Below are 55266 nucleotides of genomic sequence, written 5' to 3'. Positions count from 1 at the left end.
TGCCGGAAGCATTCGTGACCAACGAGCAGGACGTCGAGCCGATCCCGATGCCGGGTACCAACGGCGCATGGGTGACGACGCGCTTCGTCGACATGAGCGACATGCGCCACGACATGCACGTGAACATCGTGACGTTCGAACCGGGCGGCGTGATTCCGTTCGCTGAAACGCACGTGATGGAGCACGGGCTGTACGTGCTCGAAGGCAAGGCCGTCTATCGCCTGAACCAGGACTGGGTCGAGGTCGAAGCGGGCGATTTCATGTGGCTGCGCGCGTTCTGCCCGCAGGCATGCTATTCGGGCGGCCCTGGCCGCTTCCGCTACCTGCTGTACAAAGACGTGAACCGTCACATGAACCTGACGCTGAATCCGGCGCGCTGAAGCGCCGCGCAAGTCGGACAAGAAAGGCCGCCGGTGGAAGCCGGCGGTTTTTTTTCGCGCGCTTCGTGGGGCGGAACGTCAGCGGAGAAGCTGTACCACAACCCGAATCCGAACCCGCACCGTGCGAAGGCGTCGCGCGCGATCTTCGAAGAGACATGAGGCCGCAAGCGCCAGGAGGCCTGAAATTGCGCCTGTTGGGGATACGGTAACGACTCGTATGCGAGTACGCGTCACCCAACGCTGTCAGGGCACCAACGGCCAGCGCATTGCCGTATACGCCGCTGGCGGAACGTCGGCGAACGGCTGCAATGGATCGGGAACCGGTCGTGACACATCGAGTCCGGCACGAGCGGCACGGTATGCGGATTCGTCGATCCGACGTATTGGCAGTGTCACAACCGCATACGCTCAATGCGAGGAGGGCGGCACCGCGAAACCGGATACCCATGCCGACCGCGAAGTGGCTCATGAGACCGTGATGGCGAGCTCCTCCGCATACGCATTCAACTGGTCACCTACCCGCACCTTCAGTACATCGATGAACCGCTTGATTTTCGCGTCGACGAACTGACGGGACGAATACATCGCATACACGTTGCGCTGAGCGGTGTGGAATTGAGGCAGGACACGAACGAGCGATCCTTTACGCAAATCGTCGATTGCCGAGAATGCGGCGATCAGCCCGATTCCGGCGCCTTCCTGCAGCACAGTGGACATGGCATCCATGTCGTTGACACCGAAGTACGATCCCGTCGGACGATACACCGCGTCACCGGCCCTGCCTTGCAGATGCCACTCGTCGGGTGCGTAATCGACCGTGCTGAGGAGCACACACGTGTGATCGGCGAGATCTTCCACGCATTCGGGAGCCGGATGCCGTGCCAGATAATCGGGCGATGCCGCCAGAACGCAGTGGCTTGCACCGATCTTCTGGCTCACATACGCCGAGTCCGGCAGGGTGCGCGCAATCACGATCGCCACGTCGAGCTGCTCTTCCAGCAGATTCGGCATTCGCTGCGACAGCATGAGATCGACCGATACTTCCGGGTATGCGCTTCGATAGGCCAGCACGGCTTGCGAAACCAGTCGACGACCCAATCCGGGAACCGCGTGCACGCGTAATACACCGCGCGGCTCCAGGAGCGCATCGCGGGCTTCCGCTTCTGCCCGCTCGATGTCCGACAGGATCGCAACGCTGCGCTCGTAAAAACGTCGCCCCGCATCGGTGACCACGAGCCGTCGCGTCGAGCGCTGCAGCAACCGCGTATTGAGATTGTCCTCGAGTACCGAGACCGCTCGGGAAATGTTGCCGACCGTCGTATCGAGGTGGTTTGCGACAGCCGTGAAACTGCCCATCTCGACCACTTTCGCAAACACCGACATGGTGTGAACCTTGTCCATTACGCACCCTGGTTTTGAATTTTTCGTCGAATCGCTGCGTTTCGGCCCGCGCGAGCCAGTGATCATAGAGCGCGTGCCTGTTCCATGCAGTCAGCGCGCAAGAGCGTGTCGTTTTTGCGCATCCTTTCAATATGCCTTCATGCCGGCAGGGGATTTTCTCTCCCGAGACAAGATTCATTCTTTCCGGCCCCTCTAAGTTGCCGCCGGCTTCACCCCTAGACTGGGTCCCGAAGTCAGGCAGTCAGAACACGGACGTTTGAAACCCGAGCTCGGCCCGACACGGCGTGGCGCGGTTCCCCTATCCGGCTCGCGGCGAACACATATTGAATCGTATTCCTAACCATAGAAGGCAATGCCATGGACATCAGTTACGACGCACTTCACCTTTTCATCAACGGCGAATGGATCGGCGCGAGCGAACGCGAAACGGCGCCGGTGATCAATCCCGCCACGCAAATCGAGATCGGGCGCGTGCCGCTGGCGACGGCAGCCGACCTGGATCGCGCCCTGCAGGTCGCCGCGCAGGCGTTCGACGTCTGGCGCAACACCGTGCCGGCCGAACGCGCGCGCATTCTCAAGCGCGGGGCGGAGCTGATGCGCGAGCGCGCCGAGCACATCGCGACCGTCATGACGCTCGAGGAAGGCAAACCGCTGGCGGAAAGCCGCGACGAAGTCCTGCGGGCCGCCGACTATTTCGAATGGTTCGCCGAAGAGGCGCGTCGTATCGACGGCCGCGTGGTGCCGTCCAACCGTCCGGGTGTGCAACAGCTCGTGAAGAAACAGGCGATCGGGCCTGTCGCCGCCTTCACGCCGTGGAATTTTCCGGCGATTACCCCGGCGCGCAAGCTGTCCGCCGCACTCGCCGCCGGGTGCAGCGTCATCATCAAACCCGGCGAGGAAAGCCCCGCAACGGCGCTCGCGCTGGCACGCGCACTGGACGACGCCGGTTTGCCGAAGGGCGTGCTTCAAGTCGTGTTCGGCGTGCCCGACGAGGTGTCGAAGCACCTGATCGCTTCCCCGGTCATCCGGAAGGTGACGTTCACGGGCTCGGTGCCGATCGGCCGTCTGCTGTCGGCGCGCGCAGCCGAAGGCGTCAAACCCATCACGCTGGAGCTGGGCGGCCACGGGCCCGTCCTCGTATTCAACGATGCGGATGTCGAGAGGGCCGCGGTCGAAGGCGCGGCGAACCGCTTTCGCGGGACGGGCCAGATCTGCATCTCGTCGACGCGCTTCCTGATCCAGCGCGAAGTCTACGACGCGTTCGTCGGGCACTTCGTGCGTGCCGCCAACGCGCTCAAGGTCGGGAACGGCATGGATGCGGGCACGCAGGTCGGGCCGCTGGCCAATCCGCGCCAGCTCGCCAAGATGGAGGAACTCATCGCCGATGCGGTGGAACGTGGCGCAACGGTTCTCGCCGGCGGAAAGCGCATCGACGGCGAAGGGTACTTCTTCGAGCCCACGGTGCTGGCCGACGTACCGAAGGACGCGCGCGTGATGCACGAAGAGCCGTTCGGCCCGATCGCGGTGCTGATGCGCTTCGATGCGCTCGCCGACGGGCTCGCCGAAGCGAACCGGTTGCCGTACGGGCTCTCCGCCTATGCGTTCACGAGCAGTGCGCGCACGGCCATCGATGTGGCAGACGGTCTCGAAGCCGGCATGATCGGCATCAACCAGTACCGCATCGTCTCGACCGAACTCCCGTTTGGCGGCATGAAGGAAAGCGGCCATGGTTCGGAAGGCGGCGCCGAGGGCATCGAGTATTACCTGACACGCAAATTCATCAGCCAGGTTTAAAGGGAGCACCGACATGTCTCACGCAGATTTCAGCAGCCCGCGGGAAGCCGCACGCGCCTTTACGCCGACGCTCTCGGCATTCGTCGACGACACGCTCTATCCGCGCATCTGGAACGACCCGGCGCTGTCGCCGCGCGACCGCAGCCTCGTGACCGTCGCCGCGCTGATCGCGGGCGGCCATCTCGACGAGTTGCCGGCGCACCTGCGTCGTGCCGTGACGAACGGTGTCACGCGGGAAGAGCTGTCGGCGGCCATCACTCACCTCGCGTTCTATGCGGGGTTTCCCGCGGCGATCTCGGCATCCGCCGCGGCGCAGGCAACGCTTGGCGCGCAACCTCGGTCCGACGATGTCGCCGGCCATTCATCCACGACGCAGGAAGGTGTGAAATGAAAGCCATCACGTTCAGCGAATTCGGCGAGGCCGAGGTTCTCCAGCTCGCCGAGGTCCAGGCTCCCGAAGTTCGTCCCGACGATCTGCTGGTGCGCGTCCATGCCGCAGGCGTGAATCGCGCGGATCTTACGCATCGGCGAGGAGGATACGGCCGGCCGAACTTCGGCGACTCGACGATCATGGGGCTCGAAATCGCCGGCGAGGTGATCGAGACCGGACCTTCCGTTCAGGGTTACAAGGTCGGCGATCGTGTCATGGGCGTAGTGGGCGGCGGGGCCTATGCAGAACTGGCGCGCATCGACTGGAGAATGGCGATGCCCATTCCCGCAACGATCGACTACGTGCACGCGGCGGCGATACCGGAAGTCTTCGTCACTGCGCACGAAGCGTTGTTGCATCTTGGCCGGTTGCAGCATGGCGATTCGGTGCTGGTTCACGCGGCGGCGGGCGGAGTGGGTTCCGCGGCAGTCCAGCTGGCCTACGCAACCGGCGCGACGATATTCGCGACCGCCGAAGCTTCGAAGCTGGAACGGATCGTTCAACTGGGTGTGGACCATGCGATCGACTACAAGACGCAGGACTTCGCGGAAGTCATCGCCGACAAGACAGACAAGCGCGGTGTCGACGTGGTTATCGACTTCGTCGGTGCACCGTATTTCGCGCGGAACATCGCATCGCTCGCAAACGGAGGACGGCTGGTGCAGGTCGGCATTCTGGGTGGGGGCGGTGACGTGAGCGTGGGCCTCGAGCAGATCCTGTACCGTCATCTGCAAATCATCGGCACGGTGATGAAGTCGCGCGACCAGCGCGAGAAACACGCGATGGTCCGGCGGTTTCGTGAACATTGGCTGGACCGCTTTGCGGGAGGGGCGGGCCTGGAACCGGTCGTCGACAGCGTGTTTCCTCTCGCCGATGCCGCGGCTGCCCATCGACGGATGGAGTCGGCCGTGAACGTCGGAAAGATCATCCTGACGATGGGCGAAAACGCCTGACGTGGCGTTTGCTCATGTCGGATGCCGGTGCATGAAGCTGTTGGGCAGGTGAGCGGATCGAAGCGACCACCCGGCCGGCTTGCGTGATCGACATTCGTCGCAACTCTTGCAACGACCCTTCGTCGCCGCCAAGCGGTCGTTCGCAGGACGTGCGATGAAGTGGAACGCCGCGGGCTAGTCGCGGCACATGCAAAGCTCGAACTCGTGTCCGTCGGGGCTGCTCAATACAATGCTTTTCATGGACTCGATCTTCAATCCGTCCATCACGATGGAGGCTCCGTTTTCTGTTGCCCGCTTCACGAATTCGTGAAGCGCCTTTTCTTCGAACTCAAAGACAGGGACGGAGCCGCTACCTTTTATCTCGTCTCCGAAATCGTTTAACAAAAGGCCCAGTCTGTTTGTGCCGATCATGAATTCGGTCCACTTGCCGGACCGCTTGAGCGGTGCGTATCCAAGTAGCCGCTCCCAGAAAGAAGTGGACGTCTCCATATCACTCACCTTCAAATAAACGGTCCGAAGTTTCATGACGTGTCCCGGAAATGGATGCGAATCGAATGTATCAGACGCCAAAATAATTGGTTCACGGCAGCGTCGGCCTGGCTCATGCAGTGATTGACGCTCGAGCATGATGCACCGGGCGCGACCGTCCATCAGCGGGCGTGCGTTACCGGCCCCGTTTTCATGGCCGGTGCGTACCGCTACAGACCGAGCGCGATTGCCGCGAGTTGCGCAACCTGCAACCGCGTGTCGGGCGGCAGGTCATCCTCCATCAGCCACACGGCCGACAGGCCCGCCCACGCGAGAATCCACTTCAGCAGCCGACGGCGATCGAGTCGCGCGGCATCGGCCACGCACACGACGCGTTGCGTGAAGCGCGCCGGATCGGCCGCGATCTCGTGCGCGGGATTGCAGAACAGGTTCGCGTAGTCGAACGCACGATCGCCGCGCAACCCTTTCGGGTCGATCGCGAGCCAGCCGCGATCGCCGAAATGAAGAATGTTGTCGTGATGGATGTCGCCGTGCAGGACGACTTCGTCGACGGGCGGCCCGGCCAGCAGCTCGCGCGCGATCGTTGCCGAGCGATGCAGCACGTCGTTGCCGACGTCATCCGACAGCAGCGAACGGAACCAGTCGCGCAACGGCACGACCGAAACCGGCTCCGGCGCGCGATGCGCGTGCAGCCGGGCGACGACGCCGCATGCGATGCGCATCGTGTCGTCGTCGTGACCCGATGCGGACAATTGGGCCAGCGACGGCGCGGGCTGCGCGCGCTCGAGCAGGATCGCGTCGCTGTCGTGCCGCCACACCTGCGCCGCGCCGTGCCCGTTCCACCACGTCATCAGCGCGTTGCCGCGGCGCTCTTCGTCGCAGGTGGCGACCTTCAGCATCGCAGGCCGCGCCTGCCAGAGAACGGGCAACAGGCCGCCGCTCGCGGTCAGGATCGGGCCGCCGTCGGGTACGAGGCCCCACAGGGCGAGGTATCGATCGAACATCCCACGATGCTACAGGCGAAACGGATCGCGCGCAGCGTGGTTTTCCCGGCCGTGTTTGACGTGCCCGCATGATCGACGTGAGCGGCCCGACGCACTTTCCTAAATAAAATTTAGCCTGCCAAACTTTGGCTAAAGAATGTTCCGGTTTCGCGCGATCCCTTCGACAATGCGCGCCTTTCGTGACCGGTCGGTGCATATCGCGCGCCGGCCGTCGCAGCATCGAAGAAGGAGCCCGACATGACCGACCACACCGCATCCCCTCCGCCGCCCGTGCCGCCGCCGCGCCGCCGTCGTGCATGGCGCACGCTCGCGGGCGCGCTGCTCGGCCTGACGCTCGCGTGCGCGGGCATCGGCGCATGGACGATCCATCGCATCTGGACGCAGCTGCCGTCCGTCGAGCACCTCGCCGTCTATCGTCCCGCGCTGCCGCTGCGGATCTTCTCGCGCGACGGCGACCTGCTCGCCGAATACGGCGTCGAGCGGCGCGAGTTCGTGCCGCTCGAACGCATCCCGCCGCTGATGCGGCACGCGCTGCTCGCGGCCGAGGATGCGAAGTTCTATCAGCACGGCGCGGTGGATGTCGGCGGCCTCGCGCGCGCGACGTTCGCGAACGTCGTGACGGGGCAGCCGGGGCAGGGCGGCAGCACGATTACGATGCAGGTCGCGCGCAACTTCTACCTGACGCGCGACAAGGTGCTGAGCCGCAAGCTCGCCGAGATCCTGATGGCGGCCAAGCTCGAACGCGAATACAGCAAGGACAAGCTGCTCGAGCTGTACATGAACGAGATCTACCTGGGTGAGCGTGCATACGGTTTCGCGGCGGCGGCGAACGTGTATTTCGGCAAGCCGCTCGACGCGCTGAACGCGGGCGAGGCGGCCGTGCTCGCGGGGCTGCCGAAGGCGCCGTCCGCGTTCAACCCGGTCGTCAATCCGGCGCGCGCGACCGCGCGGCGCAACTACGTGCTCGGGCGGATGCATGCACTCGGCCAGCTCGACGACGCGACGTACCGTGCGGCCGTCGACGCGCCGATCGCGCTGGCGACCACGCCGCCGCCCGGGATCGTCGCCGCGCCGTACGTCGCCGAGCGCGCGCGCCGGATGATGGTCGAGCGTTTTCACGACGACGCCTATACGCTCGGCCTCGACGTGACGACGACGATCTCGATGCGCGACCAGCGCGCGGGCGAAGCCGCGCTGCAGCGTCAGCTGAGCCGGCAGCCGGGCGCGAAGCGCGATGCGCGCAACGGGCTCGAAGGCGCGCTCGTGTCGCTCGATGCGGCCACCGGCGACATGCTCGCGCTCGTCGGCGGCGCGGATTTCAATCGCAACGTGTTCGACCATGCGCTGCAGGCGTATCGCCAGCCGGGTTCGAGCTTCAAGCCGTTCGTCTATTCGGCCGCGCTGGAAAAGGGCTACTTCCCGGGTGTACTCGTCGACGATACGCAGCGCACGCTCACCCATGAGGAAACCGGCGCGCGGCCGTGGCGTCCGCGCAATTTCGGCAACCGCTACGAGGGTTTCATCCCGGTGCGGCGCGGGCTCGTGCGCTCGAAGAACCTGGTCGCGGTCAGCCTGATGCAGGCCACCGACGCGCGCTACGTGCAGCAGCACGCGGTGCATTTCGGTTTCGACGCGCAGCGCAATCCGGCGTCGCTGCCGCTCGCGCTCGGCGCGGGCGCGGTGACGCCGCTCGAACTCGCGAGCGCGTACAGCGTGTTCGCGAACGGCGGGACGCGAATGGAGCCGCGCCTGATCCTGTCGGTGAAGCAGCGCCACGGCGGCGCGATGTACGAGGCCACGACGCCGGAAGGTGCGCGCGTCGTGTCGGCGCGTAACGCGTTCTTGATGGACAGCATGCTGCGCGACGTCGTGAAGGCCGGCACCGCGCGCGGCGCGCTCGCGCTGCGCCGCGACGACGCGGCCGGCAAGACGGGCACGTCGAACGGGTCGAAGGATGTGTGGTTCGCCGGCTACTCGTCGGGCATCGTCGCGGTCGCGTGGCTCGGCTACGACACGCCGCGCCCGATGGGGCGCGCGACCGGCGCGACGCTGGCGCTGCCGGTCTGGCTCGACTACATGAAGACGGCCGTCGACGGACGCACGCCGGTCGATGCGACGCCGCCGCAGGACGTCGCGCTCGTCGACGGCGATTTCGTCTACGCCGAATACACGCGCGGCACGTGCACGGCCGACGTGCCGCCGTACATCCGCAGCCGTTTCGCCTGCGGCGGCGCGGCGGCACAGGACGCCTCCGATGCGCCGGCCGGCAGCGGCAAACCCGACGAGCCGATGCCCGCGGCCGTCGACGCGGCCGAGCGCGAACGCGTGCTCGACCTGTTCCGTACCGACGACTGACGCGCACCATGCATACGCTTTATCTGATTGCGATCGTCGCGGAAGCGATGTCGGGTGCGCTGATGGGCATGCGGCGCGGGATGGACCGCTTCGGGCTCGCGCTCGTCGGCGCGGTCACGGCGCTCGGCGGCGGCACCGTGCGCGACGTGTTGCTCGGCCACTATCCGCTCGGCTGGATCGCGCATCCCGAATACCTGGTGATCACGCTCGCCGCGGCAACCGTCGCATCGTGGGCCGCCCGGCATGTCGCGCGAATGAAGGCGCTGTTCGTCACCGTCGACGCGATCGGCCTCGCCGCGTTCACGATCATCGGCTGCGACATCGGCGCGTCGACCGGCGCCGCGCCGATCATCGTCGTGCTGGCCGGCGCGATCACCGGCGTGTGCGGCGGGATGCTGCGTGACCTGCTGTGCAACGAGATGCCGCTGATCCTGCGCGAGGAACTGTACGCGAGCGTCGCGTTCGTGACGGGCGCGTTGTACGTCGGGATGCAGCATCTCGCGGTCGATGCGGGCGCGGCGACCGTGGTCGCGCTGGCGGCCGGTTTTTCGATGCGGATGCTGGCCGTGCGGCTCGGGTGGAAGATGCGGACCTTCGGCGCGGCCGACGTCGGGCATTGACGCGCGGCGGCGCGGTGGCGAAGTGGCGTTCAGTCCGGCTGCATCACCTGGAAGACATTGCCTTCCGGATCGATGCCGTCGAGCAGCCGGTACGGGAATCCGTCGAAGCGCTTGACGTGGCGCACGGTGACGCCGTCGCGCGCGAGACGGTCGCGATGCGCGTCGATGTCGGCGTCGATCCGGAAGACGAGCTTCACGTTGTTCGTCGCGGGGTTCGCATTCGACGGCGCGGCCGCGTGGCGGAACGCCGGGCCCGCCAGATGCAGGGCGAGTTCGATCGCACCCGCGTCGAGCACCGCCCATTCACCGTCTATTTCCTCGATGACAGGCAGATCGAAATGGCGTTGATAGAACGCCTTCAGCAGCGTGACGTCCTGGACGTACAGGATGATGCGGGTCATCGGAAGCGGCATGGGGTTTCCTCGAACGGGATGCGCGAAGCGCGAATGAGATTGCCTGAAAGCCGGGCGTGCCGATCGAAGGCCGGGAGACAACCGGGAGACAACGGGGAAGCGGTCGCCCGGCATGCGCCCTCGGCGTCACGCCGGGACCATGACCGGCGGCGCACCGTCGCCGGTTTCCACCATCTTCACGGAAAACCCGTAGCACTGCGCGATATGCGCGGGCGTCATCACGTCGCGCGGCGTGCCGTGCGCGACGATCGTGCCGTCGGCGAGCATCGCGATCGTATCCGCGTGCCGCGCGGCGAGGTTCGGATCGTGGACGATCGCGAGCACGCCGAGCCGCCATTCGCGCGCGACCGAGCGCACGGTGTCGAGCAGCCGGTGCTGGTGCGCGAGGTCGAGCGCGGCGGTCGGTTCGTCGAGCAGGAGGTAGCGCGGGCCGCTCTCCGTTGCGTCGTCGTCCGGCCATAGCTGCGCGAGCACGCGCGCGAACTGCACGCGCGCGAGTTCGCCGCCCGACAGCGTCGTGACGTCGCGGCCGACGAGCGCGTCGGCGCCCGCGCGTTCGAGCGCACGCCACGCGATGTCGCGATCGTGATGCGACGTCGCGCCGCTGCGCCGCGCATGCGGATAGCGGCCGAGCAGCACGATTTCGTCGACGCTGAACGGAAAGGCCGGTTGCGCGGCCTGTGGCAGCACCGCGCGCAGGCACGCGAGGCGCGGCGCGTCGATGCGCGCGAGCGGTTCGCCGTTCAGCGTGATGTCGCCGGTCACGCGCACGCCGTTCGGCGCGACGCTGCCGGTCAGTTCGCCGGCGAAGGTCTTCAGCAGCGTGCTCTTGCCCGCGCCGTTGCGGCCGAGCAATGCGGTCACGCGGCCCGGTTCGATCGACAGCGACAGGTCGCGGAGGATCGCGTTGTGGCGGCGCGCGACGTCGAGATGGTGAGCGGTCAGCATGGTCGTCGTGAAGAAAGGGTTACCCGCCGAGCGCGCCGCGGCTTTTCCACAGCAGCGCGAGAAAGAACGGTGCGCCGAGCAGCGCGGTCAGCACGCCGAGCGGAATTTCGGCCGGCGCCGCGACCGTGCGCGCGGCGAGATCGGCGGCGAGCGTCAGCAACGCGCCGAGCAGCGCGGCGCCGGGCAGCACGACGCGCTGGTCGGGGCCGCACGCGAGGCGCACGCAATGCGGCGCGACGAGCCCGATGAAGCCGATGATGCCGGCGCACGATACCAACGCGCCGACCGCGAGCGCGACCGCAACGAGCACGCGCCGCTTCAGCCGCTGCACGGGCACGCCGAGGTGCAGCGCTTCGGTTTCGCCGAGCTGCAACGCGTTCAGCGCGTCGCGTTCGCGTGCGAGCAGCACGCAGCCGATCGCGACGCACGGCGCGACGGCCGCCAGCGCGGACCATTGCGCGCCGCCGAGGCTGCCGAGGCTCCAGAAGGTCAGCGAGCGCAACTGCGCATCGTCGGCGACGAACGTGAGCAGCCCGATCGCCGCGCCGGCCAGCGCATTGATCGCGATGCCGGCGAGCAGCAGCAGCGGCAACGCGAGCCGGCCGCGCGCCGCGGCGAGCCGGTAGACGAGCGCGGCGACCGCGAGCGCGCCCGCGAACGCGGCGACGGGCAACGCGACGGCACTTGCGTGTGCGGCGAACAGCGCGGGGCCGAGCACGATCATCGTGGTCGCGCCGAGTGCCGCGCCGCTCGACACGCCGACGAGCCCCGGATCGGCGAGCGGGTTGCGGAACAGTGCCTGCATCGCGGCGCCGGCCGCGCCGAAGCCGCCGCCGACCAGCAGTGCGAGCGCGACGCGCGGCGCGCGGATGTCGAGCAGCACCGCGCGCGCCTGCTGCGCGGCGGCATCGCCGGTCAGCGCGGCCCAGGCTTCCGTGAGCGGAATGCGGTACGCGCCGACGCACAGCGCGACGACGGACATCGCGCACACGAGAACGGCGAGCGCGGTGAGCGCGAACGGCGCGAAGCGGCGCGATGTGCCCATGCGCGCGGCGCCGGAGCGCGACGCGGCAGACGGTGCGGGGAAGGGCGAAGCATGAGCGGGCATCGGGGCGATCCGGGATCAGGCGAGTGCATCCGACAGCCGTCGGTGCAGGGTCGTGACGGCGAGCGGCAGGCGTGGGCCGAAGCCGAGCAGGAACAGGGCATCCAGCGACACGACGCGTTGCGCGCGGCCGGCCGGCGTCGCGCCGAAGCCGGGCGTGGCGAGCAGCGCCGCGCGCCCGCCGACTGCCGCGAGCCCTTCGTCGGAAATCAGCACCACGTCGGGCGCGGCGGCGGCGAGCGCCTCGGTCGTCAGCGGCTTGTAGTGATCGAAACCCTGCATCGCGTTGCGTGCGCCCGCGTAGCGGATCATCGCGTCGGCGGCCGTGCGCTGGCCGGCGACGAGCGCCTGGTTGCCGGTATGGTTCAGCACGAACAGCACGCGCGGCGGCTGCGCGCCGCCGGGCGCGCGGGCAGCGACCGCGTCACGCGCGGCCTGCCAGTCGCGGTCGAAACGTTGCAGCAGCGCGGTGCCCGCGTCGCGCACGTCGAGCGCCTGCGCGACGCCCGTGATCTTCGCGCGGGCCGATTCGACGTCGTGCCGTTCGTCGAACGTCGTCACCGCGACGCCGGCGCCTTTCACTTGCGCGATCGCGGTGGGCGGGCCGGCTTCCGCCGACGCGAGCACGAGATCGGGCCGCAGCGACAGCAGCCCCTCGGCCGACAGCGCGCGCTGGTAGCCGACTTTCGGCAAACGCTTCGCGGCATCGGGATACGTGCAGGTCGTGTCGGCGCCGACGAGCCGGTAGCGCGGCGTCTCGGCGCCGCCGAGCGCGAACGCGGTTTCCGCGAGTGCGCCGCCGATCACGACCACGCGCTTCGGTGCAGCCGGTGCAGCCTGGGCGAGCACGCTGCCGGGCAGCGCGCCGGCGAGCGCGCCGGCCGCCGCGCCCGCCAGCATCGCGCGGCGGCGCGGATCGAACGGTCGCGCGCTCACCGCGCGCCTCCGCGTGCCGCGGCCGGCAGCGTCGCGACGAGCGCGCGCCAGTCGTCGCGTTCGACCTTGCCGGGCTTGCGTTCGCCGAACAGCAGCGCGACGTGGTCGCCCTGCCGGTCGAACAGCTCGAGCGACGTGACGATGCCGTCGCTCGTCGGCTTCTTCACGACCCACGCGGCGGCGATCAGGTCCTCGCGCACGTGCAGGTTGAAGCCCGGGTCGAGCACGTTGATCCACGCGCCGACCTCGCGCACGTTCGCGACCGGGCCCGTATGAATCTGGATCATCCCCGCGTTGCCGACGAACACCATGATCGGCTGCCCGCTCTGGGCGGCCCGTTCGAGCACGTGGCGCAGCGCATGCGCGGTTTCGACCGGATACGCGTATTGCGGATCGGCGAGGCGCAGCGCCTGCATGCGGCTCACGCCGAAGCGCTGAGTGATGCCGAAGAACTGGTGCGTGTCGGTCATCGCGTCCCACGCGGCGCGAAAACCCGCGACGTCGATCTCGGTGTCGGCGCGCTCGGGCGTTTTCGGCGCGGCGGCCGCGACCTCGAGTCCCGGCTCCTGCGACGGCGCACGCCAGCGCTCGACGAACGCGTCGTACGCGGCGTGGTCGCTGTGCGCGCGCAGGTAGACCTTGTGAATCGCATGTCCCTGCGCGTCGAAGAACTGCAGGCTCTTCAGCGGGCCGTGCGCGGTCTCGTCGCGCACCGCGAACGCCGACACCCAGTGACGATAGAAGATGCGCAGGTCGATATCGCCGAGCGCGAGGCCGACGGGCCCGTCATGGCTCATCTGCGCATATTCGCCGTCCTTCTCGTGGACGGCCGTATCGTTGCGCGTGAGCGCCATCACGCGGCCGAGGCGCGGCATTTCCTCGAACATCGCCGGAAAGCGCGCGTCGAGCCGCACGACGTGCTCGCCGACGAACGCGGCGAGCGCCTCGCCTTCGCTGACGCCGAGCGCCTGCGCGACGTCGCGGTTGCGCAGCTGGCGCTCGGTCTTGAGCTTGACGAACGCGTCGCGCAGCGCGGCGGCCGCGCGGGCCGGCGTGGCCGGTTGACCGGGAAGGGCGGATTGCATCATGTCGGACTCCTTCGAGTAACGGTTGAGGTGGTTGCGCGGGCGGCGCGCATCAGAAATCCACTTTCATGCTGACGGCGACCGTGCGGCCGGACGACGTATATGCATCGAGCACCTGCGAATCGGCTGCGATGCCGCGCACGTCCGACCAGTTCCAGTATTTGCGGTCGAACAGGTTGCGGATGCCGATCGTCGCGCTCACGTGCTTGTTGAAGCGGTAGCCGCCGCGCAGGTCGACGACGAACGACGACGGCGGCGAGAAGCACGTCTTGTTCGAACAGTCGGACTTGTCGATGTCCTTGTCGCGTTTCGCGGCCTGGAACAGCAGGTCGGTCTGCACGAACCAGCGTTCGGTCGGTTCGTAGCGCACGCCGAACACGGCGGAGAACGGGTTGACGGTGTTGAGCGGCTGGCTCGCCGCGCCGTCGTTCTGCGTCGAGCCCTTCGTGAACGCCATCGCCGTCTTCAGCGTGATGCCGTTCGGCATCACCCATTCGGCACGGCCTTCGAGGCCGTGGATGCGCGCGTCGGCGAAGTTCACGTACTGGAACACGGACGGATCGGCCGGCCGGCCGCTGCCGGCGATCGTCGTGCGCGAGATGAAGTTGCGGTAGCGGCCCGTGAACGCGGCCGCGCTGTAGCGCACGACGCCGTAGCCGGTGCCGGCCTTGCCGCGCAGCCCGGCTTCGAAGGTATCGCTCGTCTCGGGCTTCAGGTTCGGATTGCCGATCGACGTGTAGCCGTGCACCGGGTTCGAGAAACTGCTGTTCACCTGGTCGGGTGTCGGTGCGCGGAAGCCGTGCGCGTACTGCACGTACGGAATGACCGCCGGTGTGATCTCGTAGAGCACGGCGACGCGCGGCGACAGTTCGTTCGCGCTGGTCGACACGGCCTTGCCGGTGAACAGCGGATCGTTTGCGGTCGGGCTCAGCCGGTACGTGTCGAAGCGCAGGCCCGGCGTGACGAGCAGGCGGCCGTAGCCGATCTGGTCCTGCAGGAACGCACCGAACAGCGTGTAGTCGGTGTCGGGGAACGCCTTGTTCGGGAACGCTTCGCCGACGCCCGGCACCGTGCCGTCGCGCAGGTTCGTCACGCGCGATACGCTGCCGTCGACGCCATACAGCAGCTTGTGCGCGAACGGCCCGGTCGTGAAGCCGCTTTCGGCGAACGCCGAGCCGCCGAACGTGCGTTCCTTGTACTGGTTGTCGCGCGAGCGCGATTTCAGCGGCGCGCCGCGCGTCTCGAACGCGTACTGGTCCTGCTTCGCGTCCTGGTAGTAGAACTGCACGTGCGCGGTCTGGAACCAGCGGGACGCATCGTCGCGGAAATCGTAGCCGACGCTGAAGCGGTTGCGTTCGAGCCGGTCGTTCGTCGTGAGGCCGAGCGTGGTCGGCGGATTGATCGCGGACAGCACGTCGGTGCTCACGCGCCGCTGCACCGTTTCGGCGGTGAGCTTGAACGTGTCGCGCGCGGTGGGCGTCAGCACGAGCTTGCCGAGCAGCGATTCCGAATAGACGTCCTGCGGGTTCGACGTGGTGCGCAGCGTGCTCGCCGAGTTGTTGCTGCCGCGCGTGTCGACCTCGTGACCGCGCCGCCCGTCGGCGATGATCATTCCCTGGACGCGATCGTTGCCGCCCGCGGCCGATACGGTCGCGCCGATGCTGCGGTCGGCCGAGTCGTAGCTCGGCCGGAACGAGAAGTAGGTGGGCTTGTTGTAGATCGACAGCAGGTCGCGCGGATCCTTCGTGATGAAGTTCACCGCGCCGGTCAGGCCGTCGCTGCCGTAGAGCGCCGACGCCGGTCCGCGCAGGATCTCGATGCGCTTGAGTGTGTCGAGATCGGCGTAGTCGCCGCGCCCCGCTTCGAGCGGGCCGAATGAAAACGCGTTCGGCAGGCGGATGCCGTCTTCCATCAGCAGCACGCGATTGCCTTCGAGGCCGCGGATGTTGATGCTCGAATCGCCGTCGCGGCCGCCGCCGAGCGCGGCGCTGCCGGGCCGGTACGCGGTGCGGCGCACCGTGATGCCCGGCTCGTAGCGCAATGCATCCTTGATGTTGGTGGCCTGCTGCTCCTCCAGATCCTCGTCGGTGACTACCGAGACGGACGCAGCCGTGCGGCTCGTGGCCGTTGCGGTGCGGTTGGCCGTGACGGTGACGGGATCGAGCAGCGCCGCATCGCCGCGCGTGGACGCGGCAACGAGCAGGGTGGAAGGCGGGGTGGCGCCTTGCGGCGACGAATCGGCGTGAGCCGGGGCGGCGGACAGGCCGAACGCGCCGAACAGCGCGGCACAGATCGGCCGCCGCGCCAGCGTATAGCAATGCACAGGTGGTCTCCCATTGACGAAAACAAGCCCGAAGGCTGGCTGGGTGACGCGTTCACCTGGCTGGCCCGCCCGCGCACGGAATGCGGCGGGCGGCGAATTGAAAGGCAACTGACAATTTTGCCAGTGTAAATGAGAATTATTATCAATACAAGAACGAAAGGCGGCACGCGTGGGTGAGCGCTCACCTGCGCGGCTCGGGCCTGCCGTGGCGGGAAATACGGGAGAAGCGCGGGCCCTGGCGCCGGCCCGTCACGAGCGTGAACAGGCCCTAGGCGAGTGCTTCGATGCGGATCAGCAGGTTGCGTGCATGCGTGATGAACGCATCGTGCGTCGCGCGATCGCCGTGGCCTTCGAGGCCGGCCTGTTCGGCGAACGCGATCTGTTCGGTGTAGAGGTCGACGAGCGCACGGCGTGCGTCAGGGGGAAGCGCGCGGATCATCGACACGATCAGCAGTTCCTGCGCGCGAAGCGTGCCGGACAGCGTCTGGACGTTCATGCTGGCCTCCTCGGACGATGCGGCGACGAGCCGCTCTTTCCATACTAGGCGGTCGGCGTACGCAGCGCAGGCGACGCGGTGGTGGAATGCGATTCGACGGGGGCAATCGAGGGCGCCGTTGCGCGACGCGAAACGCGCCGCGCGCGGCCGGGCACCACGGATCGAAGCGTGCAGGGATGCGAACGGAATCAGCCGGCCGTCGTTGCGGCCCGCGCATCGCGCACGACCTGCGCAACGCGTTCGACGAACTCGACGTCGACGCTCGACAGCGCTTCGCGCTTGCCGTCGGGCATCTCGACCATCAGGCGATACGTGACGTCCTGCGTGGTCCACGCGAGATAACCGACGACGGCGAGCATCACGCCGACGACGAGCGCGGCGCTCGATCCGGCGATGCCGCCCGCCACGGCGGCGGCCGCGCCGATCAGCGAGATCAGCGACGGCACGAGGCGGTTTTTCGGAATCTTGACGACATCGACGTGGCGGATGTCACGCAGCGCGAATACCTGCCCGGCGGCCGACAGGCCGTTGCGCGTGATCATCACGCCGCGTTCGTTGAATGCGTTTTCCATCATGTGTTGCGTGGACGAAAACGCGCAGCGTAGCAGGTTTCATTGCCGCATCAAACGAGACCGACTGCCGCACGATGCGTGCGGCGCGCTCGAAAGACAGGCAGCGGGTGGAACGGGACGGCGTTCAGAACTGCAGCCGGCCGTCGCCGTAAAGCCGGCCCGGCACGTGCGACGCGACGACCTCGGCGATCTCTTCGTCGGTCGATTCGGCCGGCACGATCTGGCGCCGCGCGGGTGCGTCGAGATGCATCGTCCATTCGACGAGACGATACGGCCGCCCCCACGGGCGCTGCATTTCGACCGATACGCGGCAGCTCTGGACCGGCATCGAGTGTTGGCACGTCAGAATCGCGTGCAGATGGCTGAAAACGGTATCTTCGATCATCATGGCCTCCGATCCTGTCTTGTGGGCAATCGATGGCGGCGCCGTCGGCGGTTAAAAAAAAAGCCGCCGATGTTCAGGCGGCCAACAGGGGGGGTGAGAGCATCCTCTCAGCCCAGAATTAAGCGAAACTTAAAAGCCCATAAAAAAGCGCCCCGCGTGGAGCGGGGCGCTTCTTGCCGTCGTGATCCGCGAGTTAAGCGGATGCTTTAGAACTTGTGACGGATACCGATACGTGCGGCGATCTGGTTCTTCGAACCCGTGCCCGACGTGTTGAAGTAGCTCGTGCTCGAGCCGATCTGCGCTTGCACGCCCTTGCCCGATGCCTGCTGGTACACGACCAGGCCGTACACGTCGGTACGCTTGCTGAGTGCGTAGTCGGCGATGCCGTTGACCTGGTTCCAGTGCCACGAGTTGCCGTTCTGCGTCGCGTTCGTGTACGTGTAGCCGAGGCCGCCCGACAGAGCCGGCGTGAACGCGTACTTCGCACCTGCTTCATACGCGTTGTAGAACGTGCCGCCTGCGCCCGAGACGGTCGAGAACTGCGTACGCGTCCACAGCAGCCATGCCGTTGCCGGGCCCCAGACGTAACGGCCGCCCACACCGTAGGTGCGCAGGTCGCGGACGTTGCCCGTGCTCAGGTTCGCGATCGTCGTCGAGAATGCCGGCGTCGACTGGCTCGGGAAGCGGATGTCCGTGTACGCGGCGCCGAGCGAGAACGGGCCGTTCGCGTAGTTCAGGCCGAAGCTGTATGCGCGCGACGAGCCTGCCGTCGTCGTCGTGCCCGACGTCGTTGCCGGTGCGCCGGCGAAGTCCGTCGAGTTCGAGAAGCCGTACAACGCGCCGAACGTGAAGCCCGAGTAGTTCGCGCTCTGGAACTTCACGGCGTTGTTGATGCGGCTCGACGTGAGCTGGTCGATGTCGTTCACGTGGTACGCGTAGTTGCCCGCGACCGTGTTGCCGCCCGTCGAGTAGTTCGAGCCGAGGATGTCGGTCGAGAACGAGTACTGGCGGCCGAACGTGACCGTGCCGTATTGCGACTGGCTCAGGCCGACGTAAGCCTGGCGACCGAAGATCGCGCCGCCCTGGCCGATCGTGCCGTTACCGCTGTTGAAGCCGTTTTCGAGCACGAAGATCGCCTTCAGGCCGCCGCCGAGGTCTTCGGTGCCGCGCAGGCCCCAACGGCTGCCCTGGGCAACGCCGTCGTCATACTTGAACAGCTTGCCCGAGCCGCCGTTGGCGGTCTTGCTGTGGTTCACGTAGCTGATACCGGCATCGATGACGCCGTACAGCGTCACGCTGCTTTGTGCGTGCGCCGTGCCGGCCGTTGCTGCCAGGACGGCGATGGTCAACAGTTTCTTGTTCAAAGGATTCTCCGAGCGAATAAATGGCGTGTCCAGTTGCGGTTCCGGCGCTCTCTATGGGCGCTTTCACGGACCGGCGGCAACTTTATCGAGGGGCCACGTAATGAATATGACAGCGACTGTCATATGAAGAATGTGTGGCGCCGATGCGACATTGAATTCTGCCCGGTTGCGCTGCCCGGGGTTATACCGAATTCGGCTGAGAATCGATCCGGCCCCGGAATATGCACATGAAATAAGCTTGGTTGGTGGCGTTCCGGCCCCGTGCCACGATCCGTCTTCCAACAAACGACACGGGACAAGAGGACACCATGCGACGTTCATTCCTGACCGGCCTCGGCGCGCTCGCAGCCGCACTGGCATTCGCGGCGCCCGGCGCGCACGCCGACTCGCAAACGCTGAAGATCGGCACGATGAGCGGCCCCGACGCGCAGATCTGGACCGAGGTGACGAAGGTCGCCGCACGCGAAGGCCTCGCGATCAAGGTCATCGAATTCAACGACTACGTGCAGCCGAACGCGGCGCTCGATGCCGGCGACCTGGACGCGAACGGCTTCCAGCACCAGCCGTTCCTCGACAGCCAGATCAAGCAGCGCGGCTACAAGATCGTCAACGTCGGGCTCACCTACACCGCGCCGATGGGTTTCTATTCGAAGAAGATCAAGTCGCTGAAGGACTTGCCGGTGGGCGCGAAGGTCGGGATCCAGAACGATCCGTCGAACGGCAACCGCGCGCTGCTGCTGCTGCAGAAATACGGCGTGATCAAGCTGAAGCCGGGCGTCGGCGCCAACGGCGTGAACGCGACGCCGCTCGACGTCGCCGAGAACCCGAAGAAGATCAAGATCGTCGAACTCGACTCCGCGCAGCTGCCGCGCGCGCTGCCCGACGTCGATGCCGCGTCGATCAACACCGACTACGCGGTGAAGGCCGGGCTCACGCCGGTGAAGGATGCGATCGCGATCGAGGACCTGCGCGGGCCGTACGCGAACCTGATCGCCGTGCGCGCGCAGGACAAGGACAAGCCGTGGGTGAAGAAGCTCGTCGCGGCCTATGAATCGGCCGACGTGCGCAAGTTCATCGACCAGAAGTTCGGCGGCGCGATCGTGCCGGCGTTCTGAACGCCCACGCGTGCCTTCGCCCGGCCGGATGGATCGCCGGGCATTCCGGAAAGCAGATCGCCCGCGCAAGCGGGCGATTTCGTTGGTGCGCGCGGGTGAGCGCCGGGGGATGCCCGATACGCGCCGTGACCCGGCGCGCGGGGCCGGCCGCTCAGGCCGACAGCAGCGAACCCGTGCGTATCGCGGTCGCGCCCGCGATACGCGCGACTTCCATGCCGGCCGTCGCGAAGCGCACGATCTGGCGCGCGTACAGCACGCCCGACACGCTGCTCTTCAGCGTGACGACACGATCGGTCAGCGGATCGACGATGTCGGCCACGGCCTGGCCGGCCTCGATCATCACGCCGACCGGCGTGCGGAACACGATCACGCCCGACACGGGCGCGACGAGCGGATCGGTGCCCGCGAGCGGCGTGGCCGGATGCGCGAGCGGCGGCAGCGGCGCCGGCGTGCCTTCGACGACACCGCGCTCGGTCAGGTATTCGACGATCGCCTGCGCGTCCTTTTCGGCGAATTCGTACGACACGTCGCGTTCGCTGCGCAGTTCGACCGTGACGGAAATCGCGCCGTTCGGGATCGGGAAGCGGTCGCCGAAGCGGTTGCGCAGGTCCGACCAGCAGAAGCTGTGGATTTCGTCGAACGGGTTGCCGACCGAATTCAGCGCGAGCAGCGACGCCTGTGCATCGAGATAGCGCGCCAGCGGCTCGACATCCGCCCACAAATCGGGGTTCGTGTACAGGTGCATCACCGCATCGTTGTCGCAGTGCAGGTCGAGCACGATATCGGCGTCGAACGACAGCTTCTGCAGCGCGAGGCGCTGCGAATCGAGCTCGGTGCGCGGCTTCTGCTCGTCGAGCGCTTCACGCATCGCCGCGCGCACGGCGACGAGATTGCGCTGCGCGTCGTTCGTGAGGCGGCTTTCGACGTGCGGCAGCACGAGCGCCGCGAGATCGTGGAAATTGCGGTTGAAGTTCTGCATCGAGCCGAGCTCGAAGCGGCCGAGGTGATCGCCGAACACGTGCTGCGACAGGCCGATCGGGTTCGGCACGGGCACGATGACGACTTCGCCGCGCAGCTTGCCGGCCGTTTCGAGCGCGGCGATCTTGCGGCGCAGCAGCGTGGCGACCAGCATGCCGGGCAGCTCGTCCGCGTGCAGCGACGACTGGATGTAGACCTTCTTGCCGCCGCGCGGGCCGTAGTGAAAGCTCGTGATCTGGCGTTCGGTACCGACGGCGGGGGAAATCAGCGGATGGGTCTGCGTTTGCATGATGGGGGAGTGCGGCGCAGCCGCGAATGATCCGGTGTGCGTGGAAGATCGATTGTACGTTGCCTTCCTCGCCCCCATCAAACCGGCGCCAGAACGCGCCGATTTTCGTTGTGAATCATCAGGTTGGTGCGGAAAAAATAACGCTGCCGGTACCGCGTGCGCAAAAAAACGGGCTCCTTGCGGAGCCCGTTCGTGCCGAAGCGAAGCGTGCGCTTGCGTGGCGGATTACTTGCCGTAGACGTCGAAATCGAAGTACTTCTTCGCGATCTTGTCGTACGTGCCGTCCTTGCGCATGCCGGCGATCGCGCCGTCGATCTTCGTCTTCAGGTCGGTGTCTTCCTTGCGCAGGCCGATACCGGCGCCGTTGCCGAGCGTCTTCGGATCGTCGAGATCCTTGCCGGCGAAGTCGAAGTTCGCGCCGCGCGGCGTCTTCAGGAAGCCGATCTCAGCCTGCACCGCGTCCTGCAGCGCGCCGTCCAGACGGCCCGAGATCAGGTCGGCGTAGACCTGGTCCTGGTTCTGGTAGGGCACGACGTTCACGCCCTTCGATGCCCAGTACGTCTTCGCGTAGGTTTCCTGGATCGTGCCCTGCTCGACGCCGACCGACTTGCCCTTCAGCGATTCGGCCGTCGGCTGCAGGCCGGCGCCCTTCTTCGTGACGAGGCGCGTCGGCGTGTTGAACAGCTTCGCCGAGAAGGCGATCTGTTCCTGACGCGCCGGCGTCATCGACATCGACGACAGCACGCCGTCGAACTTGCGGGCCTTCAGTGCCGGAATCATCCCGTCGAAGTCGTTTTCGATCCACACGCACTTCGCGTTCATGCGGCGGCAGATTTCGTTGCCGAGATCGACGTCGAAACCCACAACCTTGCCGTCAGCGCCTTTCGATTCGAAAGGCGGGTAGCTTGCGTCGACGCCGAACCGCACGGTCGACCAGTCCTTCGCATACGCGCTGCCGGCCGATACGGCGAGCAGGGCAACGGTCACAGCCGCAAGAATCTTTTTCACCAGGTGACTCCTCGTTTTGTTCGATGGGTGCGCGGTTGTGCCGCGCCGTAAGCCTTCGGCCGGCCGCGGCTTCGCGGCAGGCTGTCCGTTTCGCCCACCCGATGCGGGCGCGCGACGTGCGCAAGATTATCAAGACAAAATACCGGCAGGGCGCCTAGGACAAGCCCCGATACCGGGCCCGGCGGCGGCGGGGTGCGTGCGCCGCCGTTTCAGACACAGGAACGATTCAGCCGAGCGTTTCGTTGACCGCACGCTGCAGGCACGTGACGAATTGCGTGACGGCAGGCGTGGGCAGCAGGTCGCGCCGCGCGATGATCGACAGGTCGAAGCGCGGCATGCGCTCGTCGAGTTCGGCCGTGCGGATGCCGAGCGGCGCGACCGTCGCGGCGAGCGGGCGCGTGAAGCAGCCGATCACGTCCGAGCGCGCGACGAGCCCGAGCGTCACCGCGAACGACATCGGCGAGCGCAAGAGCCGCTTCGGCAGCGGCAGCCCGTGCGCCTGGAACATCCCGACCATCACGCTGTGCGGAAACTGCTCGGCGCCGACGGTGACGATCCACTCGGCATCGAGCAATTCCTCTAACCGGCGCGCGTGCGCGAGCGGGTGGCCTTCGCGCATCACGACGGTGAATTCGGTCGACAGCAGCGGCAACTGCGTGAAATCGCGATCGAGCGCGGGCACGTGGTGCATCGCAGCGATGTCGAGCGTGCCGTTGCGCAACTGCGCGAGCGCGTCGGGCACCGTCACTTCCTCGAGATGCAGGCTCACGTCCGGCATCGACCGGCGGAACGCCGTCACCGCGCGCGGCAGCGCGGTCAGCGCGATCGACGGCATCGTGCCGACCGCGACCCGGCCGGACATCTCGCCCTTCACCTGTTCGACGGCTTCGACCGTGCGGCGGATATCGCCGAGCAGTTGCTCGGCGCGCGGCAGCAGCGCATGGCCGCACGCGGTCAGCTCGACGCCGCGGACGCTGCGCGCGAGCAGCTCCGCGTTGAGCGCCGTTTCGAGCTCGCGGATCGTATGCGTGATCGCGGGCTGCGTGACGCCGAGTTCGCGCGCCGCGGCGCGCAGGCTCTTGTGATGTGCGGCGGAGACGAACGCCTGGAGCTGCGCGATGTTCAGGGGATTGCGGATGCGGGTCATCGATCGGGTCCGGTTGGCGCGACAGTGTGGCGAACGAGGCGGGGCGGCGGCGGTTTTCGGTCGCGATCCCGATGGTTGCATGCACGCGGTGCCGCGCCGGCTCGACACATCGCGTGCCGTTGCGCAGGCGGCGGTGACGTTGCGAACGTCACGCGCCGGCGCGCGCGCGGAACGCGCGACGATACCGCTGCGGCGACGTGCCGACGATGCGCGCGAACCGCTCGCGAAACGCGGTGACCGAACCGAATCCCGCTTCCGTCGCGACATGCTCGATCGACAGCGCGGTCACCTCCAGCAACTGCTGCGCATGCCGGACGCGCGCGGTCTGCAGCCATTGCCGCGGCGACGTGCCGGTCTGTTCCTGGAAGCGCCGCGTCAGCGTGCGCACGCTCGTCGATGCCTTGCGGGCCATCTCGTCGAGCGTGAGCGGCTTGCGCAGGTTCGCCTGGAGCCAGTCCATCAGGTCGTGCAGCCCGTCGGTGGCGGCCGGCCATTCCGGCGCGATGAACTGCGCCTGCCCGCCTTCGCGCACGCGCGGCGCCACCGCGCTGCGTGCGGCGTCGACGGCAACCGCCGCGCCGTAGTCGGCCTGGATCATGTGCAGGCACAGGTCGAGGCCGGCCGCCGCGCCGGCCGACGTCAGGATGCGCCCGTTGTCGACGAACAGCACGTTCGGATCGACGTCGACGTCCGGATAGCGGCGTGCGAGTTCGGCGGCCGCGAGCCAGTGCGTCGTCGCGCGCAGGCCGTCGAGCAACCCGGCTTCCGCGAGCACGAACGCGCCGCTGCAGATCGACGCGATCCGGCACCCGCGCGCGGCCGCTTCGCGCAGGGCGGCAATCGCACGGCGTGACGTGGGGGCGAGCGGCACCGACGTGCCGGGGACGACGATCGTATCGGCGTCGGCGAGCGCATCGAGGCGAAACGGGGGCCGCAGCTCGAACAGGTCGCCGGCGACGTGCGGATGCTCGCTGCACACGCATACGCGGTAGGCCTGTTCGACACCGGGCGCACGCACGCGTGCGAACGTGTCGCATGCAACGCCCAGATCGAACGGGACGACATCGGGCAAGGCGAGCACGGCGACCGTATGCATGGCGTTCGAGGGTTTGGCCAGAATCCGTTGAAAGATGTCATTCTAGCCAATGGCTCGAACCCGCACCACACGCGACAATCGCGGCGGATCAACCTGGAGCCCCGCCGATGAAACAAGACGATCGCGACGCGTTGCGGAACCTGCAGTACCTGTCGTTGCTGGAGGCGACCACACTCGTCGTGCTGGTGTGCGTCGCCGTGCCGCTCAAGCATCTGGCCGGTTATCCGGTCGCGGTATCGATCATGGGGCCGGTCCACGGCATCGCGTTCGCGATGTACGTGTGGGCGGTCGTCGGCACCGCATCGAGCGGGCTGTGGAGCAGGGGCGACGTCGCGCGGCTCGTGCTGTCGGCCGTCGTGCCGTTCGCGGGGCTGGCGAGTGCGGGATGGATCGCGCGCCGGAGGCACGCGCGATGATCTACCTGATGATGAAGACCGTGCACGTGGCGGCCGTCGTCACGTTCGTCGGCGGGCTGCTGATGCTGTCCGTCGGTGTCCGGATCGCGAACCTCGCCGTGCATCGCGCGGTGCGGCGCTGGGATCGCATGGTGACGGCGCCTGCACTCGCGATCGTCTGGATCACGGGTGTCTCGATCGCGCTGAACGGGCACTGGTTCGGCGCGGCGTGGCTGTCGGTGAAGCTTGCGGTCGTCGTCGCGCTGTCGGCGCTGCACGGCATGCTGGCCGGCACGCTGCGGCGCATGGAGCGCGACGATCTCGTCGTCGTGCCGACACCGTGGCTCGGTCAGGCGGCGGGCGCGGTCGTGGCCGCGACGGCGATCGTCGTCGGGCTGGTCGTGATCAAGCCGTTCTGACGAGTGCCGTTTCGACGGCCGCCAGCGTACGGCGCCGGATCCAGCCGCTTCCCAGCCGGATCGCGAGCCAGTACGGCGTGAGCAGCCAGCGCGTGCGCTCGCTCGGGCAGTGGATGAACGTTTCCGTGCGCAGCATGTGCGCGCCCGATGCGAGCCCGACGACCTCGAAGCGGAGCACCAGCTTCGCATCGCGCGGGTCGTCGTGCCGCACGAAGGCCGTTGCGTCGGCGATCGTTCGAACGTCGGGCGTGGGACGCCAGAAGCGGCCGACGAGGCCGAGCGACAGCGATGTGTCGTCGCGGTGGAGCAGCGTGAACGAGTCGAAGCCGAAGCGCGCGTGTTCGGGGCGGGCCGGCCCGTTGCGGAGCGCGCCGGCGACGGCGGCCGGGAATTCGCGCACCATGAGCAGCGCGTCGATGACGGGATCGGCACGCATGTCGAGCGACGCGACGGCGTCGATGATGCGCGCGGGCGGCGCGTCGATCGGCTGCGATTCATGCACTTCGTGGAACCCGAACGACGGGATGAACGGCGGCTTGCGCGCCGAGGTCCGGGTGCTCGATTCGGAGACGATGCCGAGCGCGTTCATCGCGGCTCCTGAAGGGGGCAAAGCGCGATCGTAGCACCGGCTGCGGATTTGCGTCGCGCTGTTGCCGCGCCGCGCATCGTGCTGCACTGCACGCACAAAAAAAGCCTGGAAACTTGCGTTCCCAGGCCTGGAGACCATCAACGACGATGGTGGAGGAGACGATGTCGTCCCGATGCGCGCCGCCCTTCTGCAGGCAACGTCGCGCATGTTTCGCGGTCAGATCGCCCAGCCGCCGAGATAGAACGTGACGAGCACGGCCGCGATCAGCACGGTGCCGACGTTCAGCTTGCGGAATTCGCCGCTGGCGATGCGGCCGATCACGAGCGTCGAGAAGCCGAGCATGATGCCCGTCACGATGTTCGCGGTCAGCACGATGAACACCGCGCACACGAGGCCCGACATCGCGTCGACCATGTCGTCCATGTGCAGCTTGCTCACGCTGCCGAGCATCAGCAGGCCGACGTACATCAGCGCGGGTGCGGTGGCGTACGACGGCACGAGGCCCGCGAGCGGCGAGAAGAACATCACGACGAGGAACAGCAGGCCGACCACGGCGGCCGCGAGGCCCGTCTTCGCACCGGCGGCCACGCCGACGCTCGACTCGATGTAGGCCGCCGCCGGCGCGCCGCCGAGGAAACCGGAGAAGATCGAGCTGATCGAATCGGCGGTCAGCGCGCGGCCGCCGTTGATGATGCGGCCGTTCTCGTCGAGCTGGCCGGCCTGGCCCGCGACCGCGCGGATCGTGCCGGTCGCGTCGAACACGGCGGTCATCACCAGCGCCAGCACGCTCGGCAGCACGGCCATCGACAGCGCGCCCTTGATGTCCATCGCGCCGATCAGCGATGCATGGCCCGGTGCGCTCAGCGACGGCAGCGCGAAGACGCCGTGGTACTTCACGGCGGGATCGAAGATCAGCCCGAAGATCGAGATCGCGATCACGACGAGCAGGATGCCGCCCGGCACGCGACGCTTCTCGAGGCCGAAGATCGCGGCGAGGCCGACAACGGACATGATCACCGGGAGGGCGGTGATCTGGCCGAGCGAGACCGGCAGGCCGGCGCCCGGGTTCTTGATCACGAGGCCGACGTCGTTCGACGCGATCAGCAGCAGGAACAGGCCGATGCCGATCCCGGTGCCGTGCGCGACGCCCGCGGGCAGGTTGCGCAGGATCCACGAGCGCACGCCGGTCACCGAGATGCCGGTGAACACGAGGCCCATCAGGAACACGGCGCCGAGCGCGACCGTCGGATGCAGCCCCTTGCCGAGCACGAGGCCGAACGCGGTGAACGCGGTCAGCGAGATCGCGCAGCCGATCGCGATCGGCAGCTTCGCCCACAGGCCCATCAGCAGCGAGCCGAACGCGGTCGTGAGGCAGACCGCGACGAACACCGCGCTCGTGTCGAAGCCGGCCTTGCCGAACATGCCGGGCACGACGAACACGGAATAGACCATCGCGAGGAAGGTGGTGACGCCGGCGACGATCTCGGTGCGTTGCGTGCTGCCGCGCGACGAAATGCCGAAGTACCGGTCGATGACTCCCTGGGTGCCAAAGTCAGATTCTGCCGCGCCGACGTCGACCGTCGGCTGCACCGGGGTATCACTCATGAGCTTGCTCCTTTATCAGCATGCTGAAACGGCCCGTAGCGAACCGTCGTCAGGGTGTCTCGTATCTAGTTGGGATTTGTCGGCAACGTCGTGGGGACGAATGACGCGTGATGCGTGTCGTCACGTGCGAATCGAAACGATCGCGAGGGTGTCGCGTCGGACGACGCGTGGTGTGGTCGACCCCGTCACGTGTGCTTTGCCGTAGCGAAGGTTAGGCGAGCGGCCCATCACGTCCCATCGGGGGAAGTGCATGCAGCGCATGTCGCAGCGCTTATATCGGCGTGCAACCGGGCTCCGTCGCGACGACACGCGTGTATACGCCTAGTTCGAATCCGTTAAGGCGACTATTTGAATGCGGGGTCGACGGGCAGGGCGGGAGCGGGTGAGGCATTGAATATTACGAATATCTTTCATCGAGGCGGTGCACGCGCATGAAAACGGCGGCGCGCGACGCGACGCGATGCGCGGCCGTGTACAAGCGGCACCCGGATGATACCGGTGCCGCACGCGGCTTGCGCTCGCGCGTTCCGGCCCTCGTCGCTTCGGTCGCGCCGGTCGCGTCAGTCGCGTGCGAGATGCGCGAGGTACGCGCAGAACATGTCGGCCATCGCGGTCGAATAGGCGTCGATTTCCGCCGGCGTGCGCGCGGTTTCGGAGAACGCCTTGCCGCCCGACGTGAGCGTTGTCTTGATCAGCTCGCAGGCGAGCGCATGCGTGGTGTCGGGCACGCCGGGCAACGCTTCGCGCATGAATGCGCTGAAGACCCGGTTGCCTTCGGCTCTCACTTCCTGTGCTTCGGGCGCGTCGCGATAGAGCGGTGCGGCGTCGTCGAGCGCGATGCGCATGCCCGCCTCGTCGCATTCCGACTGGATGAACGCATGGACGGCCGTGCGCAGTCGCTCGGGCGGCGTCTTCTGCGTGTCCTGCAGTATTTGGCACAGCATGTCGGACGTCTGCCGCCATTCGTCGTGCTGCAGCCGGAACAGCACCGACGCCTTGTTCGGGAAGTACTGGTACAGCGAGCCGACGCTCACGCCGGCGCGCTCGGCGACGCGCGCCATCGTGAAGCGCTGCGCGCCTTCGGTCGCCAAAACCTGAACAGCAGCCTGGAGGACGTCTTCGACGAGACGGGTCGAGCGCGCCTGCCGAGGCAGCTTGCGCGTGGCAATCGGGGCATTTCGACGGTCGGTCATGGGCGGTTGGCCAATGCGAATAGTAAAACCTGAATAGTTCGTCATATTCTAGTCGGGCGCACTGACGCACTCAACCTGACACTGGAGATCCGCATGACCACCCTGATTCACGACCCGCTGGCGTCGCTGCTCGCGCGCCTGTTCGACGAAGCCGAGGCGTCGTCGCCCGCGACGAGCCCGGCCTTTGCCAACGTGTCGCGCGACGAACAGGCGCGGCTGATGCGCAGCAAGACGGACTACACCGATCTGTATGCGCGCCTGAAGGACTATCCGCTTCCCGTGTCGCGCGAGACGGGCACGCTGCTGTACATGCTCGCGCGCAGCGGCGGCGCGCGGGCGATCGTCGAATTCGGCACGTCGTTCGGCATTTCGACGCTGCATCTCGCGGCCGCGCTGCGTGACAACGGCGGTGGCCGGCTGATCACGAGCGAGTTCGAACCGTCGAAGGTCGCGCGCGCGAGGGCGAACCTGACGGCGGCCGGGCTCGCCGATCTCGTGGAGATTCGCGAAGGCGATGCGCTGCGCACGCTGGCCGCCGATCTTCCGGATTCGGTCGACCTGTTGCTGCTCGACGGCGCGAAAGGGCTGTATCCGGAGATTCTGGCGCTGGTCGAACCTCACCTCGAGGCGGGGGCGTTCGTCGTGGCCGACAACGCGGAATACAGCCCCGACTACCTTGCGTACGTGCGCGCGCCGGAAAACGGCTATCTGTCGGTGCCGTTCGGCGGCGAAGTCGAGTTGTCGATGCGGATACGCTGAACGGGCGTAACGCGGGGGGCGACGCTGCCACGCTTGTTCGCATGAAAGACAGGAAAACTGAATGAATGGCGGCGTGGCGGCAGGAAGCGGGAAGATGCCCGGTGCCGGCGGCGCCGGGCGTTACCTCACCTCATGTCACGTCACCTCACTTCACTTCAGGAACACATAACGCGCGAAGTAAGGAAAGCGTCCGACCGCATGCTCGGTCGTGCACGTCGCGGCCGGCGGGGTGCCGCCCGCCGTGTCGAGCCGCTGCACGAAGCGCACGCCGGCAAGCGTGCCGGTTGCGGCCGGCGTGGCCGCGAGCAGCAGTTGAGGAACGCTGCCCGGGTGTGTGCCCGGCGCTTCCGCGAGCTTCTTGCCGGTGATGCGGCTGCCGTCGAGTGCCTCCCACGACGGGCCCGCGCCGTGCCGGACGACGAGCGTGCCGCCGGCATCGAACAGCAGGGCTTCGGGGTACTGGAATGCCCACGCGAGCCGGTGCCCGGCGTCGTATTCGCATGCATAGACCTGCATGCCGCTCGCGGTGGTCGACAGCACCGGCGTGGCCGGCTCGGGCGGCGCGAGGCCGGCGGCCTCGTCGGCATGCGCGGGCGCGGTGAACGCCGCGCAATAGAGACTGGCCGCAAGGGCTAACAGCATGTCGCGTGTCGGGGAACGGCTGGGCATGGCGGAGCGTCCTCTCAGGTCGGGTGACGGTCGTATGAAGTCGATCTCGTCAACACTAGACGCCGATGGCGCGGGCTGCAACCCGGAAATGACGATCGCGGCGCTAGCGGCCGCGATGGTCGGGAGGCGGAGGGGCGATCGGCGGATCGCAACCGGGTTGATGTTGACCTGCGTGGAGCCGACGTACAGCGGCTGGCCGAGCACGAACGGGAGTTCCCACGCCTTGTCGCGCACCAGCGCGCGGCTGTCGATCCGCTCCAGGTTGCAGATGCCGCGCTTCGCGCGCATGTACTGGTCGATCGGGAATTCATCCTGCGTGTGTGGATTCGGATAGACCTCCGACGCCCACTCAGGTGTCGCCGCCGAACGCGTCGTTCGCGCCCTGGACGGACGGATACCGGTCGGCCGCGGGGGCGGCCGGCGCGGCGTGCGCCGCCCGGGCCGCCGCGAACGGCAGGATCGCGCCGAACGCGAGCCGGGCGAGCGTTGCTTTCATGCCGGACTCCGATGAATCGTTACGCAGCGGCTTGCGCGAGCGTCGGGTAGTCGGTCAGGCCCTGGGCACCGCCGCCGAACAACGTGTTGCGGTCGTGCGGCGCGAGCGCGGCGCCGGTGCGCAGGCGTTCGGGCAGGTCGGGGTTCGCGACGAACGGGCGGCCGAACGCGACGAGGTCGGCCCAGCCGGCGGCGATCGCTTCGCGTGCGCGCTCGGCGGTGTACGCGCCGGCGTAGATCAGCACGCCCGGGTACGCGGCGCGCAGCTGCTGCTTGAATGCGACCGGCATCAGCGGCGCGTCGTCCCAGTCGGCTTCCGCGATGTGCAGGTAGCCGACGCCGAGCTCGCCGAGCAGCTTCGCGGCGGCGAGGTAGGTCGTTTCCGGATCGTCGTCGACGCAGCCGTTCAACGTGGTCAGTGGCGCGAGGCGGATGCCGACGCGCGACGCGTCGCCGGTGCCTTCGATCAGCGCCTGCGTGACTTCACGCAGGAAGCGCAGCCGGTTCTCCAGCGAGCCGCCGTATTGGTCGGTACGCGTGTTCGCATTCGAATCGATGAACTGGTTGACGAGGTAGCCATTCGCGCCGTGCAGCTCGACGCCGTCGAAGCCGGCTTCGATCGCGTGGCGCGCGGCGGTGCGGTACTGGTCGACGATCTCGTGGATTTCGTCGACGGACAGCGCGCGCGGCTCGGATGCCTGCACGAAGCCCGGCGTGCTGCCGTCCTCACCGGCGATGAACACGTTCACGCCCTTCGCCTGGAGCGGCGACGACGATACGGGTTGCGCGCCGCCGAGCAGGCTCGTGTGGCTCAGGCGGCCGACGTGCCACAGCTGCGCGAAGATGCGGCCGTGCGCGGCATGCACGGCGTCCGTCACCTTGCGCCAGCCGGCGACCTGCGACGGCGTGTGAATGCCGGGCGTCCATGCGTAGCCCTTGCCGAGCGGCGCGATGTAGGTGCCTTCGCTGACGATCAGGCCCGCACTCGCGCGCTGCGCGTAATACGCGGCCATCAGTTCGTTGGCTTCGTCGCCGGGCTGGCTGGCGCGCGAACGCGTCATCGGCGGCATCACGATGCGGTTCGGCAGCGTCAGCGCGCCGAATTGCAGCGGTTGGAAAAGCGGGTCCTGGGTCATGATGGAGTCCTGTCGGGGCCGCGGCCGGCTGGCCGCGGACGATTCGATCGAGAGAGCGGTGCGTTTAGTCCCACTTCGGCGCGAGGCCGGCCGGGTCGACTTCGCGGCCGTTGCGCTCCAGCGCGGCGATCTGCGCCATGTCTTCGTCGGTCAGGCGCAGCGTCTGCGCGAGCAGGTTGCTCGCGAGGTTCTCGCGCTTCGTCGACGACGGAATCACCGAGTAGCCGAGCTGCAGCGCCCACGCGAGTGCGACCTGTGCCGGCGTCGCGTCGTGACGCTGTGCGATCGCGCCGATCACCGGGTCGCCGAGCACCTTGCCGTACGCGAGCGTCATGTACGACGTCACGTGGATGCCTTCGGCGTTCAGGAACTCGACGAGCTTGCGGTTCTGCAGGTACGGGCTCAGTTCGATCTGGTTCGTCGCGATCGCATCCTTGCCGACGGCCGCGATCGCTTCCTTCGTCAGTTCGATGTTGAAGTTCGAGATGCCGATCTGGCGCGTGAGGCCCTTCGCCTTCGCGTCGGCCAGCGCGGTCATGAACGCCTGGAGCGACACGCCGTTGCCCGGGGCCGGCCAGTGGATCAGCGTCAGGTCGACATAGTCGGTGCGCAGCTTGCGCAGGCTTTCCTCGAGGCTCGCGACGAGCTTTTCCGGTGCGTAGTTGTCGACCCAGATCTTCGTCGTGAGGAACAGGTCTTCGCGGCGCACGCCCGACGCGGCGATCGCTTCGCCGACTTCGGCTTCGTTGCCGTAGATCTGCGCGGTGTCGATCGCGCGGTAACCCACTTCGAGGCCGTTACGCACCGAGTCGATGACCACCTGGCCTTGCAGGCGGAACGTACCGAGGCCGAATGCGGGAATGTTGCTCATCAAGTGCTCCTGAAAGGGGTGGAACGGTTGCGGTATGGAAGTCATTCTGGCGCTTGATACTGATGAGATAAACGCCTTTAGAGGTCAAAAATATTTGATTTGAATTCAAATATCGGTCGTGCGGCGGGCTCGCTCGAGGCCGTTGCCGGCCTTATGCGGCGCACGTCTGCGCGTTTGCCTTCGTATTCGCGTGGAATATCGGCAGCACGTCCGCCGCGATCTCGGCCATCGTCTCGTCGAGCGGGCGGCAGTTGCGGCGGAAATGCAGGCCGATGTGCCGTACGCCCGCGTCGCGCATCGCCGCGAGTTCTTCCGTCAGCGCGATGCGTCCGGCGCGGGCGCCGAAGCGGTGCCGCTGCAGCGGCTCGTGCGGATCTTCCGCGAGGTCGAGGTGGATGAAGCTCACGTACGGCTTGTCGCCGGCCACCGCGCGCCAGTTCGCGGCGCGCTGCAGGTGATCGGCCGGCGTGCCCGGATACGCGAGGCAGCCGTCCATGTGTTCGCCGATCCACGCGGGCGTCTGCTGCGCGAGACCCGCGACGAGCAGCGGCACCGGCGAGCGCGCGGCCGGCAGCACCTCGAGGCCCGGCGGCAGGTGCCCGCGCGCGCCGTCGCGCAGCAGCGCGACCTGGTCGCGGAAATTCGCGCCGCGCGACGCGAAGTCGCGGCCGAACAGCGGATATTCGACCGGCCGGTCGCCGCTCGCGACGCCGAGCATCAGGCGGCCGCCGCTCAGTTCCTGGATCGTCGCGGCCGATTTCAGCGTCAGCAGCGGTTCGCGCAGCGGCAGCACGACGGCCGCCGTGCCGAGCAGGATGTCGTGCGTGATCCCGGCGAGGTAGCCGAGATACGAGAACGTTTCGAACACCTGCGCGGCGTCGCCGAACGACGGGTCGTACACCGGCACGTCGCGCACCCAGAGTGCGCGAAAACCGAGCGTGTCGGCCAGTTGCGCGAGCTCCGCGTGGATGTCGAGGTCGGGCACGCCCGGGTGGCGGCCGTCGTGCCGGCGTTTCGCGTTGCCGGACGGGGTCCAGTCGTTGTCGAGCGGCAGTTCGATGCCGATGCTGAAGCCGCCGTCGGCGAGCCTGTCGAGTGAAGTGGGCATGATTGGGGGCTCCGTCCGTTCAGACCGTGCGCAGGCTGCCGTCGAGCCGGTAGAAATCGAGCGACGACGCGGTGAAGAACGAGCGCGACGTGCCGGCGGCGAAATCGTCGATGTGCACGACGGTGGCGCGATCGGCTTCCTGCCACGAGATCGCGTAGGCCTCGCCGACGATGAGTTGCCACGTGTATTCGACTTCACCCTTCGCGCCCGCGTACGGGCCTTCGGTGATCTCGTAGCGCATGTGGAGGCCGTCCTCGTCGTATGCGTTGAGCGCGGTGAGGCCGTCGTAACGGACTTCGAAAGTCTTGCCGGCGAACGGCGGACGTCGGGTCGATGCGTTCATACGGGTGGCTCCTGTGAATAGGTGACGTTCAATGGGCGAGTTCGACGGGTTCGGCCGTGCGTTCCGGCAGCCCGTGGCTGCGGTCGAGACGGCCGCTCAATGCGGTGAGCGCGAACGCGCCAAGCGTGACGACGGCGGCGATCCACGGCGTGTGGCCGAGGCCGACGTTCGCGACGATCAGGCCGCCCAGCGACGAGCCGCCGGCCACGCCGAGGTTGAAGGCGGCGATGTTGAAACCCGATGCGACGTCGGTGGCGTCCGGCGCGAAGTGGCGCGCCTGCTTGACGACGTACACCTGCAGCCCCGGCACGTTGCCGAACGCGACCGCGCCCCACGCGAGCATCGTCAGCACCGCGAGCCATTTCACGTGGATCGTGAAGGTCAGCGCGAGCAGCACGATCGCGAGCAGCAGGAAGATCCGCTTGAGCGCCTTCACGGGGCCGACGGCATCCGCGAGCTTGCCGCCCCACACGTTGCCGACCGCGACCGACACGCCGTAGCCGACGAGCACGAGGCTGACCTGCGACGGCGTGAAGCCGGCGATCTGCTCGAGCAGCGGCGCCATGTACGTGAACGCGATCAGCGAGCCGCCGTAGCCGACGGCCGTCATCGCATAGACGAGCAGCAGGCGCGGCTGGGCCAGCACGCGCAGCTGGCGGGCGAGCGGGGCGGGCGGCGTCTGCGGCAGCCCGCGCGGCACGAAGGCGACCGCGCCGAGGAACGCGACCAGGCCGAACAGCGCGACGATCAGGAACGTCGCGCGCCAGCCGAAGTGCTGGCCGATGAAGGTGCCGAGCGGAATGCCGGCGACGAACGCGACGGTCATGCCGCTGAACATCGTCGCGATCGCGCTGGCGGCCTTCTCCTTCGGCACGAGCGTGGTCGCGATGATCGAGCCGACCGAGAAGAACACGCCGTGCGCGAGGCCGGTGAGGATGCGCGCGACGATCAGCGATTCGTAGCTGGGCGCCTGCCAGGCGACGAGATTGCCGACGGTGAAGAGCGCCATCAGCCCGGCGAGCAGCGTCTTGCGCGGCACGCGGCCGGTGAGCGCGGTGAGCAGCGGCGCGCCGATGGCGACGCTCAGCGCATAGAGGCTGACGAGCAGGCCGGCGGACGGCAGGCTGACGCCGAGGTCGGCACCGATCGTCGGGATCAGCCCGACGATCACGAATTCGGTGGTGCCGATGGCAAAGGCGCTGATGGTCAGCGCAAGCAACGCGAGTGGCATGACGGGATCCGGGTTTCAGTAGGAATGGATCGCAGTGTGCCGGCTTTACTTTTGCTGAAAAACTCGTCTATAAACCAAATTGTTTTGATTTCAAATCAACAATGAAGATCACCCTAGACGAACTCCAGGCCTTTGCCGCCGTGGTCGACACCGGTTCGATCACCGCCGCCGCCCAGCAGCTCGACCTCACCGTGTCGGCCACGAGCCGCACGCTCGCACGGCTCGAGGAGAAGCTGAAGACCACCCTGCTGCGCCGGACCACGCGCCGGCTCGAACTGACCGAGGAAGGGCGCGCGTTCCTGCAGGATGCGCGCGCGATCATCGAATCGGTCGAGACGGCGGAAGAGCAGATGCTCGCGCGGCGCGAGATGCCGTCGGGGCGGCTGCGCGTCGATGCGGCGACGCCGTTCATGCTGCACGTGATCGTGCCGCTCGTGCGCGGCTATCGCGAACGCTTCCCGAAAGTCGAGCTGGAGCTGAACAGCAACGAGGGCATCATCGACCTGCTGGAGCGGCGCACCGACGTCGCGATCCGGATCGGGCGGCTGAAGGATTCGACGCTGCATAGCCGGCGGATCGGCAACAGCCGGGTGCGCATGCTGGCGAGCCCCGACTACATCGAAGCGCACGGGCAGCCGCGCAAGGTCGAGGACCTGCCGAAGCACACGCTGCTCGGCTTCACGCAGCCCGAATCGTTGAACGTATGGCCGATCCTCGGCACGGACGGCGAGCCGTGCCGCATCGAGCCGGACGTGTATTCGTCGAGCGGCGAAACGCTGCGGCGGCTTGCGCTGGAGGGCACGGGGGTCGTCTGCCTGTCCGATTTCGTGACCGCGCAGGATCGCGAGGCCGGGCGGCTCGTGCAGGTGCTCGCGCGGCAGACGCTCGACGTCCAGCAGCCGATTCACGCGGTGTACTACCGCAATACCGCGATCTCGTCGCGGATCGCGTCGTTCGTCGACTACCTGATCGAGGCGCTGGGCGGCGGCAGCGATGCGCCGACGCGGCGCAAGGCGGCGTGGCTGGGGCCCGTGTAACGGCGGCGGGCCGCGACAGAGCCGGGCGCACCGTGGCGGGCGCCCGTTGCGATGGGTGTGATGATGGGGCCGATCGATGTGACCAGCATGCCGCACGGCGCTCGCGCCGCCGGCATGCCGTCATGGGGAGCCGTGCTGGCGCTTGTTACGCTTCCTCGGCCCACGACATCCCGTCGCGCGCGAGCAGCGCCGACGAAGCCGCGGGCCCGAACGTGCCGGCCGTGTACAGGCGCGGCCGGTCGCCGAGCTGCTTCCAGCCGTCGAGGATCGGCTCGACCCACGACCAGGCGGCTTCGAGTTCGTCGCGGCGCATGAAGTGCGTGAGGCGGCCGCGGATCACGTCGATCAGCAGCCGTTCGTACGCTTCCGCGCGCCGCTCCGGAATCGCCTGCTGCAGGTCGAGGTTCAGGCTCACCGGCACCATGTTCATGCCGCTGCCCGGTTCCTTCGCGAGCATCTGCAACTGGATCGACTCTTCCGGCTGCAACTGGATCACGAGGCGGTTGCCGTAATTGCGCGGGCCGGTCGGGATGATCGAGAACGGCATGTCCGCGAACTCGATCACGATCTCCGACTGGCGGCGCTGCAGCCGCTTGCCGGTGCGCAGGAAGAACGGCACGTTCGCCCAGCGCCAGTTGTTGATGTGCGCGCGCAGCGCGACGAAGGTTTCCGCGCGGCTGTCCGCCGGCACGTTGTCTTCCTCGAGATAGCCCTTGACCGGCTGGCCGTCGACCGCGCCGGCCGTGTACTGGCCGCGCACCGTGTCGCGCGCGACGTCCGACAGCGACATCGGCCGCAGCGAGCGCAGCACCTTCAGCTTCTCGTCGCGCACCGCGTCCGGGTCGAGCGACACGGGCGGCTCCATCGCGACGATGCACAGCAGCTGCAGCAGGTGGTTCTGCACCATGTCGCGCAGCGCGCCGGTATGGTCGTAGAAGCCCGCGCGGCTGCCGACGCCGACCGTTTCCGCGACCGTGATCTGCACGCTGCGGATGTTCGGCGCCTGCCACAGCGGCCCGAAGATCGGGTTGCCGAAGCGCAGCACCATCAGGTTCTGCACGGTCTCCTTGCCGAGATAGTGGTCGATCCGGTAGATCTGCGATTCCTCGAAGTGCTTGCCGACCGCGTTGTTGATCGCCTTCGCGGACGCGAGATCGTGGCCCAGCGGCTTTTCGAGGACGACGCGCGAGTGCCTGTCGACGAGATGCGCGGCCGACAGGTTGTCGCAGATCGTCGTGAACAGCTCCGGCGACGTCGACAGGTAGAACACGCGGATCGCGTCGCCGCGCGCCGCTTCGGCGAGCCGCGCGTAGTCTTCCGGCGCGTTCACGTCGATCAGCACGTACTTGAACAGGTCGAGGAAGCGGCTCCACGCATCGGCGTCGAACGCCTTCTCGTCGATGAACGGGCGCGACTGCTCGTCCATGAACTTGCGATAGCCGTCGATGCCCCAGTCGCGTCGGCCGACCGCGATGATGCGCGTCTCCGGCGGCAGGTTGCAGTGCAGGTGCGCCATGTACAGCGCGGGCAACAGCTTGCGGGCGGCCAGGTCGCCGCCGCCGCCGAAGATGATCATGTCAACGGGCCGGTCGGCCGCGGTCTGGGTAGGCTGATTCGTCATGGGAGGTTCGCGTCTGAAACGGTGAGCGTGGAACGAACGTCGAGGCACAGGGCGCCGATACGTGAACGCACCCGTACGTGAAAACGCTAATAGTGCACGGTTTTGATGGATTGCGTATGGGTTCCCCCGGATGTAACAGGGCTTGCATTCCCCATGATCGCCCCATTATGATTGAGCGCTCACTCATTAAAGGAATCGATTGTGGCCCGACCGCGCAGTCCCGACAAGCACGACGCCATCCTCGCCGCGGCCGCGCGCGCGCTCGCCGAGGACGGCGCGAGCGCGACGACCGCGCGCATCGCCAGGCTGGCCGGCGTGGCGGAAGGCACGGTGTTCACCTATTTCGAGACCAAGGATGCGTTGCTGAACGCGCTCTACCTGAGCCTGAAGGCCGGCCTGCGCGAGGCGATGATGACCGGGTTTCCGGAACACGCGCCGGCCGAGCAGGCGGTGCGGCATGCGTGGAACGGCTATGTGTCGTGGGGCGTCGCGAATCCGGACGGCCGGCGTGCGCTGCAGCAGTTGGGCGTGAGCGGGCGCATCGACGACGCGCATCGTGCGGCCGGCTCCGAAGGCTTCGGCGGGATCGGTGCGCTGCTGCGCGAACAGGTCGCCGCGTCGGGCGCGCTGAACCGCGACGAAGCGCATGCGTTCTGTTCGGCGTTGTTCGCGTCGATCGCGGAAACCGCGATGGAATCCATCGCGCGCGATCCGGCGCGGGCCGATGCCTACCGGGAAGCGGGGTTTCGCGCGATGTGGGCCGTGTTGCACGCGGTGTGAATCAAGCATGGACGTCGGCGCGGCGCGTGCCGCGACGACGGGCGGGGCGTTTCAGGCAGGGCGATGCAGGTCATCAAGGATCGCATCATCGCCCATATTAATGAGTGAGTAATCATTCATTTTCATCGTTTCACCACGATCAAGGAGTGGAAAATGTCGAAAGTCTGGATGGTAACGGGGGCCGCACGCGGCCTCGGGCGAGCGATTTCGGAAGCCGTGCTGGCGGCGGGCGACCGACTGGTGGCCGGCGCACGCGACCCGGCGCGACTGGCCGATCTGGCCGAACGGTATGGCGACCGCTTGCTGCCGGTCGCGCTCGACGTCACCGACGAAGCGGCGGCGGAGCAGGCCGTCGCCGCGGCACGTGCCGCGTTCGGCCGCATCGACGTGCTGGTGAACAACGCGGGCTACGGCCATACGGCGCCGTTCGAGCAGATGGGCGCCGACGTGTTCCGCGATCAGGTCGAAACGAACCTGTTCGGCGTGATCAACCTGACGCGCGCGGTGCTGCCGACGATGCGCGCGCAGCGCGCGGGGCACATCTTCCAGGTGTCGTCGGTCGGCGGGCGGACGTCGACGCCCGGGTTGTCCGCGTATCAGGCCGCGAAGTGGGCGGTCGGCGGATTCAGCGACGTGCTCGCGAAGGAAGTCGCGCCGTTCGGCGTGCGCGTGTGCACGCTCGAACCGGGCGGAATGCGTACCGAATGGGCCGCGCAGGCGAAGCGCGACGTCGACGATCTGCTGCCCGACTATCAGCCGTCGGTCGGCAAGATTCTCGAGCTGCTCGGTGCGTATGGCGGCCACGAGATCGGCGATCCCGCGCGGATCGCGGCGCTGATCGTCGACCTGTCGCGCCGCGACGACGTGCCGCTGCGCCTGCTGCTCGGCGGCGATGCGCTGTTCGTCTGCGAGCAGGCGGAACGACAGCGCGCGGAAGAGGCGGCGCGGTGGCGCGACGCCACGCTGTCCACGCAGTTCCCGGACACGAAGCTGCCGGATGGGCTGGATGCGCTCAAGGCGATCGAGTAAGGGCGGCCGTCGTCGCGGGCGGCGCGTCGACCGTGCCGCCCGCGCAAGCCCGGTCGCGGGCCGGCGCGATCGATTTTCTCGGCGGAGCCGACGGGCCGTCGCGTCGGTGCGGCGATGCAGGCGTCATGCCGCAGCGCGCGGGCGTGGCGTGGGCGAACGTTTCCACCGTCAGGCGACGAACGGCTCGTCGGCTCGACCCCGACCTTTGCCGAAGCGGCGATCAGGTGCCGTATACGTTCTCGCAGAGCGCGACGCTCGCCCCCAGCTTCCGGGAGAGATCGGCGGCCGCATCCAGTTGCGGTCGATCGAGCTCGCCCGACTCGTGCGCGACGCTCAGGCGGGATGCCGGACCGGAAAGCGTCAGTGCCGCCATGAACTTGTCGCCGGCGCCGAAGACCGGCACCGCGAACGCCGCCGTGTGCACGTCGCGCGCGCCGGCGGTGAAGAGGGGCAGCGCAGGCGGCTTGTCGTAGATCGGTTCGCCGAGCCCCCAGAAGCGGATCACGTGGCTGATGGCGGTGTCGTCGAGCGGCAGCTTCGTGCCCGCGAGGCGCGTTTCACGTAGACCTTCGGACGGCTCGACGCGAAACAGGCAAAGCCGCTGCCCGTTGTCGTGCACGTAGTACGATGCGCTTTCCTTCGTCAGCGCGGCCAGCGCATGCAGCGCCGGTTCCACCACCGTGGACAGATGGAAGGACTGCTCGTACAGCTTGCCGAGGTACAGCACGCGATGTCCGAGCGAATAGTTGCCGGACTGCGCACGCACGACGTAGCCCATTCGCTCCAGCGAGTTCATCAGCCGATAGACCGTCGTCTTGTGCATGCCGGATGCCTGCGACAGCGTCGCGAGCGACTGCGATTCCGCGCCGGGCTTGAAGCAGTCCAGCAGCGCAAGCGCCTTTTCCACGGCAACGACTCCGTCGTTTCCCATTCCTTCTCTCCCGGTCGACATTCACCTGATATTTTACAGAGTAAAACGCTGGTTTACCACGTAAAAGGGTAAACGCCAGTGCCATGGCGCGCGTCGTCTGGTTATAGTGGTTTCACCATGTACACCAGTGTTGTACAGAGTACAACGCACAACTCGAGGTCGAATCATGAGCAACACATCCGCCAGCACTTCTCCGATCAATCGCGACATCGAACGCGTGTCGCCCGAACTCGTTCAGGCGGCCGCGCGTTACCAGGCCGCGATCCTGGCCGACGTCGCGGGCCGCCGCGGCACGGTGCATGGTCGCGTGCGGCCGTTGTCGCTGAAGATGAAGGTCGCCGGCCCCGCGATCACGGTCGAAGTCCGCGCGGGCGACAACCTCGCGATCCATGCGGCGCTCGCCGTCGCGAAGCCGGGCGACGTCGTCGTGGTCGACGGCAAGGGCGACATCTCGTGCGCGCTGCTCGGCGAAATCATGGCGGCGCAGGCGAAGGCGAGCGGCATCGCCGGTATCGTCATCGACGGCGCGGTGCGCGACGCGCATGAACTGGCCAATGGCGACTATCCGGTCTTCGCGGCCGGCCTCAATCCGTGCGGCCCGACCAAGAGCATCGCGGGGCGCGTGAATGCGCCGATCTCGCTCGGCGGCACGGCGGTCAATCCGGGCGACCTGGTGGTGGGCGATGCCGACGGCGTCGTCGTCATTGCGCGCGCCGACGTCGCGCGCATCGTCGATCTCGCGCAGAAAAAGCTCGACTTCGAGACCGCGCGTATCGCGGCGATCCACAAGGGCGACCTTCGTCCAGGCTGGATCGAGAAGGAACTGCGCGCGGCCGGCATGCTGGCCGAAGGCGAGGCGCTGTGATGCACGCCGCTTCGCCTAAACCCGTGGTCCTCGTGACCGCCGCCGACCTTGCGCCGCAAGCGCTCGACATGCTCGCGCAGTTCGACGTCGTGTTCGCCGGCAAGCAACCGACCGAGGACGACATCGTGGCGCTGTGCATCGAGCACAAGCCGGTCGCGATCATCGTCCGGTACGGCAAGATCAACGCCCGCATCATGGATGCCGCCGAAAACCTGCAGGTGATTTCGAAGCACGGCAGCGGCATCGACGTGATCGATCAGGACGCGGCTGCCGCACGCGGCATCGCGGTGCGCGCGGCGGTCGGCGCGAATGCGGCCGCCGTCGCCGAGCACGCATGGGCGCTGTTGCTCGCATGTGCGAAGTCGGTTCCGCAGCTCGATATGCGCATGCGCGAAGGTCATTGGGACAAGTCGACGCACAAGTCCGTCGAACTCGACGGGCGCACGCTCGGCCTCGTCGGTCTCGGCGCGATCGGCCGGCGGGTGGCCGCGATCGGCGCGGCGTTCGGGATGAAGGTGCTCGCATTCGATCCGTTCGCCAAGGAAGCGCCTGTCGGTGTGAAGCTCGTGCCGCTCGACACGCTGTACGCGGAGTCGGACGTCGTGTCGCTGCATTGTCCGTTGACGGCCGACAACCGCCGGATGCTCAACCGCGACACGCTCGCGCGTTTCAAGCGCGGGGCGATCGTCGTCAATACCGCACGCGGTGGCTTGATCGACGAACCCGCGCTTGCCGACGCGCTGGCGAGCGGCCAGGTGCGCGCGGCCGGGCTCGACAGCTTCGACGTCGAGCCGATGACGACGCCGCACCCGTTCCAGCAGATCCCCAACGTGATTCTGTCTCCGCATATCGGCGGCGTCAGCGATGCCGCGTACGTGAACATGGGCAAGGGCGCGGCCGCCAACGTCCTCGCGGTGCTCGACGAACGCGCGCACAGCGCGGCTTGAACCCTGAACATCGAGGAACGCATGTTTTATCTGACGAACCCCGACGTGCGCGAAGCCGACGTGTTCACGCGGATGCCGGACAAGTTTCGCAAGCCGGACGTCCGCACGGAATGGGCGCGCGCGAATCGCGGCGGCATGGTCACGGATTCCTTTCTCGAAGGGCCGGTCTGGGATCCGGACGGCTATCTGTTCGTGACCGACATTCCGCACGGACGCATCTTCCGCATTTCGCCGTCGGGCGACTGGGAGCTCGTCGTCGAATACGACGGCGAGCCCAACGGGATGAAGCGCTTCGACGCATCGCACCTGATCATCACCGACTACCGGAACGGCCTGATGCTGCTCGATATCGTGCGCGGTGAAATTCGCCCGTATCTCGAGCGCCGCAACACCGAGCGCTTCAAGGGCGTGAACGACCTGACGTTCGACTCGGCCGGCAATATCTATTTCACCGACCAGGGGCAGACCGGGCTGCACGATCCGACGGGCCGCGTGTATCGGCTGTCGCCCGACGGCAAGCTCGACATGCTGCTCGGCACCTGCCCGAGCCCGAACGGGCTCGTGCTGTCGCGCGACGAGAAAGTGCTGTTCGTCGCGATGACGCGCGGCAATGCCGTGTGGCGCATGCCGCTGCAGGCCGACGGGTCGGTCACCAAGGTCAGCCAGTTCTTTACCTCCTACGGACCGAGCGGCCCCGACGGTCTCACCGTCGATCTCGAAGGCCGCCTGTTCGTCGCGAATCCGGGGCTCGGGCGCGTGTGGGTGCTCAACCACTGCGCGGAGCCTGTCGAGATCCTGACCGGGCCGAAAGGGGCGTCGCTCACGAGCGTGTGCTTCGGCGGCGCCGACATGAAGACGCTTTTCATCACCGAATCGACGTCCGGTTCCGTGCTGAAAGCGGAGATGAGCATCGCCGGCCCGCTGCCGAAACAGGCAGGGAAGCAGGCAGTGAAGCAGGCAGTGAAGCAGGCAGTGAAGCAGGACTGAGACCCCCGAGCCGGGAAGCCGCGCGTCGGCTTCCCGCCCGCATGCCGAAAGATCGTGCCGCCAGCCGCGCGACGAAGGAGACAAGCATGACCATTTCGCACGCGCTGCGTGCCGGCGATGACGCACCGCGCGCCGACGCACCATCGTCGGCGCAGCTTGCCGGCGACGATTACGCGGCCAGCGAGCGCACGCTCGCGAAGGCGTTCCGGCGCATTCTGCCGTTCATCTTCGTCTGCTACGTGATCAGCTATCTCGACAGGACCAACGTCGGTTTTGCCGCGCTGACGATGAACAAGGATCTCGGTCTGACGGCCGAGCAGTTCGGTGTCGGCGCCGGCCTGTTCTTCATCGGCTATTTCCTGTTCGAGATTCCGAGCAACCTGATCATGCAGAAGGTCGGGGCGCGCGTGTGGATCGCGAGAATCATGATCACGTGGGGCCTGTTCTCGATGGCGACGGCGTTCGTCGTCGGACCGAAAAGCTTTGCGGCCGCGCGCTTCCTGCTCGGGCTCGCCGAGGCGGGGTTCACGCCCGGCATCTACCTGTATTTCACGCACTGGTTTCCCGGCAAGTGGCGCGCGAAGGTGACGGCCGCCTTCCTCGTCGGCATTCCCGTCGCGAACATGATCGGCTCGCCGATTTCCGGTGCGCTGCTCGAACTCGGCGGCCTGCACGGGCTGCGCAGCTGGCAGTGGCTGCTGCTGATCGAAGGCGTACCGGCCGTGATGCTCGGCGTCGCGTGCCTGTTCGTGCTGGCCGACCGTCCCGAGAAAGCCGCGTGGCTCAGTGACGAAGAGAAGGCGTCGCTCGCGAAGCGCCTCGCGTTCGAGCAGCGCGACATCGGCGCGAAGCACGGCAGCAAGCTGCGCGACGCGATGACGAACTGGCGCGTGTTCGTGCTCGCGTTCGTCAACTTCTGCGGGATCGTCGGCTCGCTCGGCGTCGGCTTGTGGATGCCGCAGATCATCAAGCAGTTCGGCGTCGAACACGCGGTGGTCGGCTGGCTGACGGCGATTCCGTATGCGATCGGCGCCGGCGTGATGCTCGGGTGGGCGCGTCTCGCCAATCGGGCGGCCAACCGTATTCCGTATATCGCCGGTGCGCTGGCTGTCGCCGCCGCGGCGTTGTGCGCGAGCGCCTTCATTCATGCGCCGGTTTTCAAGCTGATCGCGCTGTGCGTCACGGTGAGCGGGATCCTCGCGTTCCAGGCGACTTACTGGGCCATCCCGTCCGGATTCCTCACCGGACGGGCTGCCGCGGGCGGACTCGCGCTGATCGTGTCGGTCGGCAATCTCGGCGGTTTCGTCGGGCCGTCGATGATCGGCGCGCTCAAGCAATTCTCCGGCGGCTTCACCGCGCCGCTCATCGCCGTGTCGGGTGTGCTGCTGCTCGGCGCGCTGACCATCGCGTGGCTCGGCGATCCGGGCGCGGGCGCCGGCGAAGCGCCTGCCGCCCGCGAGGCGTGAATGTTCTTTCGCCGGAAGACCCACCCACAAAAAAACAGTTTGGAGACTTCATGTCGTCGAATCAGGCCAGCCAGAATTCCCGCCCGAAACCCCGCCTCATGCTCGGCGCCCTCACCGTCGCGAGCGCGACCGCGTGGTGCGGCACCGCGCATGCGCAAAGCAGCGTCACGCTGTACGGCATTGCCGACGTCGGCATCGAGCACATCAACAATACGAGTACCGGCGGCGCGCAGACGCGCGAAGCGTCGGGCAATCTGTCCGGTTCGCGCTGGGGACTGAAGGGCGTCGAGGATCTCGGCGGCGGCATGAAAGCCCTGTTCCAGCTGGAAAACGGCTTCAACATCAATGACGGCACGACCGCGCAGTCGACGAAAGGCCTCGGTGCGAATGCCGCCACGACGTCGCGGATTTTCGGCCGGCAGGCGTGGGTCGGGCTGGCGTACCGGGGTCAGCAGCTGACGTTCGGCCGCCAGAACGCGCTCTTCTATGAACAGGCCGTGGCCTTCGACCCGATGGGCGCGTCGTCGCGATACTCGGTGCTGTCGCTCGACTACGCGGCGGCCGCGCGTATCGACAATTCGGTGAAGTACACCGGCGTGTTCGGTCCGCTGACGGCGCAAGCCATGTACAGCACCCGCTACGACACCGGGTACGGCGCCGAGGTGCCGGGCGCGCAACTCACCGGCCGCTTCTACAGCGGGGCGCTGACTTTCTCGCAAGGGCCGCTCGCCGCGAGCGTGTCGTACGAGCAGCGCAACAGCAACACCGTCGCGACGAACACGGGCACCGAGCGTCGTGCGACGGCCGCCGCGTCGTATGCGCTCGGACCGGTGAAGGGATTCGCCGGCTATCGCTATCTTCGGGCGTCGAACGCGTTCCTGCCGGCGAACCCGATCCGGGTCGCGAACGGCTCCGAAGCCAGCGCGGCAAACCTGTACTGGGCCGGCGCGCAATATGCGGTGTCGCCCGCGTTCGTGGTCACGGCAACCGCCTATTACCAGGACGTGCATTCGACCAGTGCCGATCCGTGGCTCGCCGTGCTCTGCGCGGACTATCTGCTGTCGAAGCGCACGGATATCTATGCGACGGCGGGTTTCGCGCGTAACAAGGGCGGCTCCGCGCTCGGCGTGAACGGCTATGGCACGGTCGCACCCGATCACAACCAGACGGGCGTGGTGATCGGCATGCGCCAGTAGTTCTGACGGCGAGCGCGATGCAGATCGTTCACGCGCCCCATCTGCCCGTCCGGCCCGAGTGGCTCGCGTTGCGCGACGAGCCGGTGCTCGAACCCGAGCTTGCGATCGTCGACGCCCATCATCACCTGTGGGACCGGCAGACCGGGCGCTATCTCGCGGACGAGTTCGGTGCGGACGTGCGCAGCGGGCATCGCGTCGTGTCGACGGTTTACGTGCAGTGCCGATCGATGTTGCGTGCAAGCGGGCCGGATGCGTTCAAGCCGGTCGGCGAAGTGGAATTCGCGAGCGGCGTCGCCGCGATGTTCGACAGCGGCGCATACGGTCCCGCGCGATGCTGCGAGGCCATCGTCGGCGGCGCCGATCTGTCGCTCGGTGCGGAACTCGAGGCGGTGCTCGACACGATGCTGCAGGTATCCGACGGGCGACTGCGCGGGATCCGCAACCCGCTCGCGTGGCATGCGAGCCCCGACGTGCGATCGAGCCCGGTGACGCCGCCGCGCGACCGGATGTCGGACCCGGCATTCCGGCAGGGCGTGACGACGCTCGGCCGCTACGGGCTGTCGCTGGACGCGTGGGTCTATCACACGCAGCTCGACGACCTGTACGAACTCGCCCGTGCATGCGACGGCGTCACCATCGTCATCGACCATTTCGGCGGCCCGCTCGGCGTGGGCCCGCATGCCGGCCGGCGCGCGGAAGTGCATGCGCAATGGAAACGGCAACTCGCGCGTCTCGCCGCGCTGCCGAACACGCGCATGAAGCTCGGCGGCGCGGGCATGACCGTGTTCGGTTTCGACTTCGCCGCGCGCGACCTGCCGCCGTCGTCGCCCGAACTGGCGGCGGCGTGGCAGCCGTATTTCGACACCTGCGTCGAATGCTTCGGCGTCGATCGCTGCATGTTCGAAAGCAACTTCCCCGTCGACAAGGGGATGTTTTGCTATCGCGTGCTGTGGAACGCCTTCAAACGACTCGCGTCCGCGATGTCGGCCGATGAACGGGCCGCGCTGTTCAGCCGGACGGCCGCATCGACGTATCGCATCGCGCTTCCCGGAGACAACCCATGAAGACGAGTGCAACCGCGGCGACGCAGGACATGGAGTCCGCCGCCGCGGAAAAAGGATTGACGCGCGTGACCGGTACCGAATGGCGTTCGCTGTCGCTCGCGGGGCTCGGCTGGACGTTCGAGAGCTACGACTCGTTCCTGCTGTCGCTGCTGCTGCCGACGCTCGCGCTGCAATTCGGGCTGAGCAAGGCGCAGCTCGGCATGTTCACGAGCGTCACGGCGGCCGGACAGATCGTCGGCGGCATTCTGTTCGGCTTCGTGTCGGACCGGATCGGGCGCGTGCGCACCGCGCTGCTCTGCGTCGGCATCTACTCGCTGTTCTCCGGCCTGATCGCATTCGCGCCCGACGCGCACGGGTTTGCCGCGCTGCGCTTTGTCGGCGCGCTCGGCATGGGCGGAACCTGGACCGCCGGCGCGGCGCTGATCGCGGAGACCTGGCACCCGAGCCGGCGCGGCAAGGGCGGTGCGCTGATGCAGATGGGCTTGCCGATCGGCGCGATTCTCGCGATCGCGATCTCGGGCATCGTCGGCGCCGCGCATGGCGGATTGGGCGGCGACAGCTGGCGTCTGCTGTTCCTGATCGGTGCGTCGCCGTTCTTCATCCTGTTCTGGGTCGCGCGCAAGACGCCGGAATCACCGATCTGGCTCGAACGCCGGCATGTGAAGTCGCAGGCCCGCACGCCCGGCACGGCCAATCACGAGAAACTGAACGTGCGCGGCCTGCTCACCGCCTTCTGCTTCATCTTCTTTCTGCAGTACCTGTACTGGGGCGTATTCACGTGGACGCCGACGTTCCTCGTCACGGTGAAGCACCTCGACTTCGTGCACAGCCTGAAGTTCGTGCTGGCGCTGCAGTTCGGCGCGATCGCCGGATTCCTGCTGTTCTCGGCATGGGTCGACCGCATCGGCCGGCGGCCGATGTTCCTGGCGTACCTGCTGGTCGGCGCGCTGGCCGTCGGCGTGTACATCGTGTCGGCGAATCCGTTGCTGCTGATGACCGCGATCTTCCTGACCGGCTTCAGCGTGAACGGCATCTTCGCGGGTGCCGGCCCGTTCCTCGCGGAGATCATCGGCAACACGGCATCGCGCGGGTTCTTCATGGGCCTCGCGTACAACGGCGGCCGGCTCGGCGGCTTCATCGCGCCGCTGATCATCGGCGCGCTCGCGTCGACGTCGGGCGGCTTCGTGCTCGGACTCGCGACGACGATCGTCGCATTCGTCGCTGCGGCCGTGGTCGTGCTGGTCGCGCCCGAAACGCGCGGGAAGGCGTTGTCATGAACGTGGCGACGCAAGCGGGGTGGGTGAGCCGGCTGTTTCCCGCGCTGTCGGAGGCATCGCTGCGGCGCTATCTGAGCGGGCAGGTCGCGTCGGTGCTCGGCAGCTGGACGCAGAACGTCACACTGAATCTGCTGATCTATCACCTGTCCGGCTCGGCGGCGATCCTCGCGCTGCTCAACTTCCTGCTGTACGGGCCGCAACTGATCGTCGCGCCGGTGGCGGGCTCCCGCATCGGATCGGCCAACGCGCGCCGCGTGACGCTCTGCGTGCTGACGGCGTCGCTGCTGCTGACGGGCAGCCTCTTCACGTTGTCGCTGCTCGGCCTGCTCGGCGTGAAGCTGATCCTCGCGCATGCACTGGCGATCGGCGTGTCGAGCGCGGTGGAAACGCCGGCACGGCAGGTGCTGCTGCTGACGAGCCTGCAGGATGCAACGCACACGTCCAATGCGGTCGCGATGAACACGATGGTCTACAACGTCGGGCGCATGGTCGGCCCGACCATCGCCGGATTCGTCTATCCGACGCTCGGGCCGCGGACGTCGTTTGCGATCTACGCGCTCGCGCTGTGCTTCATGGCGGCGTGCGTGCGCTCGATCCGGGCGGCGTCGGTGGACCGCCCGTCGCGCGCGGAGAGCGGCCTGCGCGACGCGGTCGGTTACGTGCTGTCCGATGCGTTCTCGGCCCGCTATCTGCCGATTCTCGCGTGCATCGGCCTGTTCGCCGGCAGCTACCAGACGCTCGTGCCGCTGCTCGCGGACCAGGGCTTTCACGACGCCGCGCGCTTTACCGGTGTATTCTTCGCGTGCGCCGGCGCCGGCTCGTTGAGCGCGGCGGTGCTGCTGTCGTCGGCGCTCGGCCCGCGCGCGTCGCACCGGTTCATCGCGTATGCGCCGTGGACGGCCGTCGGCGCGCTGGCCGTGCTGGCCGCGACGACCGATGCGGCGGGATCGATTCCCGCGTTCTATGCGCTCGGCTTCAGCCTCACGTTCGCGGCCACGTCGACCAACGCGACCATTCAGCGCCAGTGTCCGGAGCACGTGCGCGGCGGGCTCGTCGGGATGTACGGCATGGCCTACAACGGCACGATGCCGTTCGGTTACCTGCTCGTCGGCAGCGCGTCCGAGGCGCTCGGCGTGCGACACACCTTTGCCGCCATGGCGGCCGTGCTCGCGAGCGGCGTCATCGCGGTCATCGCGTGGCAACGGTTCACTCGTTCACAGATACGCGCGTAAGCGCACAATAAACGGAGACAACATGCAAACCGGTTTCATGGAAGCGTCCGCGATCGAGCGCCGGACCTTACGCAAGGTCGTCTGGCGGCTCATTCCCTTCTTGATGATCTGCTACCTGCTTGCCTTCATCGACCGGGGCAACGTCGGGATGGCATCGCTGCAGATGAACCATGACCTGGAAATGTCGGCACAGGTCTTCGGCTTCGGCAGCAGCCTGTTCTTCATTTCATACTTCTTTTTCGAAGTGCCGAGCAATCTCGCGCTGCAGAAATACGGCGCGCGGATCTGGATCGCACGGATCATGATCACGTGGGGCATCGTGTCGGCGGCGACCGCGCTCGTGCACAACGCGACGACGTTCTATGTGCTGCGATTCCTGCTGGGCGCCGCCGAGGCCGGCTTCTTCCCGGGCGTGCTGCTTTATCTGTCGTACTGGATTCCCGCGCAGTACCGTGCGCGGATCGTCGCGACGTTCATGGTCGCGATTCCGGCCGCGAGCTTCATCGGCTCGCCGATCTCCGCGCTGCTGTTGCAGATGGACGGCGTCTGGGGCCTGCGCGGCTGGCACTGGCTGTTCATCCTCGAAGGCATTCCGACCGTGCTGCTCGGCATCGCGTGCCTGTTCATGCTGACGAACAAGCCGGACGACGCGAAGTGGCTCGACGACGACGAGCGCGCATGGCTCACGGCCGCGCTGGCCGCGGGCCACAAGACGCGCAAGAAGGTGCCGTCTCTGCCGCTCACGCAGCTGTTCCGCAACCGCTACGTGCTGTGCCTCGCGCTCGTCGACACGTGTGCTTCCGCGGCAGGCAGCACGCTGTCCGTGTGGCAGCCGCAGCTGCTGAAGTCGTTCGGCCTGACCGTCATGGAGACCGGCCTGCTGAATTCGGTGCCGTACGCGGTGGCCTCGGTCCTGATGGTCTACTGGGGCCGGCGCTCGGACCGCGTCGGCGAACGGCGCTGGCACACGGTCGTGCCGATGCTGCTGATCGGCGTGGGCCTGTTCGCGACGTCGCTGAGCGGATCGCTGCTGCCGACGGTCTGCATGCTCTGTGCGGTGCTGGTCGGCGCGTATTCGTTCAAGGGCCCGTTCTGGGCGCTCGCGACCGACATGCTGTCCAACAGCACCGTGGCGGCCGGGCTCGCGACGGTCAATGCGATCGCGAACCTGCTCGGCGGCGGGCTGATGGTGAACGTGTACGGGTGGGTGAAGGCGGCGACGGGCAGCTACGCGCTCGCATTGATGCCGCTCGCGATCCTCACGCTCGTGAGCGTCGCGACGCTGCTGCTGCTCACGCGCGATCATGCGTCCGGCAAGCTGGTCGGCAAGACGGGGACGATCTGATCATGGCGCGCATCGCGAGACGCGAATTCCTCAGGATCGCCGGCGCGACGCTGGCTTCGGCCGCATTGCCGACGCTGGCCGCGGCCGACGAAACGTGGTCGAGCGGCAACGAGCGCCCGGTGTTCCAATTGCCCGAAGGGGCGATTGACTGCCACATGCACATCTACGACGACCGGTTCCCGGTCGCGCCGGGCACGACGCTGCGGCCGCCGAATGCGACCGTCGCGCAATACCGGCGCGTGCAGACGCGTATCGGCGTGACGCGCAACGTGGTCGTGACGCCGTCGACGTACGGGACGGACAACCGCTGCACGCTGGCGGCGCTCGCGCAGTTCGGCGACGACGCGCGCGGGGTGGCCGTCGTCGACGGCACCGTGAGCGACGACGAACTTCGGGCGCTCAATCGCGGCGGCATCCGTGCGATCCGGTTCAACCTGAGCTATCCGGGCGCGACGACGCTCGACATGCTGGCGCCGCTCGCCGCGCGCATTGCGAACCTCGGGTGGCATATCGAACTGGTGGTGCAGGGCGCGCGGCTGCCGGAGCTGGAGCCACATCTTGCGGCGCTGCCGTGCCCGCTCGTCATCGACCATATCGCGCATGTGCCGCAGCCCGGCGGGCTGTCGTCGGCCGCGTTTCGTACCGCGCAACGCCTCGTCGAAAAGGGCCATACGTGGATCACGTTGTCGGGGCCGTACGTCGACAGCAAGTCGGGCGCGCCGGCCTACGACGACGTCGCGCCGGTCGCGAAGGCGCTGATCGACATGGCGCCGGAGCGCATGCTGTGGGGCACCGACTGGCCGCACCCGACGCAGAAGACGGACAAGCCGGACGACGCGAGCATGCTGGACGTGATCGCCGGCTGGATCGGGCGGGCGGACTGGCAGCAATTGATATTCGTCACGAACCCGGCGAAGCTGTACGGATTTGCGTAGCGCAAGGAGGATGTCGCGAGACTCCTTCGCGAATAGGTGTCGTTTTTGAACCCGTGTCCGGAATCATGGCCTATTCGACATTGCGAGGGCGGCGAGCCGGGTGCCAGAATCGGCGTGCGGCATCTGGACAGGCCGATGCCGCACGTGTTCGATCGATCACCCGGAATCCTGAATACCATGCCCTATCTGCAACTGGACGTGAACGACCACTATTCGGCGGAAACCAAGCGGTCGCTCGCCGCCAAAATGAGCGAGACCTATGCGCGGATGATGTCGGTCGATATTCGGCGTATCAGCGTCGCGATCCGCGAGCTGGGGCAAGGTGGCGTGTGGCGTATTGCCGAGGCCGGCGAAGCGCCGGTCCCGGTCGCCGTGATGATGCTGGATATCCGGCGGGGCCGCCCGCCCGGGCAGCGCATGGAACTGGCGCAGGCACTTTGCGCGCACTGCGTGGAGATGCTCGGCTTGCGTGAGGATCGGCTCAATGTCGAATTCACGCAGCATTCCGGCGATGAAATGTACCACCCGGCGCTGGGCGGCTATAGCCCGGAGTGGGCTCCCGGCGAGCAGTAGATTTTCCGCCTGGACAGCGCGCGGCGGCAGCCTTGGCACGTCGTTGACGGGACCCACTCGTCATGCGCGATGGACGAAGCGAGCGCTCACGGTTTGAGCCAGCAAGACTGCGCGGTACCTGTCTGCCTGTTGGTTCAACAAGTCCTAATTCATGAGCGGCGCCACCCCGGAGGCTCGCTGGATGGTCTGCGGGGGTTGCCCAAACGCGCGCAGAAATGCCTGGCGCATGCGCTCGCGGTCGCCGAATCCGGTTTCTCTCGCAATGATTTCGATCGGGTGGCGCGTCGTTTCCATCATCAGGCGGGCGGCTTCGACGCGCAGCCGCTCAACCGCCTTGGCGGGGGATTGCCCCGTTTCCTCCCGGAACACGCGGCTGAATTGGCGTGGGCTCAAACGTGCCGCCTCTGCCAGACGTTCCACCGACAGATCGCTCGCCAGGTTTTCGCTCGCGTAGGTCAGCGCCATTTGCACGCGGTCCGATCGCGCGTTCAGTTCCAGCAAGGTCGAGAATTGCGACTGGCCACCGCCGCGCCGTTGGTACAGCACGAGCTTGCGCGCGACCATGCGCGCCGTTTCCAGCCCGAAGTCGCTTTCGACGATCGCCAGCGCCAGATCTACCCCGGCGCTCATGCCGGCCGAAGTCCAGACCTGACCGTCCACGACGAAGATGCGATCTTCGTCGAGCTGCACGTTCGGATATTGCTTCTTGAAGGCCCGCGCGTGATACCAGTGCGTCGTGGCACGTTTCCCGTCGAGGAGCCCGGCGGCCGCGAGGACGAAGGCTCCCGTACATATCGACGCAATGCGCCGCGAGTGGAAGGGCGCGCGACGCAGGAAGTCGACCAGCGTCGCCGACGGCAGCCGGCATTCGTTGTCGCCGGCGACGATCAGCGTGTCATATCCCGCTTCGGCCAGCGGTTCGGTGTTGACCGAAAAGCCCTGCGACGACATGACCGCGCCGCCGTGCTCGGACGCGATCCGGAACTGGTACACCTCTTCGCCGCGCAGCAGATTCGCGTACTCGAACACGCTCGCCACTGCGAGCGCGAGCGACTGGAACTGGGGGTAAACAACAAGCCCGACGGTGTGCATGACGTCCGCCATGTGTGTGTCCTGATCAATTGAATCTAGCATAAAACGGACATCGTCACGGGCGGCGTCGGCGTGTCATCAGATGGCATGGCGCGCGGTCGCCTTCAGGAAGCAATGCGCCGAGCGGAGCCAGCGACAGCACCGATTTTGGGTAACCGGGCGCCTGTTTCAAAGGACGAATCTGCAAGGTTTCCGGTCAGCGTGCGGATGGCATGAATCATTGCATATATGACATTGAGGATGAGTTCGGTCGACGCCAGAATTCGTTCCACGAACCGACACCCGGTCGGCTCAATTCACGGAACGGAAAAATCATGACCACTTCCACGAAAGGCACCGCGCTGATCACGGGCGCATCGGCTGGCATCGGCGCCGTTTACGCAGACCGCCTCGCGAAGCGCGGCTACGACCTCGTCCTGGTGGCGCGTAACCAGGACCGTCTGAACACGCTCGCGCGCCGCCTCATGGCCGAAACCGGCCGCTCGGTCGAGACCGTCGCCGCCGATCTGAACGACAAGGCCGCGCTCGCGAAGATCGAAGGCGTCCTGCGCGAGAACAGCAACATCACGATGCTGGTGAACAACGCGGGAATCGGCTCGGTCGCGTCGATTCTCGACGGCGACGTCGACACGATGGAATCGATGATCAATCTGAACATCACCGCGCTCACGCGCCTGACTTACGCCGTCGCACCGGTATTCGCCAGCAAGGGCACGGGCACCATCATCAACATCAGCTCGGTCGTCGGTATTGCGGTCGAACTGCTGAACGGCGTGTACAGCGCATCGAAGTCGTATGTGCTGAGTTTCGGTCACACACTTCAGCGCGACCTGGCGGACAAGGGCGTGCGCGTGCAGACCGTGCTGCCAGCAGCGACGGCGACCGAGTTCTGGGATGTGGCCGGCTATGCGAAGCAGAAGGAGGCCGCCAGCACGATGTCGGCCGACGACCTGGTGGATGCCGCGCTCGCGGGCCTCGATCAGGGCGAGTTGGTGACGATCCCGACGCTCCATGACGCCGATGGCTGGACGCAATGGGAAGCGGCCCGCCGCGCACTCACGCCCCAATTCGCCAACGCCAAGGCCGCTCCGCGCTACGCGGCGGATGCCGGGACCGGCGCTTGAACCGGCTCACTCAATTTTTCAGAAGGTATTGATCATGAACATTCTCAAGATCGGTGCGGCCGTACTCGCAACGGCCACCGCGTTTGCATTGCCGGTGGGCGCGTCGGCGCAGTCGCGCGGCAAGGTGCTGGTTGTCATGTCGAGCGCTCACACGCTCGATCTGCGCGACGGCAAGAAGTACTCGACGGGTTATTACCTCAATGAATTCGTCGTGCCGTACCGCAAGCTCGTCGAGGCCGGCTACGAGCCGGTGATCGCCAATCCGA

At 67.1% G+C, this 55266-nt stretch carries 57 protein-coding genes and 2 pseudogenes (2 of these 59 running past the window's edge); 26 read left to right on the top strand and 33 right to left on the bottom strand.

Features of this window, described 5'->3' with window-relative positions; translation table 11 throughout:
* On the top strand, nt 1-380 hold the 3' end of the coding sequence (locus DPV79_RS13655; RefSeq protein WP_113045638.1) for a bifunctional allantoicase/(S)-ureidoglycine aminohydrolase. It extends 457 nt beyond the left edge of the window; 380 of the gene's 837 nt are visible here — the last part of the coding sequence; its start codon lies beyond the left edge, outside the window; the stop codon is at nt 378-380.
* A 78-nt stretch (nt 381-458) separates the two neighbouring features.
* On the opposite strand, the pseudogene DPV79_RS43320 reads toward DPV79_RS13655, so the two are convergent.
* Nucleotides 459-654, bottom strand: a pseudogene (locus DPV79_RS43320) (hypothetical protein); the annotation flags it as partial.
* 191 nt (nt 655-845) lie between these two features.
* Nucleotides 846-1781 (bottom strand): LysR family transcriptional regulator, encoded by a 936-nt coding sequence (locus DPV79_RS13645; protein ID WP_059487527.1) that lies wholly within the window; start codon nt 1779-1781, stop codon nt 846-848.
* 357 nt (nt 1782-2138) lie between these two features.
* On the opposite strand from DPV79_RS13645, the gene DPV79_RS13640 reads away from it, so the two are divergent.
* From DPV79_RS13640 to DPV79_RS13630, 3 genes are read left to right on the top strand one after another with little or no spacing between them, the layout of a single operon-like run.
* The gene (locus DPV79_RS13640) at nt 2139-3575 is read left to right on the top strand and encodes an NAD-dependent succinate-semialdehyde dehydrogenase (RefSeq protein WP_113045637.1); all 1437 of its coding nucleotides are present in this window, start codon (nt 2139-2141) and stop codon (nt 3573-3575) included.
* A 13-nt stretch (nt 3576-3588) separates the two neighbouring features.
* The gene (locus DPV79_RS13635) at nt 3589-3966 is read left to right on the top strand and encodes a carboxymuconolactone decarboxylase family protein (protein ID WP_021164021.1); all 378 of its coding nucleotides are present in this window, start codon (nt 3589-3591) and stop codon (nt 3964-3966) included.
* Nucleotides 3963-4958, top strand: coding sequence for an NAD(P)H-quinone oxidoreductase (locus DPV79_RS13630; RefSeq protein ID WP_059590953.1), 996 nt, complete (start codon nt 3963-3965; stop codon nt 4956-4958). Before DPV79_RS13635 ends, DPV79_RS13630 begins: the two co-directional genes overlap by 4 nt.
* Nucleotides 4959-5132: 174 nt before the next feature.
* Here DPV79_RS13630 and DPV79_RS13625 read toward each other — a convergent pair whose 3' ends face one another.
* Together DPV79_RS13625 and DPV79_RS13620 are read right to left on the bottom strand one after the other, a co-directional pair.
* On the bottom strand, nt 5133-5483 hold the full coding sequence (locus tag DPV79_RS13625; RefSeq protein ID WP_113045636.1) for a VOC family protein: 351 nt from the start codon (nt 5481-5483) through the stop codon (nt 5133-5135).
* Nucleotides 5484-5656: 173 nt separating this feature from the next.
* Nucleotides 5657-6451, bottom strand: coding sequence for an aminoglycoside phosphotransferase family protein (locus DPV79_RS13620; RefSeq protein WP_113045635.1), 795 nt, complete (start codon nt 6449-6451; stop codon nt 5657-5659).
* A 237-nt stretch (nt 6452-6688) separates the two neighbouring features.
* On the opposite strand from DPV79_RS13620, the gene DPV79_RS13615 reads away from it, so the two are divergent.
* Nucleotides 6689-8806: a penicillin-binding protein 1A gene (locus DPV79_RS13615; protein WP_113045634.1), complete on the top strand. Its 2118-nt coding sequence runs from the start codon at nt 6689-6691 to the stop codon at nt 8804-8806.
* Between the two features lie 8 nt (nt 8807-8814).
* Nucleotides 8815-9426 carry a trimeric intracellular cation channel family protein gene (locus DPV79_RS13610; protein WP_113045633.1) on the top strand — a complete coding sequence of 204 codons (612 nt, stop codon included), beginning with the start codon at nt 8815-8817 and terminating at the stop codon, nt 9424-9426.
* A 29-nt stretch (nt 9427-9455) separates the two neighbouring features.
* On the opposite strand, the gene DPV79_RS13605 is transcribed toward DPV79_RS13610, so the two are convergent.
* The 10 genes from DPV79_RS13605 to DPV79_RS13560 form a co-directional block, all read right to left on the bottom strand.
* Entirely contained in the window at nt 9456-9839 is a 384-nt protein-coding gene (locus tag DPV79_RS13605) for a VOC family protein (protein WP_113045632.1), read from the bottom strand.
* 126 nt (nt 9840-9965) lie between these two features.
* Nucleotides 9966-10787: a heme ABC transporter ATP-binding protein gene (locus tag DPV79_RS13600; RefSeq protein WP_060303295.1), complete on the bottom strand. Its 822-nt coding sequence runs from the start codon at nt 10785-10787 to the stop codon at nt 9966-9968.
* Between the two features lie 19 nt (nt 10788-10806).
* Nucleotides 10807-11895: a FecCD family ABC transporter permease gene (locus tag DPV79_RS13595; RefSeq protein ID WP_113045631.1), complete on the bottom strand. Its 1089-nt coding sequence runs from the start codon at nt 11893-11895 to the stop codon at nt 10807-10809.
* Between the two features lie 15 nt (nt 11896-11910).
* Nucleotides 11911-12828: a heme/hemin ABC transporter substrate-binding protein gene (locus DPV79_RS13590; RefSeq protein WP_059621796.1), complete on the bottom strand. Its 918-nt coding sequence runs from the start codon at nt 12826-12828 to the stop codon at nt 11911-11913.
* Nucleotides 12825-13916 carry a hemin-degrading factor gene (locus DPV79_RS13585; RefSeq protein WP_059863790.1) on the bottom strand — a complete coding sequence of 364 codons (1092 nt, stop codon included), beginning with the start codon at nt 13914-13916 and terminating at the stop codon, nt 12825-12827. Before DPV79_RS13585 ends, DPV79_RS13590 begins: the two co-directional genes overlap by 4 nt.
* Before the next feature lie 49 nt (nt 13917-13965).
* On the bottom strand, nt 13966-16236 hold the full coding sequence (locus DPV79_RS13580; RefSeq protein ID WP_113045630.1) for a TonB-dependent hemoglobin/transferrin/lactoferrin family receptor: 2271 nt from the start codon (nt 16234-16236) through the stop codon (nt 13966-13968).
* Between the two features lie 268 nt (nt 16237-16504).
* Nucleotides 16505-16732 (bottom strand): hypothetical protein, encoded by a 228-nt coding sequence (locus DPV79_RS13575; RefSeq protein ID WP_021156479.1) that lies wholly within the window; start codon nt 16730-16732, stop codon nt 16505-16507.
* Between the two features lie 188 nt (nt 16733-16920).
* Nucleotides 16921-17304: a DUF6232 family protein gene (locus DPV79_RS13570; RefSeq protein ID WP_059684083.1), complete on the bottom strand. Its 384-nt coding sequence runs from the start codon at nt 17302-17304 to the stop codon at nt 16921-16923.
* Nucleotides 17305-17428: 124 nt separating this feature from the next.
* On the bottom strand, nt 17429-17689 hold the full coding sequence (locus DPV79_RS13565; protein WP_011353838.1) for a DUF2866 domain-containing protein: 261 nt from the start codon (nt 17687-17689) through the stop codon (nt 17429-17431).
* A gap of 206 nt (nt 17690-17895) precedes the next feature.
* A complete protein-coding gene (locus DPV79_RS13560) occupies nt 17896-19053 on the bottom strand; it encodes a porin (RefSeq protein WP_021156477.1) in 1158 nt (385 codons plus the stop codon).
* Nucleotides 19054-19361: 308 nt separating this feature from the next.
* Here DPV79_RS13560 and DPV79_RS13550 point away from each other — a divergent pair, with 308 nt between their 5' ends.
* The gene (locus tag DPV79_RS13550; protein WP_113045629.1) at nt 19362-20168 is read left to right on the top strand and encodes a MetQ/NlpA family ABC transporter substrate-binding protein; all 807 of its coding nucleotides are present in this window, start codon (nt 19362-19364) and stop codon (nt 20166-20168) included.
* A gap of 151 nt (nt 20169-20319) precedes the next feature.
* Here DPV79_RS13550 and DPV79_RS13545 read toward each other — a convergent pair whose 3' ends face one another.
* From DPV79_RS13545 to DPV79_RS13530, 4 genes are all read right to left on the bottom strand, one after another.
* Nucleotides 20320-21435, bottom strand: coding sequence for a succinylglutamate desuccinylase/aspartoacylase family protein (locus DPV79_RS13545; protein WP_113045628.1), 1116 nt, complete (start codon nt 21433-21435; stop codon nt 20320-20322).
* Nucleotides 21436-21660: 225 nt separating this feature from the next.
* Complete coding sequence (locus DPV79_RS13540) at nt 21661-22443, bottom strand: ABC transporter substrate-binding protein (RefSeq protein WP_059621785.1); 783 nt, start codon at nt 22441-22443, stop codon at nt 21661-21663.
* Nucleotides 22444-22669: 226 nt separating this feature from the next.
* Nucleotides 22670-23590: a LysR family transcriptional regulator gene (locus tag DPV79_RS13535; RefSeq protein WP_021156472.1), complete on the bottom strand. Its 921-nt coding sequence runs from the start codon at nt 23588-23590 to the stop codon at nt 22670-22672.
* A 148-nt stretch (nt 23591-23738) separates the two neighbouring features.
* A complete protein-coding gene (locus DPV79_RS13530) occupies nt 23739-24686 on the bottom strand; it encodes a GlxA family transcriptional regulator (protein ID WP_113045627.1) in 948 nt (315 codons plus the stop codon).
* Between the two features lie 107 nt (nt 24687-24793).
* Here DPV79_RS13530 and DPV79_RS13525 point away from each other — a divergent pair, with 107 nt between their 5' ends.
* Together DPV79_RS13525 and DPV79_RS13520 are read left to right on the top strand one after the other, a co-directional pair.
* Nucleotides 24794-25102 (top strand): DUF3817 domain-containing protein, encoded by a 309-nt coding sequence (locus tag DPV79_RS13525; RefSeq protein WP_048023487.1) that lies wholly within the window; start codon nt 24794-24796, stop codon nt 25100-25102.
* Nucleotides 25099-25500, top strand: coding sequence for a CopD family protein (locus tag DPV79_RS13520; protein WP_059676103.1), 402 nt, complete (start codon nt 25099-25101; stop codon nt 25498-25500). The genes DPV79_RS13525 and DPV79_RS13520 overlap by 4 nt, the downstream gene beginning before the upstream one ends.
* Here DPV79_RS13520 and DPV79_RS13515 read toward each other — a convergent pair.
* The 3 genes from DPV79_RS13515 to DPV79_RS13505 form a co-directional block, all read right to left on the bottom strand.
* Nucleotides 25487-26089 carry a hypothetical protein gene (locus DPV79_RS13515; RefSeq protein ID WP_021156468.1) on the bottom strand — a complete coding sequence of 201 codons (603 nt, stop codon included), beginning with the start codon at nt 26087-26089 and terminating at the stop codon, nt 25487-25489. The two genes, DPV79_RS13520 and DPV79_RS13515, sit on opposite strands and share 14 nt — an antisense overlap.
* Nucleotides 26090-26305: 216 nt before the next feature.
* Complete coding sequence (locus DPV79_RS13510) at nt 26306-27694, bottom strand: NCS2 family permease (protein ID WP_021156467.1); 1389 nt, start codon at nt 27692-27694, stop codon at nt 26306-26308.
* A gap of 560 nt (nt 27695-28254) precedes the next feature.
* Nucleotides 28255-28932: a TetR/AcrR family transcriptional regulator gene (locus tag DPV79_RS13505; RefSeq protein WP_113045626.1), complete on the bottom strand. Its 678-nt coding sequence runs from the start codon at nt 28930-28932 to the stop codon at nt 28255-28257.
* Nucleotides 28933-28980: 48 nt separating this feature from the next.
* Here DPV79_RS13505 and DPV79_RS13500 point away from each other — a divergent pair, with 48 nt between their 5' ends.
* A complete protein-coding gene (locus DPV79_RS13500; RefSeq protein ID WP_113045625.1) occupies nt 28981-29646 on the top strand; it encodes an O-methyltransferase in 666 nt (221 codons plus the stop codon).
* 150 nt (nt 29647-29796) lie between these two features.
* On the opposite strand, the gene DPV79_RS13495 is transcribed toward DPV79_RS13500, so the two are convergent.
* From DPV79_RS13495 to DPV79_RS13465, 8 genes and pseudogenes are all read right to left on the bottom strand, one after another.
* Nucleotides 29797-30315: a DUF3455 domain-containing protein gene (locus DPV79_RS13495; protein ID WP_059621779.1), complete on the bottom strand. Its 519-nt coding sequence runs from the start codon at nt 30313-30315 to the stop codon at nt 29797-29799.
* A 141-nt stretch (nt 30316-30456) separates the two neighbouring features.
* A pseudogene (locus DPV79_RS43755) lies at nt 30457-30663 on the bottom strand (cyclase family protein); the annotation flags it as partial.
* A 1-nt stretch (nt 30664) separates the two neighbouring features.
* The gene (locus DPV79_RS43050; protein ID WP_196482337.1) at nt 30665-30811 is read right to left on the bottom strand and encodes a hypothetical protein; all 147 of its coding nucleotides are present in this window, start codon (nt 30809-30811) and stop codon (nt 30665-30667) included.
* A gap of 19 nt (nt 30812-30830) precedes the next feature.
* Complete coding sequence (locus DPV79_RS13485; RefSeq protein WP_113045624.1) at nt 30831-31946, bottom strand: alkene reductase; 1116 nt, start codon at nt 31944-31946, stop codon at nt 30831-30833.
* A 64-nt stretch (nt 31947-32010) separates the two neighbouring features.
* Entirely contained in the window at nt 32011-32817 is an 807-nt protein-coding gene (gene dkgB / locus DPV79_RS13480; RefSeq protein WP_059863740.1) for a 2,5-didehydrogluconate reductase DkgB, read from the bottom strand.
* Between the two features lie 151 nt (nt 32818-32968).
* Nucleotides 32969-33925, bottom strand: coding sequence for an LLM class oxidoreductase (locus DPV79_RS13475; RefSeq protein WP_113045623.1), 957 nt, complete (start codon nt 33923-33925; stop codon nt 32969-32971).
* A gap of 19 nt (nt 33926-33944) precedes the next feature.
* Nucleotides 33945-34268: a MoaF-related domain-containing protein gene (locus tag DPV79_RS13470; protein ID WP_060220009.1), complete on the bottom strand. Its 324-nt coding sequence runs from the start codon at nt 34266-34268 to the stop codon at nt 33945-33947.
* A gap of 28 nt (nt 34269-34296) precedes the next feature.
* Nucleotides 34297-35499, bottom strand: a complete 1203-nt coding sequence (locus DPV79_RS13465) for an MFS transporter (protein WP_059487487.1) — start codon at nt 35497-35499, stop codon at nt 34297-34299.
* A 101-nt stretch (nt 35500-35600) separates the two neighbouring features.
* Between DPV79_RS13465 and DPV79_RS13460 the strand changes: the two genes are divergently transcribed.
* Entirely contained in the window at nt 35601-36536 is a 936-nt protein-coding gene (locus DPV79_RS13460; RefSeq protein WP_113045622.1) for a LysR family transcriptional regulator, read from the top strand.
* Between the two features lie 145 nt (nt 36537-36681).
* Here the strand turns inward: DPV79_RS13460 and zwf are convergent, their stop codons facing one another.
* The gene (gene zwf / locus DPV79_RS13455; RefSeq protein WP_042972725.1) at nt 36682-38157 is read right to left on the bottom strand and encodes a glucose-6-phosphate dehydrogenase; all 1476 of its coding nucleotides are present in this window, start codon (nt 38155-38157) and stop codon (nt 36682-36684) included.
* 201 nt (nt 38158-38358) lie between these two features.
* On the opposite strand from zwf, the gene DPV79_RS13450 reads away from it, so the two are divergent.
* A complete protein-coding gene (locus tag DPV79_RS13450; RefSeq protein ID WP_059857072.1) occupies nt 38359-38937 on the top strand; it encodes a TetR/AcrR family transcriptional regulator in 579 nt (192 codons plus the stop codon).
* A gap of 153 nt (nt 38938-39090) precedes the next feature.
* Nucleotides 39091-39966: an SDR family NAD(P)-dependent oxidoreductase gene (locus tag DPV79_RS13445; protein WP_113045621.1), complete on the top strand. Its 876-nt coding sequence runs from the start codon at nt 39091-39093 to the stop codon at nt 39964-39966.
* Between the two features lie 220 nt (nt 39967-40186).
* On the opposite strand, the gene DPV79_RS13440 is transcribed toward DPV79_RS13445, so the two are convergent.
* Nucleotides 40187-40897: an IclR family transcriptional regulator gene (locus tag DPV79_RS13440; protein WP_113045620.1), complete on the bottom strand. Its 711-nt coding sequence runs from the start codon at nt 40895-40897 to the stop codon at nt 40187-40189.
* 166 nt (nt 40898-41063) lie between these two features.
* On the opposite strand from DPV79_RS13440, the gene DPV79_RS13435 reads away from it, so the two are divergent.
* The 11 genes from DPV79_RS13435 (at nt 41064) to DPV79_RS13385 (ending at nt 52784) form a co-directional block, all read left to right on the top strand.
* The gene (locus DPV79_RS13435) at nt 41064-41762 is read left to right on the top strand and encodes an RraA family protein (protein ID WP_113045619.1); all 699 of its coding nucleotides are present in this window, start codon (nt 41064-41066) and stop codon (nt 41760-41762) included.
* A complete protein-coding gene (locus tag DPV79_RS13430) occupies nt 41762-42709 on the top strand; it encodes a hydroxyacid dehydrogenase (RefSeq protein WP_059676064.1) in 948 nt (315 codons plus the stop codon). Before DPV79_RS13435 ends, DPV79_RS13430 begins: the two co-directional genes overlap by 1 nt.
* 21 nt (nt 42710-42730) lie before the next feature.
* Nucleotides 42731-43696 (top strand): SMP-30/gluconolactonase/LRE family protein, encoded by a 966-nt coding sequence (locus DPV79_RS13425; RefSeq protein WP_113045618.1) that lies wholly within the window; start codon nt 42731-42733, stop codon nt 43694-43696.
* A gap of 86 nt (nt 43697-43782) precedes the next feature.
* On the top strand, nt 43783-45162 hold the full coding sequence (locus DPV79_RS13420) for an MFS transporter (RefSeq protein ID WP_111997866.1): 1380 nt from the start codon (nt 43783-43785) through the stop codon (nt 45160-45162).
* 50 nt (nt 45163-45212) lie between these two features.
* Complete coding sequence (locus tag DPV79_RS13415) at nt 45213-46358, top strand: porin (protein ID WP_113045617.1); 1146 nt, start codon at nt 45213-45215, stop codon at nt 46356-46358.
* A gap of 17 nt (nt 46359-46375) precedes the next feature.
* A complete protein-coding gene (locus DPV79_RS13410; protein ID WP_113045616.1) occupies nt 46376-47422 on the top strand; it encodes an amidohydrolase family protein in 1047 nt (348 codons plus the stop codon).
* Nucleotides 47419-48699 carry an MFS transporter gene (locus tag DPV79_RS13405; RefSeq protein WP_113045615.1) on the top strand — a complete coding sequence of 427 codons (1281 nt, stop codon included), beginning with the start codon at nt 47419-47421 and terminating at the stop codon, nt 48697-48699. The genes DPV79_RS13410 and DPV79_RS13405 overlap by 4 nt, the downstream gene beginning before the upstream one ends.
* Nucleotides 48696-49931, top strand: coding sequence for an MFS transporter (locus DPV79_RS13400; protein WP_113045614.1), 1236 nt, complete (start codon nt 48696-48698; stop codon nt 49929-49931). The genes DPV79_RS13405 and DPV79_RS13400 overlap by 4 nt, the downstream gene beginning before the upstream one ends.
* A 22-nt stretch (nt 49932-49953) precedes the next feature.
* Nucleotides 49954-51276, top strand: coding sequence for an MFS transporter (locus DPV79_RS13395; RefSeq protein WP_021156444.1), 1323 nt, complete (start codon nt 49954-49956; stop codon nt 51274-51276).
* A gap of 2 nt (nt 51277-51278) precedes the next feature.
* The gene (locus DPV79_RS13390) at nt 51279-52211 is read left to right on the top strand and encodes an amidohydrolase family protein (RefSeq protein ID WP_113045613.1); all 933 of its coding nucleotides are present in this window, start codon (nt 51279-51281) and stop codon (nt 52209-52211) included.
* Between the two features lie 177 nt (nt 52212-52388).
* Nucleotides 52389-52784, top strand: coding sequence for a tautomerase family protein (locus DPV79_RS13385; protein ID WP_021156442.1), 396 nt, complete (start codon nt 52389-52391; stop codon nt 52782-52784).
* A 144-nt stretch (nt 52785-52928) separates the two neighbouring features.
* Here DPV79_RS13385 and DPV79_RS13380 read toward each other — a convergent pair whose 3' ends face one another.
* Both DPV79_RS13380 and DPV79_RS42640 read right to left on the bottom strand, forming a co-directional pair.
* On the bottom strand, nt 52929-53876 hold the full coding sequence (locus DPV79_RS13380; RefSeq protein ID WP_111997998.1) for a GlxA family transcriptional regulator: 948 nt from the start codon (nt 53874-53876) through the stop codon (nt 52929-52931).
* A gap of 104 nt (nt 53877-53980) precedes the next feature.
* On the bottom strand, nt 53981-54148 hold the full coding sequence (locus tag DPV79_RS42640; protein ID WP_155644012.1) for a hypothetical protein: 168 nt from the start codon (nt 54146-54148) through the stop codon (nt 53981-53983).
* A 42-nt stretch (nt 54149-54190) separates the two neighbouring features.
* Between DPV79_RS42640 and DPV79_RS13375 the strand changes: the two genes are divergently transcribed.
* On the top strand, nt 54191-55000 hold the full coding sequence (locus DPV79_RS13375) for an SDR family NAD(P)-dependent oxidoreductase (RefSeq protein WP_113045612.1): 810 nt from the start codon (nt 54191-54193) through the stop codon (nt 54998-55000).
* Nucleotides 55001-55034: 34 nt separating this feature from the next.
* Nucleotides 55035-55266, top strand: the 5' end (the start) of a protein-coding gene (locus DPV79_RS13370) for a type 1 glutamine amidotransferase domain-containing protein (protein WP_113045611.1). It continues 635 nt past the right edge of the window; only the first 232 of its 867 coding nucleotides appear in the window; its start codon is at nt 55035-55037; its stop codon lies beyond the right edge, outside the window.

This window comes from Burkholderia reimsis (assembly GCF_003294055.1).
GTDB lineage: Bacteria > Pseudomonadota > Gammaproteobacteria > Burkholderiales > Burkholderiaceae > Burkholderia > Burkholderia cepacia.
This window is presented reverse-complemented; position numbering and strand designations above follow the sequence as displayed.

Excerpts from the sequence above, each read along its gene's own strand:
- DPV79_RS13645 (WP_059487527.1), bottom strand. The coding sequence starts at position 1,781 with ATGGACAAGGTTCACACCATGTCGGTGTTTGCGAAAGTGGTCGAGATG.
- DPV79_RS13640 (WP_113045637.1), top strand. The coding sequence starts at position 2,139 with ATGGACATCAGTTACGACGCACTTCACCTTTTCATCAACGGCGAATGG.
- DPV79_RS13635 (WP_021164021.1), top strand. The coding sequence starts at position 3,589 with ATGTCTCACGCAGATTTCAGCAGCCCGCGGGAAGCCGCACGCGCCTTT.
- DPV79_RS13630 (WP_059590953.1), top strand. The coding sequence starts at position 3,963 with ATGAAAGCCATCACGTTCAGCGAATTCGGCGAGGCCGAGGTTCTCCAG.
- DPV79_RS13625 (WP_113045636.1), bottom strand. The coding sequence starts at position 5,483 with ATGAAACTTCGGACCGTTTATTTGAAGGTGAGTGATATGGAGACGTCC.
- DPV79_RS13620 (WP_113045635.1), bottom strand. The coding sequence starts at position 6,451 with ATGTTCGATCGATACCTCGCCCTGTGGGGCCTCGTACCCGACGGCGGC.
- DPV79_RS13615 (WP_113045634.1), top strand. The coding sequence starts at position 6,689 with ATGACCGACCACACCGCATCCCCTCCGCCGCCCGTGCCGCCGCCGCGC.
- DPV79_RS13610 (WP_113045633.1), top strand. The coding sequence starts at position 8,815 with ATGCATACGCTTTATCTGATTGCGATCGTCGCGGAAGCGATGTCGGGT.
- DPV79_RS13605 (WP_113045632.1), bottom strand. The coding sequence starts at position 9,839 with ATGCCGCTTCCGATGACCCGCATCATCCTGTACGTCCAGGACGTCACG.
- DPV79_RS13600 (WP_060303295.1), bottom strand. The coding sequence starts at position 10,787 with ATGCTGACCGCTCACCATCTCGACGTCGCGCGCCGCCACAACGCGATC.
- DPV79_RS13595 (WP_113045631.1), bottom strand. The coding sequence starts at position 11,895 with ATGCCCGCTCATGCTTCGCCCTTCCCCGCACCGTCTGCCGCGTCGCGC.
- DPV79_RS13585 (WP_059863790.1), bottom strand. The coding sequence starts at position 13,916 with ATGATGCAATCCGCCCTTCCCGGTCAACCGGCCACGCCGGCCCGCGCG.
- DPV79_RS13575 (WP_021156479.1), bottom strand. The coding sequence starts at position 16,732 with ATGAACGTCCAGACGCTGTCCGGCACGCTTCGCGCGCAGGAACTGCTG.
- DPV79_RS13570 (WP_059684083.1), bottom strand. The coding sequence starts at position 17,304 with ATGGAAAACGCATTCAACGAACGCGGCGTGATGATCACGCGCAACGGC.
- DPV79_RS13565 (WP_011353838.1), bottom strand. The coding sequence starts at position 17,689 with ATGATCGAAGATACCGTTTTCAGCCATCTGCACGCGATTCTGACGTGC.
- DPV79_RS13550 (WP_113045629.1), top strand. The coding sequence starts at position 19,362 with ATGCGACGTTCATTCCTGACCGGCCTCGGCGCGCTCGCAGCCGCACTG.
- DPV79_RS13545 (WP_113045628.1), bottom strand. The coding sequence starts at position 21,435 with ATGCAAACGCAGACCCATCCGCTGATTTCCCCCGCCGTCGGTACCGAA.
- DPV79_RS13535 (WP_021156472.1), bottom strand. The coding sequence starts at position 23,590 with ATGACCCGCATCCGCAATCCCCTGAACATCGCGCAGCTCCAGGCGTTC.
- DPV79_RS13530 (WP_113045627.1), bottom strand. The coding sequence starts at position 24,686 with ATGCATACGGTCGCCGTGCTCGCCTTGCCCGATGTCGTCCCGTTCGAT.
- DPV79_RS13525 (WP_048023487.1), top strand. The coding sequence starts at position 24,794 with ATGAAACAAGACGATCGCGACGCGTTGCGGAACCTGCAGTACCTGTCG.
- DPV79_RS13520 (WP_059676103.1), top strand. The coding sequence starts at position 25,099 with ATGATCTACCTGATGATGAAGACCGTGCACGTGGCGGCCGTCGTCACG.
- DPV79_RS13515 (WP_021156468.1), bottom strand. The coding sequence starts at position 26,089 with ATGAACGCGCTCGGCATCGTCTCCGAATCGAGCACCCGGACCTCGGCG.
- DPV79_RS13510 (WP_021156467.1), bottom strand. The coding sequence starts at position 27,694 with ATGAGTGATACCCCGGTGCAGCCGACGGTCGACGTCGGCGCGGCAGAA.
- DPV79_RS13505 (WP_113045626.1), bottom strand. The coding sequence starts at position 28,932 with ATGACGAACTATTCAGGTTTTACTATTCGCATTGGCCAACCGCCCATG.
- DPV79_RS13500 (WP_113045625.1), top strand. The coding sequence starts at position 28,981 with ATGACCACCCTGATTCACGACCCGCTGGCGTCGCTGCTCGCGCGCCTG.
- DPV79_RS13495 (WP_059621779.1), bottom strand. The coding sequence starts at position 30,315 with ATGCCCAGCCGTTCCCCGACACGCGACATGCTGTTAGCCCTTGCGGCC.
- DPV79_RS43050 (WP_196482337.1), bottom strand. The coding sequence starts at position 30,811 with ATGAAAGCAACGCTCGCCCGGCTCGCGTTCGGCGCGATCCTGCCGTTC.
- DPV79_RS13485 (WP_113045624.1), bottom strand. The coding sequence starts at position 31,946 with ATGACCCAGGACCCGCTTTTCCAACCGCTGCAATTCGGCGCGCTGACG.
- dkgB (WP_059863740.1), bottom strand. The coding sequence starts at position 32,817 with ATGAGCAACATTCCCGCATTCGGCCTCGGTACGTTCCGCCTGCAAGGC.
- DPV79_RS13475 (WP_113045623.1), bottom strand. The coding sequence starts at position 33,925 with ATGCCCACTTCACTCGACAGGCTCGCCGACGGCGGCTTCAGCATCGGC.
- DPV79_RS13470 (WP_060220009.1), bottom strand. The coding sequence starts at position 34,268 with ATGAACGCATCGACCCGACGTCCGCCGTTCGCCGGCAAGACTTTCGAA.
- DPV79_RS13465 (WP_059487487.1), bottom strand. The coding sequence starts at position 35,499 with ATGCCACTCGCGTTGCTTGCGCTGACCATCAGCGCCTTTGCCATCGGC.
- DPV79_RS13460 (WP_113045622.1), top strand. The coding sequence starts at position 35,601 with ATGAAGATCACCCTAGACGAACTCCAGGCCTTTGCCGCCGTGGTCGAC.
- zwf (WP_042972725.1), bottom strand. The coding sequence starts at position 38,157 with ATGACGAATCAGCCTACCCAGACCGCGGCCGACCGGCCCGTTGACATG.
- DPV79_RS13445 (WP_113045621.1), top strand. The coding sequence starts at position 39,091 with ATGTCGAAAGTCTGGATGGTAACGGGGGCCGCACGCGGCCTCGGGCGA.
- DPV79_RS13440 (WP_113045620.1), bottom strand. The coding sequence starts at position 40,897 with ATGGGAAACGACGGAGTCGTTGCCGTGGAAAAGGCGCTTGCGCTGCTG.
- DPV79_RS13435 (WP_113045619.1), top strand. The coding sequence starts at position 41,064 with ATGAGCAACACATCCGCCAGCACTTCTCCGATCAATCGCGACATCGAA.
- DPV79_RS13430 (WP_059676064.1), top strand. The coding sequence starts at position 41,762 with ATGCACGCCGCTTCGCCTAAACCCGTGGTCCTCGTGACCGCCGCCGAC.
- DPV79_RS13425 (WP_113045618.1), top strand. The coding sequence starts at position 42,731 with ATGTTTTATCTGACGAACCCCGACGTGCGCGAAGCCGACGTGTTCACG.
- DPV79_RS13420 (WP_111997866.1), top strand. The coding sequence starts at position 43,783 with ATGACCATTTCGCACGCGCTGCGTGCCGGCGATGACGCACCGCGCGCC.
- DPV79_RS13415 (WP_113045617.1), top strand. The coding sequence starts at position 45,213 with ATGTCGTCGAATCAGGCCAGCCAGAATTCCCGCCCGAAACCCCGCCTC.
- DPV79_RS13410 (WP_113045616.1), top strand. The coding sequence starts at position 46,376 with ATGCAGATCGTTCACGCGCCCCATCTGCCCGTCCGGCCCGAGTGGCTC.
- DPV79_RS13405 (WP_113045615.1), top strand. The coding sequence starts at position 47,419 with ATGAAGACGAGTGCAACCGCGGCGACGCAGGACATGGAGTCCGCCGCC.
- DPV79_RS13400 (WP_113045614.1), top strand. The coding sequence starts at position 48,696 with ATGAACGTGGCGACGCAAGCGGGGTGGGTGAGCCGGCTGTTTCCCGCG.
- DPV79_RS13395 (WP_021156444.1), top strand. The coding sequence starts at position 49,954 with ATGCAAACCGGTTTCATGGAAGCGTCCGCGATCGAGCGCCGGACCTTA.
- DPV79_RS13390 (WP_113045613.1), top strand. The coding sequence starts at position 51,279 with ATGGCGCGCATCGCGAGACGCGAATTCCTCAGGATCGCCGGCGCGACG.
- DPV79_RS13385 (WP_021156442.1), top strand. The coding sequence starts at position 52,389 with ATGCCCTATCTGCAACTGGACGTGAACGACCACTATTCGGCGGAAACC.
- DPV79_RS13380 (WP_111997998.1), bottom strand. The coding sequence starts at position 53,876 with ATGCACACCGTCGGGCTTGTTGTTTACCCCCAGTTCCAGTCGCTCGCG.
- DPV79_RS13375 (WP_113045612.1), top strand. The coding sequence starts at position 54,191 with ATGACCACTTCCACGAAAGGCACCGCGCTGATCACGGGCGCATCGGCT.